Genomic DNA, 52,864 nt, shown 5'->3' on the forward strand with positions numbered 1-52,864 from the left:
TGTCGCCGTGGGCAAAGTTGATCAGGTTCAGCACCCCGTACACCATGGTGTAGCCCAGGGCGATCAGTGCGTACATGCTGCCTAGCACCAATCCGTTGATGATCTGCTGGATGAAAATGTCCATGAAACGGTGTCTCCTTCAGGAGGATGATTGTTGTGAAACGTCAGGAAACTGCAAGGAAACCGCAAACGCACGAGCGTTCGCGAAAAAAAGCGTAAATTATTTATCAAATTAGGCGCGCATGCACGCGCAATTTTTCATATCCCCAGTGTGGTGCGCATCACGCGCGCTGCCGCCAGGTCCCACGCGGCCTGGCCCACGGTCTTGAACACCGGCAGCGCCCCCGCGCTGCCGAGCGTGTCCGGCGCAATCTTGCCGGACAGCACATCGCCGATACCGGCCACCCCTGCCCAGTCCACCTTGGCCTGGATCAAGTCGCCTGCTTCGTGATGCGCGCCGGCCAGGTCATCGACCACGATACGGCGTGCATGCAGCAGGCTGGCAGGGAACTCCACCATGTCCGGCTTGAAGGCACCGACGCCGATGGCCAGCGTATCGGCCGCGATCTGTTCGGGAATCACGGCTACGCGTGAAGTGGTCAAGGCAATCACCACATCGGTGCGCGGCAAATCCTGTTGCAACATCTGTGCCGGGAGCGGACTGGCCACCACTTGTGGATGGCGTTCGCTGATGGCCTGGCAAAAGGCTTGGGTGCGCGCGAGGTCGCGCGCGGCGACCCAGAACTGACGCACACCATACACTTCGGCCAGGGCATCGGCATGCGCCGCCGCCTGCGCGCCGGTGCCGATCAGCAGCGCCGATTGCGGCGTGCGCGGCAACAGCGTGCGAATGCCCAAGAGACTCATGGCTGCGGTGCGGCGCGCCGTAACGGTGGGGCCATCCATCAGGGCCAGGCGTCGGCCGGTATTCGTCTCGAAGGCAATCACCTCACCCTGGATGGCCGGCAACTGATGGCGGGCATTGTCGCCATGCACGGTGATGAGCTTGGTCACCGAGAGATCCTCGGCAATGGCGGGCATGCCCAGCAAGACGCTGTTGGCATCGATGGGAACGACCTGGCGTTCCGGGGCGCGAATCGCACCGCTGGCCAGTTCCTGCGCGGCGCGTGCGAGGGCATCGACCAGTGCGGAGTAAGGCAGGGCCTGCGCGGTCTGGAGGGAGTCGAGGATATGCATGGGAATCCTGTGGGAAAGTCAGCGCAGGAAGAAACCGGTCGGGAAGGGATCGGACTCTTCCAGCACCCACTGGTTGGTACTCATGATGTGGGCGTAGCCGCTCACCTCGGTGAGCGCGCCATCGAAGTCGCCCACCTTGGTGGCAGCAGTCACGCGCACGCCGAAGTTGCTGCCGACGATGCTGCCGTTGACGTAGTGCTGGCCCAGCGCCAGCTGGCCGCGCAGGAACAGCTGGGCCGCGCGGCCCGAGGTACCGGTGCCGGTGGGCGAGCGGTCCACTTCGCGGTCGGCGAAGATGCAGACATTGGACTGGTCCGCTCCCGGGAAATTGGGTTCGCTGTCGATGATGGTGCCATACAGCGTGTTGAGGCCCGGCTCCAGGGGATGGGCGATGGCGACCTTGGCCATGACGGCAGCCTTGGTCTCGGCACCCAGCTGGATCAGCTGGCGCACCAGTTCAGGCTTGACCGTGAGACCGGCCTGGGCCGCATTGATGTAGTAGTAGAAGGCGCCACCGAAGACGATGTCACCGGTGATCTTGCCAAACCCGGGCGTCTCGACTTCGACATCACGGCGATAGATGAAAGCGGGTACGTTGTTGAAGCTGACCTTGCCGGCGCGCACGCCATCCCACTCGACGAAAGCCTCGATGAAACCGGCCGGGGCATCGAAGCAGATGCGGGTCTGCGGCTGCGTGCGTTCGACGTAGCCCATCTCGACCAGCACCTTGCCCAGGGCGATGATGCCGTGGCCGCACATGTCGCTGTAGCCTTCGTTGTGAATGAAGATGACGCCGAAGTCGGCACCGGCGGTGACCGGCGGCAGCAGGTAGGCGCCGTACATGTCGGCATGGCCGCGCGGTTCGTTCATCAGGAAGCGGCGCAGGTCGTCGCGATGTTCACGCAGCCAGGCGCGCTGCTCCAGGATGGTGCCGGCCGGGATCTTGGGCAGGCCCGAGACCACGATGCGCAGCGGTTCGCCGCCGGTGTGGGCATCGATGGTCTGGACGGTACGGGTATAGCTGAGCATGGTCTTCCTTCCGAATATGCTGCGGGTCCGCCAGGGCAGAGGGTAACACTGCGGCACCGGCATCGGCACCGCAAGCGGGTACGGCAAACCGCTCCCGGGCCGGTCGGAACCGGCGGGAAGCGGGGTACTGCAATGTGGAGCTGGGACTGGAGCCTGGCATACCGCCCGCTCATGCGGGCGGCAGGACCGGACCAGAGAAAGGACCGAGGACCGATCAGTAGCTGGTCAGGGGAACCGGCAGGCCATCCTTGAAGCGATAGACGGTCACGGGCGATTGCTTCAGGTCGTGATTTTCGTCGAAGTCGTACTGGCCGGCCACACCCTTGTAGCTGATCTTGGCCAGGGCCGGACCGAAGGTCTTGGGTTCGACCGAGTTGGACTGCTTCATGGCTTGTGCGATCAGCATCATGCCATCGTAGAACGAGACCGCATAGGTTTCTGCAGGACGGCTGAACTTCTTCTGGTAGTCGTCAGCGAAGACCTTGCCATCCTTGGCCTTGTCCAGCATGGTGCCGCCCTGGGTGCAGTAGACGGTTTCGCCGATGGCGTCGCCACCCAGGCGACCCATTTCCGGGGAACAGATGCCGTCGCCGCCCATCAGGGGCACGTCGATGCCCAGCTGCTTCATCTGGCGCTTGATCGGGCCGCCTTGGGGAGCGTAGCCGCCCAGGAACACGGCGTCGGGCTTCTTGCCCTTGATGGAGGTCAGGATGGCGGTGAAGTCGGTAGCCTTGTCGTTGGTGAAGTCCTTGCTGATGACTTCGATGCCGTTGGCCTTGGCGACCTTGGCGAATTCCTCGGCCAGGCCCTGGCCGTAGGCGGTGCGGTCATCGATGACGGCCACGCGCTTGAGTTTCAGTTCCTTGGCTGCGTACAGGGCCATCTTGCCACCCAGCTGGCTGTCGCTGGCGGCCACGCGGAACAGGGTGGCAAAACCTTGCTGGGTGATCTTGGGGTTGGAGGCCACGGTGGCCACCACGATGCCGGCATCGTTGTAGACGCGCGAGGCAGGAATGGTCACGCCCGAGTTGTAGGGACCGACGATGGCCTTGACGCCCTGGTCAGCCAGCTTCTGTGCCACGGCCACGCCCTGCTTGGGGTCGGCCTGGTCGTCTTCGGCGATGACTTCGAACTTGATCTTCTTGCCGCCCACGGTGATGGGTTGCGCATTCAGACGCTCGACGGCCATCATCAGGCCGCCCTGGTTGTCCTTGCCGGCCGATGCCTGAGGACCGGTCAGCGGGCTGGAGAAACCGATCTTGACGACCTGGGTTTCCTGCGCCATGGCGAAAGCAGGGATCAGCGCCAGCGAGGCGGCGATGATGTTGAGTCCGGAGACGCGCTTGAACATGGGGTGTTTCCTCTCTTCTAGAAAGTCAGACTGCGGTGGGTGATTGCATTGAAAACGCCGGAAAAGCAGGATTTGCGCCATCCCCTGCCTCGTGGGCAAGAGCGGTGCATTCCGTTGATGCCGGGCCCAGCGCGTCAGGCCGGTTTTCACGGCCGCGCGCAGGCTGGACCTGGCAAACAAAACTCGTCAAATCTGTTGTCGAGATACTGCTGTGATCCGCGCAGAAACGAGGTGAACTTCGCTTCATGCCCGCATTACGTTATGTTTTTTATGAGGGAGGATTCTATTGACTCTTCCTTGATATTAGGCGCGCTTATTCCCCTTATAATCGGAATAAAATTTTCTCTATATATTTTTAACTGAATAAAGTTCAGAAACCATGGCCGGACTCGACAAGATCAGCAAGAAAATTCTGGCGGAGCTGCAAAACGACGGCCGCATCAGCAACGTCGACCTCGCCGGCCGCGTGAACCTGTCGCCGGCCGCTTGCCTGGAGCGGGTTCGCAAACTGCAGGAAGCCGGCTATATCCTGGGTTATGCGGCACAGCTGAATCCGGAACTGCTGGATGTCTCCCTGCTGGTCTTCATCGAAGTGGTGCTGGACCGTACCACGCCGGATGTCTTTGCCGAATTCAAGAAGAGCGTGCAGAGCATCCCCGAGATCATGGAATGCCACATGGTGGCCGGCGGCTTCGATTACCTGGTCAAGTCGCGGGTCAAGGACATGAACGCCTATCGTGAATTCCTGGGCAAGTCGCTGCTGCAATTGAAGGGTGTGCGCGAGACCCATACCTATGCGGTGATGGAAGAGGTGAAGAACACCATCCGCCTGCCTATCCGCTGATCGCCGGGTCCTGCACGCCCTCTCCCGGGGCCGGCCCCTGCCCTTGCTCCAGCCTGCCCTTGCGCCGGTACGCCCCCGGCCCCATCCCGCTGAACTTCTTGAATACCCGGTTGAACGCTGCTTCGGACTGATACCCCACAGCTTCGCCGATCTGGGCCGTGCCCATTTTGCTGTAGCTCAATAGCTGCGCAGCGCGCGCCATGCGCAACTGCTGCAGGAGTTCGCCTGGCGTAGTGCCGCCGACCTCCTGGAAGCGCCGCACGAAGGTCGCACGCGACATGTGGCACAGCGTTGCCAGGCGAGGCAGCGTCCATTCCTGCTGCGGAGCATCCAGCATGGCCTGCATGGCAGCTTGCAGGCCGGGATGCGCCAGCAGCGCCAGCAAACCCGGCTGCGGCCCGCCCTGGGCCAGCCAGGCGCGCACGGCCAGTCCGAACAGCGCCGCCGCCAGCCCGGCCACCACCGCCTGGGCGCCGGCGCGCAATTCCCCGCGACCATCGGCGCCACCGCACTCGTTGCGCAGCAAGGTGGCCAGGGTGTGCAGGCCATCCCCTGGCGGCAGCAGCCTGCCCCGCACCAGCAAGACTTCCGGCAGCGCCTGCACCAAGGCGTTGGAATGCGGGGCATCGAAATGGAATTGTCCACAGAGGAAATCCGACAGCGGCTGCGCGCCGCCCGCCTCCTCATCATTCACATTCAGTTGCACCGGCGCTGCAGTCACGCCCGGGCGCGCCGCGATGGCTTCGCCAATGGGCGCGATGAACAGATCATGGGCAGCGCCCCGCGTGAGCACCACCAGGTCGCCAGCCTCCAGCAGCAAAGGCTCGCCCGCTGCCAGGCGCAGCTGCGCCCGACCCTCGAGGATGAAGTGATAAGGCGCCACCCCCGCTGGCAAGGCCGCATGCGGCAGGTTCCATGGCTGCCCGAAACGGCAGCGGATATCCAGCGCGGCACGCACCGGATGCAGGGACAGCAGGCGGCTGAGGGCATCCATCATTTTCCTTTTTGAGCTTTTTGAGCAATTTTATGTCATTTTCAAGCATTCATAATTTCATCCTGGAAGCCTACAGTACGTCCATGCGCAACACGGACCAGCGGCAATCCTGCCCCGGCCACGGCGCTGACCTCATCAAGGAGAAATATCATGTCCCGTTTGAACACTGCCCCCATCAGCGAAGCCAGCGGCCAGGCCGCCCAACTGTTTGCCGCCATCAAGTCCGCCGTCGGGATGGTGCCCAACGCCTATGCCGGCATTGGCAGCCTGAGCCCGGTAGCGCTGGAATCGGCCCTGCACCTGGATGGCGCCCTGCGCAAGAGCAGCCTGTCGGCCAAGGAAATCGAAGCCATCAAGCTGGCCGTGAGTGAACAGTCCGGTTGCGACTACTGCCTGGCCGCCCACTCGCTCATGGGCAAGAAAGTCGGCCTCTCCGCCCAGGCCATCGACGGCGTGCGCCATGACCGTCCCTCGGGCGATGACCGCCTGGATGTGCTGGCCGACTTCGCCCGCCGCCTGGTCGCTACCCGTGGCACCGTGCCAGCCGATGTGGTCGAACGCGTGCGCGCCGTCTACAGCGATGCCCAGATCGTCGATACGCTGCTGGCCGTCACTGCGATTACCTTCACCAACCTGTTCAACCGTGTGAACGATACTGTTCTGGATTTCCCGCCGGCACCGTAATCGGCCCGCAAAAAATCCGGAAAATTGACCTGTTGCTTCATACGGGGCGATACAGGCGAAAAAAAGCCCGGCAGCCTCCTTGCGGAGACGGCCGGGCAAGCCGCGCTGGCGGGAGGCGCAGTCTCCCGCTGGCACCCGTGGACGCCGCTGCCCGGGGCAGCTGGCGTTTCATTCATATCACTCAGAAGGCGGTGCGTACCCCCACGATGAAGTTGCGGCCACCCAGCGGTACCGTCTCGCGCAGCACCGACGTGGACAAGCGGATGTCCTGGTTCAGCAGGTTGCGGGCCAGTGCGAACCAGGTCAGCTTCACGCCGTTGAGGCGCTGGGTATAGGACAGGTTGGCGTCCAGCTGGGTATAGGACGGGGTCTCATAGGTTTCGAAGGACGCCAGGCGATCCTGCTTCTGCGCGCGCAAGACCTTCACGCCGCTGGCCCAGGGGCCGGTCTTGTAGCCCAGCTCGATACCGTAGCGGGTGGACGGTTGCAGGGGCAGGTTGCCGAGGTTGTCGAGCGTGCCGCGCGAGGTATCGGCAAAGACCCGGCCGGACGTGCCTTCGCCGTTCCAGTTGTACGTGACCTCGGCTTCCACCCCGCGGATGGTGGCATCGCCCTGCGACCAGAAGCGCTGGGTGAATTCGCCATCGGGATCGGCCGTGCCGGTATCGTCCACCTGGCCGTTGGTACGGCCGTAGATGTAGTTGTTGACCTTGTTGCGGAAGACATTGCCCTTCCAGCGCACCAGACCTTCGGTCTTCTGCAGGGTCAGCTCGATGTTGTGTGACGTTTCCTTCTTCAGCTGGTTGTCACCGATGTCGTAGGTGGAGGTCGACTCATGGGGACCGTTGGAATAGAGCTCCTCCACCGTCGGCGCACGCTGGGCAAAGGAATAGGTCAGGCCCAGGCCGTAACCGGGCTGGAAGGTCCACAGGCCGCCGGTGGACCAGGACACCAGGCTGAAATCGCGTCCCGGCAGGCCGCTGCCGCTGTCCGGACGCCGGCTCACGCTCTCGGCGCGCAGGCCGGCGCTGGCCAGCACCTGGCCGAACTGGCGCTCTTCCACCAGGAAGCCGGCAAAGGACCTCGACCGCGTGGGCGGGGTCAGCTCGGAGACCCCGGTATCGGGCGTGAGGGCCGAGTAGTTGCTCTGCTCGGTCTGCACGCCGAAGGTGCCGTGCCAGCCGGCCAGCGGGGCGTGCGTCAGTTCCCAGCGGGTCTGCACGGCACGGTTGGCGAAGACCGTGTTGGGCGTGCCATCCTCCGCCTTCTCGATGTGGCTGTAGTCGGTGTACCCCATGCGGAAGCGGAATTTCTCGATGCCGGCGAAGGGGTTGTTGACCACGGTATCGAGGTCGTAGCGGTTCTGGTGCAGGTCGATGAAGGACTTTTCATCGGTCGGGATGCCGTAGTGATCGTCCAGCGTCGCCGCCGACAGGCCGATGTAACCCCAGTTGGTGACGTAGGAGATGCCGCCACCCAGGCTGGTCTCGTGGGTGAAGGAATTAGGCAGGCGCCCCGACGCGCTGCTGCCATCACCCTGGCGCACGTTGCCGGGGATCTTGTAGTTGTCGGTATCGCGGTAGTTGCCGTCCAGGTGCAGGCCGATCTGGCCGGCCGAGGTATCGAGCGAGAAAGACGTGTTCTTTTCGCCATCGACGGTGCCATAGCGGCCTTCGACGGTGCCGGTGGGCTTGCCGACCAGCTCGGTGGGGATGCGGTCATTGACCACGTTGACCAGTCCGCCGATGGCGCCCGAGCCATACAGCAGCGCGGCCGGGCCACGCAGGATCTCGATCTGGCGGGCGGTCGCGGCTTCGGTGGCCACCGCATGATCGTTGGAGACGGTGGAGACGTCGGAGACGCCCATGCCGTTCTGCAAGATCATCACGCGCGGACCTTCCATGCCGCGGATGATGGGACGCGAGGCGCCGGCACCGAAGGCGCTGGCGGACACGCCCAGTTCGCCCGAGAGCGTATCACCCAGCGAATTGCCGAGCTTGTTGCGCAGTTCGTCTCCGGCGATGACCTTGGCGGGTGTCAGGACCTGCACGTCTTCTTGCGAGGCGAAAGGCGTCGCGGTGACGACGATGGGTTGCAGGGCCGGTTGGGCCGCAGGCGTGGCAGTGGTTGCAGCAGGGGTGGCGCTGGTGTCGGCAGTCTGGGCGACTGCGGATACGGACCAGGCCGCCAGGGCCGAGAAGACGGCCGAGGCGATGCGTTGGCGTTGAAAAGCCATGTGAATTCCTTGTTATGCAGAAGGCGCCGCCACTTGTCGTGAGGGAAACGGGCGGCGCGGATACACCGGCCGTCAACACGCGATCACGCGCGGCGACGGCGTCAGGACGACGCGGCGCCACGCACGGATGCGCGAGCGACAACCGGTAACCAGTCAGGCGGGTATTGCAGCGGGAGGGAATTCAGCGCGGCGGGGCGCGCGAGGAGAAATGGCAGTTCAGCGGTGCGTCCCAGGACGCGAAAGCCAGCCACACGGCCAGCACGCGCACCGGCGGCAGCAGCGGCAGGGGAGGAAAATCGAAGTGCACACCGGCCGACAGGGCGGCGGCGTCATAGGCCACGCAGGAGTGGTGCAGGTCGTGGGCGTGGTGATGATGGGCATCCTGCCCCTCGGCGGCAGCGGGATCGGCGTGGGCCTTCTCGCCCTCATCGAACAGGGCTTCGCTGATCAGCGAATGGACCGTTCCCGGTGCCCAGCCCACGTGCGCAATTCCGTGCACGAAACCCAGCATCTGCGCGAACAACAGCGACATCGCCAGCAGGGCGATGACGGCAGAGCTTCGCAGGGCGCGCAGACGGTACATGAGGCGGGACCAGGTTGGAAACGACAGCGGCACTGCGCCTGCGCACCGCATGGCGCAGGCGTCATCGTGCGAGGCGAAGATCAGTCGCCGTAGAGTTTCTGCTTCAGTTCGCGGCGTTGCTGGGCTTCCAGCGACAGGGTCGCGGTCGGACGCGCCAGCAGGCGGGGGATACCGATCGGTTCACCCGTTTCTTCACACCAGCCGTACTCGCCATTGTCGATGGAGACGATGGATTGCTGCACCTTCTTGAGCAGCTTGCGCTCGCGGTCGCGGGTGCGCAGTTCCAGCGCGTGTTCTTCCTCGATGGTGGCGCGGTCGGCCGGGTCCGGCACCAGCACGGTCTCGCGCAGGTGTTCGGTGGTTTCATCCGCGTTCTTGAGCAGATCCTTTTCCAGCTGCTGGAGACGGGCCTTGAAGAAAGCAAGCTGCGCTTCGTTCATGTAGTCCTTCTCGTCCATCTTGAGGATTTGTTCCTCGGTCAGCAACTGCGCTGCAGGGGTAGTTTTGGGAGTCTTGGTTGCCACTTCGCTTACTTTCAATACTACGGGTTTTTCAACTATATCCATTCCCGGCTGATGCACGGCTGCCGGAACAGGTCGCTTGTGAATCCACTTCCCTTGCCGCGTTGGCACCTCTTCGATTGACGTTGACGCGATCAGTGCGCAGCGCCGGGCCGTCAGGACCGGGGCGCGTTGCCGATGGCGTACGCTTTTTCGCGGTCAAGGATTGTACACCAACGATTCAGTATGCCAAGCCTTTGGCGCGGCGGCCCGCTGGCCATCTCCTCGGGCGGCGTTCCGGTTCATGGAGCGGTTCATGACTTCCCCTGTGACGGGCTAGGCGGGGCGGGCTGATCGCGCTTGTGAATTGTCGTCGTTCGGAACATCAGCCTGGCGCATGCTGCATGCTATTTGCATTGCAACATCCATCCGTGTTTATACCAGAAGAACGGGGGCCGATGGAAGCGGCGATGCGTGCCATCGGCCGCGCCCCCTGTCTATCCGTGCCGCTGGGCACACACCGGGCACTGGCGGTCGCGGCCGATGCCGATGTTGGTCCATTCCATCTCGCGCGCATCCAGGATCAGGAGGCGCCCGGCCAGCGAGCGGCCGATACCGGCCACCAGCTTGATGGCCTCGGCTGCCTGCATGGTGCCGATGATGCCGACCAGGGGCGAGAATACGCCCATGGTGGAACATTGCACTTCCTCGAACTCGCGCTCGGGCGGGAACAGGCAGGCATAGCAGGGGCTGGCATCCTGGCGCGGGTCGAACACGCTGACCTGGCCATCGAAGCGGATCGCCGCGCCCGACACCAGCGGCACCCCGGCCGCCACGCAGGCGCGGTTGACCGCATGGCGGGTGGCAAAATTGTCGCTGCAGTCCAGGACCACGTCCGCCGCCGCCACCAGCGCCTGCAGGCGCTCGCCATCGACCCGCTCGGCCAGGGCCGTGACCTGCACGCCGGGGTTGATCTGCTGCAAGGCTTCGCGTCCGGAGGCGACCTTGGGCTGGCCCACGCGCGCAGTGGTGTGCATGATCTGGCGTTGCAGGTTGGTGAGATCGACGGTGTCGTGATCCACCAGGGTGATGTGGCCTACCCCGGCCGACGCCAAGTACATGGCCGCCGGCGAGCCCAGGCCGCCGGCACCGATCACCAGGGCATGGCCTTGCAGCAGGCGGGTCTGGCCTTCGATGTCGATCTCGTCGAGCAGGATGTGGCGCGAGTAGCGCAGCAGCTGTTGGTCATCCATCGTCATATCCGACACGGTTGAGATGAAAAAAAGGGCCGCTGGCAAGTGCTAGCGGCCCGATGTGCCTGCCCGCAGGCGGCGTATTACTTGGTGGTGTCGATCTTTTCGGCGGGCGCCTTGTTATCCTTGCGCTCGTCCTTCACCGGGGTGTCGTTCTTGCCTTCTTCATTGCGCACTTCCGGCTTGGCGTTGGAGACCTTCACCGGCAACCCCTTCAACTGGTTCAGGGCCTGGGTCAGCTGGAAGTCGTCCTTGCTGCCGAATTCCAGCGGCTTGCGCTTCTTCTCGGCGGCGATCAGGCGCTCTTCCGATTGTTCATCCATGGCCTTGGCCTTGACTTCAGCGGACTTGTCGGTGTCGTTGGTCAGGTGCTTGGAAAGATCGGCTTCACGCAGGCGCAGGCCGTTCAAGCCATCGCCATCCGGGTATTCGTCCACCATGATGTCCGGCACGATGCCGCGCGCCTGGATGGAACGGCCCTTGGGCGTGTAGTAGCGGGCGGTGGTCAGCTTGACCGCGGTGTTCTTCTCCGGCGGCAGTGCGATCACCGATTGCACCGAACCCTTGCCGAAGGACTGCGTGCCCATGATGGTGGCGCGCTTGTAATCCTGCAGGGCACCGGCCACGATTTCGGAGGCCGACGCCGAGCCGCTGTTGATCAGGACCACCATCGGAACCTTCTTGATGGCATCTGGCAGGCGCGACAGCGGATCCGACAGCGGGTTGGCAGCGTAATACTCGCGCTTGGCATAGAAGGTCTGCTTGGAACTCGGAAGCTGGCCATTGGTGGAGACCACCACCGAATCCTTGGGCAGGAAGGCCGCCGCCACGCCGATGGCACCAGGCAGCACGCCGCCCGGGTCATTGCGCAGGTCCAGCACGATGCCCTTCAGGTTGGGTTCCTGGGCGTAGATGGCGGCGAGCTTCTTGGACATGTCGTCCACCGTCGGTTCCTGGAACTGGGTCACGCGCAGCCAGGCGTAGCCCGGTTCGACCACCTTGGACTTGACGCTCTGCACGCGGATCTCCTGACGGGTGATGGTCAGGATGACGGGCTTGTCTTCGTCCTTGCGGGCGATGGTCAGGGTGATCTTGGTGTTGGGTTCTCCGCGCATCTTCTTGACGGCTTCATCCAGGGTCAGGCCCTTGACCGGGGTGCTGTCCAGGCGGGTGATCAGGTCACCGGCCTTGATCCCGGCGCGGAAAGCCGGTGAATCCTCGATGGGGGAGATGACCTTGACGTAGCCATCTTCCATGCCGACCTCGATGCCCAGGCCCACGAACTTGCCCATGGTGCCTTCGCGCAGCTCCTTGTAGGCCTTCTTGTCCAGATAGGCGGAGTGCGGGTCGAGCGAGGCGACCATGCCGGAAATGGCCTCGGTCAGCAGCTTCTTGTCATCGACCTGTTCGACGTAATCCGACTTGATGAGACCGAACACGTCGGCCATCTGACGCAGCTCCTCCAAGGGCAGCGACGCCGTTGCATTCTTTTGCGCGATGGCGTCGAACTGAATCATCGCAGTGGCACCTGCCACCATGCCCAACCCGATCAAACCGATATTCTTGAGTTTGCTGCCCATGTGTCACCTAGAAGTTACCCACCCCTGTGGGTCGAATGCGCGGCCTTGATACCGCATTTCAAAGTATAAACCCGATTGCTCATTGCCGCCGCTGTTGCCTGCAGTGGCAATGGTTTCCCCGGTCTTGACCAGGTCACCGGCGCGTTTCAATACCGACTGGTTGTTGCCGTAAATGGTCATGTACTGGTTGCCGTGATCGACGATGATCAGGTTGCCGAAACCGCGCAACCAATCCGCGAAGACCACGCGTCCTGCCGCCACCGCCCGCACTTCCGCCCCTTCGTGAGCGCGGATGAAGAGGCCCCGGCTGGTCGGCCCGTCACCGCGCCGGCTGCCGAACTTCGACATGAGGTCACCCTTGACCGGCAGATGCAATTGTCCGCGCAGGCTGGCAAAGGGCTTGCCGAAGTTGTCCGCCTGCGGCTCGGGCAGCGTGTCATTGCGGCCCAGCGAAGCCTGTTGCGGTGGTTCGTCATCATCGATGGCGTCGGCCGGATCGGGCATCTTCGGCGCCGGCTTGCCTTCCTTGGCGGCCCTGGCCGCTTCGGCGGCGCGCTTTTCGGCGCGGGCACGCTGTTCAGCCAGACGCTTCTCGCGTTCGGCCTTGGCTTTGGCCAATTGTTCCTGGCGACGTTTCTCGCGCGCCTCGGCTTCGGCCTTTTTCTGCTGCTCGATGATCTGCGCCAGCTTGTCCACCAGGCTGGAGAGGCGCTGCTGGTCCTGCTCGATGCGGCCGGCTTCCTGGCGCTGGGCGTTGAGTTTGGTGGAAAGCTGCGAGAGCAAGGTCTGGCGGCGGCCCTTCTCGCGTTCCAGCACCTTCTTTTGCTCCAGTTCTTCCTGGGCGATTTCTTCCAGTTCGAACTTGGCGTTCTGGGTATCGGCCTTGTTGGCACGGATCGCCTGCTGGTTGGCGCGCAGCGTTTCAATCAGCTTGGCCTGGGCTTGCGAGACATAGCCCATGTACTGCAGCTCGCGGTTGATGCGATTGGGGTTGTCCCCGGAGAGCAGCAGCTTGATGCGATCTTCGTTGCCGGCCACGTATTGCTCGCGCAGCAGCTTGGAGAGCTGCGCCTGCTGGGCGTTGACCAGCGCGGTCAGTTCATTCAACTGCTTGACCAGCTGCGCCAGGCGCGCTTCGGTGGCCTGCTGCTCCTGCGCCAGGTCGCGCAGCGAACGGTTGGCTTTGGAAATCGCCTGTTCGGAGGCGGCCAGGGCATCGGCGGCGTTGTCCTTGGCGGTCTCGGTCTGGTCGATATCGCGCTTGAGGGTGGTCAGGCGTTGCTGCAGGTCGGCCTGTTCCTTCTCGGCGGCCTGCTTCTGCCTGGTCCGCTCGGTGATGGGCTGGCCCTGCACCGCCGTACACAGCAGCAGGCCGGACACCATCGCGCAGAAGACGCGAAGGGTCCCCCGCGGCGCGCCCCGCATGGGGGCCGGGCGCGCCGGTGGAATGCACTTTCCGGAAAGGGACGCCGCCTGTGCGGCCGGCGTCTTGCTGGAGCAACGCAGTTTTATTTCGACTTCCCTTGATTGGCCACGGCCTTGAGCGCTGCTTCGATGGCGGACTGGTCGCCCAGGTAGTAGCTCTTGATGGGCTTGAGGTCGGCATCCAGTTCATAGACCAGCGGCTGGCCGTTGGGGATGTTCAGGCCGACGATGTCGTTGTCGCTGATGCCGTCCAGGTACTTGATCAGGGCGCGCAGGCTGTTGCCGTGCGCCGAGATGATGATCTGCTTGCCGGCGCGGATGGCCGGGGCGATGGCATCATTCCAGGCCGGCAGCACGCGGGCCACGGTGTCCTTGAGGCATTCGGTCAGCGGCACCTGCTCGCGCGACAGGCCGGCGTAGCGGGCGTCACCAAAGGCATCGCGCTCCTCGCCCGGGGTCAGCGGGTTGGGCGGGGTGTCGTAGCTGCGGCGCCAGACCAGCACCTGCTCGTCGCCGTACTGGGCGGCAGTCTCGGCCTTGTTCAGGCCCTGCAGGGCACCGTAGTGGCGTTCATTCAGGCGCCAGTCGTTCTTGATCGGGATGTACATCTGGTCCATTTCGTCCAGCGTGGTCCAGAGGGTGCGGATGGCGCGCTTCAACACCGAGGTGTAGGCCAGGTCGAAGGAGAAACCGGCTTCCTTGAGCAGCTTGCCGGCCTGGCGGGCTTCAGCCACGCCCTTTTCGGTCAGGTCGACGTCGACCCAGCCGGTGAAGCGGTTGGCCAGGTTCCAGGTCGATTCGCCGTGGCGCATGAATACGATTTTGTACATAGCAGGACTTGTATTGATGATGGATAAACCGCTGCGGCTGCCCCAAAGATCGACTACGCGAGACCGGGTGCACACCTTAGACTAGACTGTTCGGTCCGGATGCAAACCGCGAATGCTTCTATTTTATAATGCCGGGATTCAGTAAACTCATTGGACTGCCGTGAAATTCATCATCGACAATATTTTCCTGATCGCCCTGGCCTTGGTCTCGGGCGGTGCGCTGCTGGTTCCCTACCTGCAGCAGCGCGGCAACAAGCTCAGTCTGTTGCAGGCCACGCAGATGCTCAACCAGGGCAAGGTGCTGGTGCTGGACGTGCGTGATGCCGAACAATTCGCCGCCGGCCACTTGCGCGACGCCCGCAACATTCCCTTGAAAGAGTTGCCGCAGCGCATCGGCGAGCTCGACAAGCTCAAGGGCCGCCCGGTCATCGTGGTGTGCCAGACCGGCACCCAGGCCAACCGTGCCGAAGCTTCCCTGAAGAAGGCCGGCTTCACCGAAGTCTACGGCTTGAACGGCGGCATCGCCGCCTGGCAGGGCCAAGGCCTGCCGCTGACCACCAAGGAGGCAAAATGAGCGCCCCCGTGACCATGTACTGCACCGCCGTGTGCCCGTATTGCATGATGGCCGAGCGTTTGCTGGCCAGCAAGGGAATCACGCAGATCGAAAAGATCCGCGTGGATCTCGAACCTCAGCAGCGTGAGCTGATGATGCAAAAGACCGGCCGCCGTACCGTGCCCCAGATCTATGTCGGCGACACCCATGTCGGCGGCTTCGATGACCTGAGCGCACTGGACCGTGCCGGCAAGCTGGACCCGCTGCTGCAAGCCTGACGCCAGGGCAGCACACTCCCCCCTATCGATTCACCGAACCTGAAAGAGATCCATGTCGGAACAGAACCAAGAAGCCCAAGAGCAACCCGTTTTCCAGATCCAGCGCGTCTACCTGAAGGATCTGTCGCTGGAGCAGCCGAATTCCCCGGCCATCTTCCTGGAACAGGAAGCCCCTTCGATCGAAGTGTCGGTGGACGTCGGTGCCGAAGCGCTGGCTGAAGGCGTGTTCGAATCGACCGTGACCATCACCGTGACCGCCAAGGTCAAGGACAAGGTGGCCTTCCTGGTCGAGGGCAAGCAAGCCGGCATCTTCGAGATCCGCAACGTGCCGGCCGAACAGCTGGACCCGCTGCTGGGCATCGGCTGCCCCAACATCATCTACCCGTACCTGCGCGCCAACATCGCCGACGCCATCACCCGCGCCGGTTTCCCGCCGGTGCACCTGGCCGAGATCAACTTCGAGGTGTTCTACCAGCAGCGCCTGCAGGCCCTGGCCGAGCAACAAGGCGCGACCCTGGTCAACAACGGCTCCACCGCCGTCAACTGATCGGGTTTCCCCCCTGTCCGCCTGCCGGTGCCGGCCGCAACACTGCGGCAGCCCCGGCACGACAACGAGCCGCCGCAGCCTGTGCTGCGGCGCTTTCCCTTCTGCGGAGACCTTCACGATGAAACGCCTGCCCCTGATTCTTTGCGCCACCCTGCTCGGCGCCTTCATGGCCAAGGATGCCCTGGCCCTGGACTTCAAGTCGGTCGGCGCCTCGCCCGCCATCATGTACGATGCCCCGTCCGAAAAGGGCCGCCGCGTCTATGTCGCGCCGCGCGGCATGCCGGTTGAGGTGGTGCTGACCTATGGCGACTGGAGCAAGGTCAGGGATGCCGCCGGCACGCTGTCCTGGATCGCCTCCAAGGCCTTGACGCCCAAGCGCATGCTGGTGGTGTCGGTGGCCAATGCGCGCATTTTCAATGCCGCCGATGAGGGCAGCCCGGTGGTCTTCACGGCCGACAAGTCGGTCCTGCTGGAGATGCTGGAAAGCCCCAACAATGGCTGGGTCAAGGTCCGCCATCGCGACGGCCAGAGCGGCTTCGTGAAGGCCGGCGATGTCTGGGGCGATTGAGCCAAGAGCGGCCTGAGATGAAGATCACCATTCTGGGTGCCGGCGCATGGGGTACCGCGCTGGCCATTCCCCTGGCGCGCAAGCACCAGGTCGTGCTGTGGGGGCGCAATGCCCAGGCCATGCAGGCCGCCAGCGAGCAGCGCGAAAACAGCCTCTACCTGCCCGGATTCCCGCTGCCGCCCGAACTGGCAGTGAGTTCTGACTTCGATGCCGCCGTGCGCCATGTCTGCGACGCTCCCGCCGATTCGCTGCTCATCGCCGCCTCATCGGTGTCCGGCCTGCGTGAACTGGCGGGCCATCTGCGCGCCTATGCCATTCCCAACCTGGTCTGGCTGTGCAAGGGCCTGGAAGAAGGCACGCGCCTGCTGCCGCACCAGGTCGTGCAGGAAGTGCTGGGATCAGGGGTCGCCGCAGGCGTGCTCTCCGGCCCCTCCTTTGCCCAGGAAGTGGCCCGCGGCCTGCCCTGCGCGCTGACCATCGCCGGCGCCGATACGGCACTGTGCGAGCGCGTGGTCGCGGCGGTGCACGGCAACAACATCCGCATCTATTCCAGCGATGACCTGGTGGGAGTGGAGATTGGCGGTGCGGTCAAGAACATCCTGGCCATCGCCACTGGCGTGGCCGATGGCCTGCAACTGGGCTTGAACGCCCGTGCCGCATTGATCACACGCGGCCTGGCGGAGATCACGCGATTGGGCGTGGCGCTGGGCGGACGTGCGGAAACCTTCATGGGACTTTCGGGCGTGGGCGACCTCATCCTGACCTGCACCGGCGACCTTTCACGCAACCGGCGCGTTGGCCTGGGACTGGCGCAGAACAAGAAACTGGACGTGATCGTCGCCGAACTCGGCCACGTGGCCGAGGGCGTGCGCTGCGCACAGGCCGTACGGGCGCTGGCGCGCGAAAAAGGCATCGAGATGCCGATCACCGATGCGGTGGCGGCCGCCTTGTTCGACGGCGTGTCGGTGCAGAATATGGTGGCCCGGCTGCTGGCACGGGATCCGCGCGAAGAAAGCCTGTAAGACAGTCGCTCCCGCTCGCATATTGGGGCGGGAGATTCACCAAACCTCACCTGAACGTGAAGCGGAGAAAATGACAGCCGGAGCAGAAATGCCTCCGGCTGTTTTTTTATCGCACGGGAATGGGAAAGGATTCGGGCCAGATGCCGGCCCGGATCCGTCCCGCCTCAACGCGCGATGATGTCGCTTTCCATCTTGGGACGCTTGAAGCGCTGCGGGGAACCGCCTTCGAGGGCGTCATCCATCTGCTTGGAGATCTTGTCGTAACGCGCGCTGCAGTCATCGTCCTGATGGACGGCTTCTGCGCCCTTGAGGCGCTTGGCCAGACGGGTGCTGCGCGCTTCCCCGCCCATGACGTATTGCTGGGCGGCGCGGCCGGCGTGGTTGTTGTTCGTGGTCTTGTTGCGTTGTATGGCTTGCATCGTATTTCCTCTTACGTCGCTGACGCTCAACGTTCTTCCATCCTGAGTTGTTGTTCGGAAGAACACGCAGCGCCCCGGAAGATGTTGCCTGCTGCCTTGATTCCGGGAGACTGCTCCAGATACACAAGCACTGCGTTTCTTGACAGTGCTTTAGGTATGTAACGCCCGAGCGGCGATTTGGAATACGCGAAAAGTCAGTATTTTGTCAGCCAAATCGAAATTACTGGATTGAAACAATTCCATGCGGCTCTGCAAAAATGGCGCAAACCCGCAGCCGTCAAGGCTGACAGCGCTGTCAGAATGCATCGGGTTGTGCACTTTTACTGAACAAAAAAAGTGAAAAAAATGTGTTGCGAAACGTATCTTGCTTCACGTGACGCGACAAATAAGCGACGAAAACTTACCCGACGGCATGTTTATCAAGTGCTGCGACAGGTCAGTCATGCACCGGAACCGGCAGTCCGAGGTCGGCCGGCACCAATGAAAAGACCTTCGCATCGCGCGGTTCACCATGAAAGACCAGGCGGTTGCGGGCCAGGCATTCAAGGGTTGCACCGGCCTTCTCGGCCACGCGCTGGCTGCGCAGGTTGCCCGCCTGGGCGACGATTTCCAGGCGGGTCAGACCCGTTTTGGAAAACGCAAAGGCCGCCGCCGCCCGCGCGGCCAGGGGCGCAATGCCACGACCGGTGTAGCCCTCGCGCACCCAGTAGCCGAGGTTGGCCATCTGGTTCAGCTGGCTGACCTGGTTGATGGCCACCGAGCCGATCACCAGGCCGTTGCTGCGATCAATGATGTTGAAATCGTAAGCCGCGTGGACATGCCATTGCTCGATCGAGCGCTGCAGGAACAGCTTGACGTCCAGCAGACCGTAGTCGGGCGTGCACCAGGCTTCCCACTGGCCGATGGCCTCCCTGGACTGGCGCACGGCGTCATACAGCGCCGGTGCCTCGCGCAGGCCGAGCGGACGCACTTCGATGGCACGGTCGCAATGGATGATTTGCCGTTCGCGGTCTAGGGAGCGGAGCATGGATGCCGTAGGTGAATTTTCTTGCTGATCTTACCGAAATTGGCCGCTGCCGGAACTGTCCTTGGGATCAGCCCAGCTTCGCTCGCAATTGTGCCAGGTGGGTGATGACCGCCACTTCGGCGGGCAACTCCGGATGCACGCCATGTTCCTGCAGGGCGATCACCTGCATGCCCGCTGCCAGCCCGGCCTGCACGCCCGGCAGGCTGTCTTCCACCACGGCGCAGCGCTGCGGCGCCACGCCCAGGCGTTCGGCGGCAAACAGGAACAGGGCGGGATCGGGTTTCCAGCGTTGCACGTCATAGGCGCTGAAGATCCGGCCGGCGAAATGCGGCAGCAGCCCGGTCACGCGCAGGCACAGCTCGATCTTGTGATGCGGGGCGTTGGACGCCAGGGCGAAGGGCACATGCAGCTGCTCCACCATCTCAACGGCACCGCTGATGGGCTGCAGGTGCTGCTCCAGCATGCCCCCCATGAGGGCGCGCAACTCCTGCTCGAAATGCTCTGGCAGCGGCTGGCCATGCAATTGCTCGATATGCGAGATGCACCACTTCATGCTCACGCCGCGAAAACGCGCCAGCGCGTCCTCGGGGCTGAGGGTGACGCCGTAGCCGGCCACGTACTCGGACCAGGCCCGGGCAGCCACCACTTCGCTGTCGACCAGGGTGCCGTCACAGTCGAAGATGACCAGTTCGGGCGTGGCAGAGGGATGCTTCATCGTTGCTCCTTGTTGTCCGGGGGCGTTGGCCGCCCTCTGCAAGGAGCCGCCACTGCCATCAAAGTTCGCCGTAGGAATGCAGGCCCGAGAGGAACATGTTCACCCCGAGGAAGGCAAACGTCGTCACCAGCAGGCCCACCAGCGCCCACCAGGCGGCAGTACGGCCACGCAGGCCCTTCATGAGGCGCATGTGCAGCCAGGCGGCATAGTTGAGCCAGACGATCAGGGCCCAGGTTTCCTTGGGGTCCCACGACCAGTAGCCGCCCCAGGCCTCGGCGGCCCACAGCGCACCCAGGATGGTGGCGATAGTGAAGAAGGCAAAGCCGACCGCGATGGCCTTGTACATCACGTCATCCAGCACTTCCAGCGTGGGCAGGCGATCGGCCAGGATGCCGCGCTCGCGCAGCAGGTAGGCCACCGCCACCATCGCGGCCAGGGCGAAGGTGCCGTAGCCGATGAAGTTGGCCGGCACATGGATCTTCATCCACCAGCTCTGCAGCGCCGGCACCAGCGGCTGAATCTCGGCCGCATCCCGCGAGACGGTATACCACATCAGGAAACCGACCGCTGCCGTGATGACGGTCAGCACGAAAGCACCCAACTGGCGGGTGGCGTAACGTTCTTCGTAGTACAGGTAGAAAAGGGCTGTAATCAGGCAGAACAGGACGAAAACTTCATATAAATTGGAAATGGGGATGTGGCCCACGTCCGGCCCGATCAGGTAGGACTCGTACCAGCGCACCATCATGCCGGTAAAGCCCAGCACCACGGCCGCCCAGCACAGGCGCGAGCCGATCGCGCTGCCGGTACCGGCCGCAGTGGCCAGGCCGCCCCAGTAGAACAGCGTAGAGAGGCAGAACAGCGCGCTCATCCACAGGATCGCGGACTGGCTGGAGAGCATGTACTTGAGGAAGAATTTCTTGTCGGCCACTTCGAGCGCGCCGCCATACATGGCGATGGCCCCCAGCGAGAGCACGGCGATCACCAGCATCAGCAGGCGTACCGGCTTCCAATGCCAGCCCAGCCAGGCGAAGGTCGGTGCGGCCAGCAGCAGCACGGCCTTCTCGTAGTAATCCATAAAGCTGCCGAAGCGCCCGAAGGCGTACAGCGATCCGGCCACCAGCGCGGCGGCGTAGATCCAGTCGACGAGACTGAGCCGCCGGAAGAAGCCCTGTTCTTGCTCGTAGGCCTGGTTTGCTTGGGTCAGTTGCATTGCGTTCTCCACTGCTGCTGTCCCGGACCATGCGGCAGGCGCAAGCCAGCCCATGAGCCGGGGGATCGCCGCCATCACCGGCGGCATGAAGGGTTCAGGCCGCGGGACCGGGGGCGGGCTGGCCCGCGCCGGTCAGACGGCCTTTCATCTGTTCGAATTCCTTGTCGAAGTCCAGCGTGCGGCGCTGCGTGCTCATGGCCAGCAGCGCCTGGCTGCCCTGGCCATCGGGACCGGGCTTGATCCAGATCCAGAGGCGCCGTTCACGAATGTACAGCATCGAGAACACGCCCAGCACCAGGAACAGGCAGCCCAGGTAGACCACCTTCTTGCCCGGCGAGCGCGTCACCTGCAGCACCGAGGCCTTGATCTCCTGGAAACCCGTGAGTTGCAGGAACACCGGCGCCGGATAGAAGGCCGCATCGGCCAGGGCGTTGATGGCCAGTTGCAGGTAGCGCCCGTGCTTCTCGTCGCTGGCCACCGCAGCCAGACCGTCTTGGGCGCGCGCAGCTTGCCACAACTCCCACATGCTGCCGTTGAGGATCTTCATGAAAATGTCCGCGGCCTTTTCCTGTTCGGCAGCGGGCAGCTGTTCCAGGAAGCGCGTGACTGCGATGTAGCCGGACACCTTGCCGTCGCCGGCAAAGATGGTCAACCCGCGCAGGGCCGATTGCTCCAGTTGCCCGCGCAGCACGGGTGAGGCTTCGCGGCCGCTGCTGATGGCCTGCCGCGCATAGCGGCGTGCCGCTTCCTCGCGCAAGGCCGGATTGGCCAGGGCCGCGCGCAGGCGCATCCACTCGGCCACGCTGTCGTCGTCATCGGCCGGAATCCGCAGGTAGCGGAAGGGCTGGTCCGGCTGCTCACGCATGCCGGCCAGGAAGACGTCGGCGCCATCGATGGGCAGCGACTGCATGTAGTTGAAGTATTCACGGGCCTGGCCGGTCTTGTCGCGCAGCTTGTACTGCACGCTCGGGCCGACATTCTTGAAGTCCTTGCTGTTGGCATTCTTGGCGCTGGAGCCGAGGTGCTTGTCCAGGCCGTCCATGAAGCCGCGATTGACATTCTTGCCCACGTTGACCGCGCGCGCATCGCCCGAGGTCGAACCGGACGCCTGGCCGGAAGCAGCTGCCTGCATGTTCTCGACGTTGAAAGGACGGAAGCCGCTCCACTCGATGGTGTAGTCGCCGCTGCTGGAGGACAGCGGCGTGGTGCCGTTGACTTCGCCGGCCAGGTCGAAGTGGCTGTTGCTGCCGCCGCGCATCGGATAGGCGACCAGCTTGAGCTTGCTGCCGCCGTCCTCGAAGCTGGATTGGTAGATGGCCACGCCCTTGTAGATCAGCGGTTCGTTGACCTTGATGGTGGCGGCCGTTTCCTTGCCGGTTTCATGGTCGCGCACCACCACTTCGCTGGCGAAGAGCTTGGGCATGCCGGTCGAGTAGAAATCGATGATGAAGCGCTTCAACTGGATGGTGAAGGGCAGGTCCTGGATCATCACGCCATCCTTCTGCGGGATGATGGCGGTGCTGCTGCTGGAGCCTTCGGGAATGAGGGTGTTGCCACGGAAGGTCGGGTTGTTCAGGCCCAGGCGATAGCGTTCGGGAATTTCGGAGATGATGCCATTGCCGGCAAAGGCCGACTTGCCGTAGAACCATTGCTGGAAGCGGATCGGCAGATCCGAATCGAGCAGGCCGCCCAGGCAGATGATCACGATGGCCGCATGCGCGAAGATGTAGCCCCACTTGTTGGCCGCACCCTGCTTGGCCGCCAGCAACGTGCCGCCTTCCTTGTCGACCAGCTTGGTCTTGTAGCCGCGCGCGCCGACCTGGCGGGCCAGACGCGCCGCAGCCTCGGCCGGGCTTTCGGCGCTGGTCCATTCATGCTTGTGATGGAAATTGCGCAGCGACTGCTCGCGCACGTTGTCGCGCCAGCTCTTCACATCGCGCAGCATCTTGGGCGCGTTGCGGGCGATGCACAGGGAGGTCGACAGCACCAGGAAGCCCATGATCAGCAGGAACCACCAGGCCGAATACACCGCATACAGGCCGAGCTTGCCGAAGATCTCAAACCAGAACGGACCGAACTGGTTCACGTAGTTGGGCATCGGTTCGTTCTGCTTCATGACCGTCCCGATCACCGAGGCGATGGCGATCAGGGTCAGCAAGCTGATCGCAAAGCGCATCGATGAGACCAGCTCCACGGCCTCGCCGAGCCAGCGTTGGCGGGTCCTGATCTGGATTCCTTGGGTACTGCTGCCCGTCGTCATATTCCTGCCTTACCGGACCGGGCCTGCCGGTTCCGCTTACCTTGGGGGGATCGCCTTGCCGGTGGGCAAAGCGATGCGAACCCGGAATTCTACCGCTCCGGGAGAAAGTCCGTGATACGCGCCTGCGTAACCCGGGTATGCCGGGGCGATTATCTGGTCCGGCGGGAAGGCATCATGCCGTGTTGGACGACGATGCACCACGACGTGCGTCAACCCGCATGAAAAAAGGCGGCACGCCGGCCGCCTCTTTCCTGCCTGCGCCATGCGGCGGCAGGCTCATTACTTCAGGCCGGCGATGTAGTCGGCGACGGCCTTGATTTCCTTGTCCGACAGGCGGTCCGCGATGGCGGTCATCTGGGCGCTGTTGGTCCGTGCTCCGCCACGGAAGTTGGTCAGCTGGGCCACCGTGTAATCCTGGTGCTGGCCGGCCAGGCGCGGATACTGGGCCGGAATGCCGGCGCCGTTGGGGCTGTGGCAGCCGGCACAGGCCGGCACGTTCTTGGAGGCGATGCCGCCACGCCAGATGTGCTTGCCCAGCTCGATGGTGTCCTTGTTCTTGGCGGCACCCGGCTTGGGCGCCTGGGCGGCCAGGTAGGCGGCGACGTTGTGGATGTCTTCATCCGAGAGCGCCTTGGCCAGCGGCGACATCACCGGATTGTTGCGGTCGGGAGTACGGAAGTTGAGCAGCTGCTTGGCGATGTAGGCCTCGTGCTGGCCGGACAGCTTGGGATTCTGGGTGATGGTCGAATTGCCGGCCGCGCCGTGGCAGGATACGCAGGCCACGATGTTGCGGGCATTGTCGCCATTGGTGTAGAGGGCTTCGCCCTTGGCCGGATCGGCCTTGATCGGGGCTTTCTTGTCATCGGCCGCATGGGCCGCCGAGGACACTGCCAGCACGGCAGCAAGAACGGTATACAACAGTGGGGAAAAGGCACGGTTCATTCGTCACCCTAATACTTATTGTGGAATTGAGAGATTTTGCCCGTTCGGCGGCTGGCTGCCCCCTGCCCAAATGCCTGTTGTTTGACCTGTCTCCAATGGCCGCCATATTTTTTGCTTGCTTGGCGTCAACGAGGCGCTGGGTTTCGGGCCATTGTACAATAGCTTCTCCGCGTTTTTCCCTCCTCTTTCGGATTTCCTCCCACCATGTCGCAACTTTGGCAAGCCCGTTTCTTCACCACCGTCAATCACCTGCGGGACCTGCCCAAGACCAGTGTGCCGGAAATCGCCTTCGCCGGCCGTTCCAATGCCGGCAAATCTAGTGCCATCAACGTGCTGTGCAACCAGAAGCGCCTGGCCTTCGCCTCCAAGACGCCGGGACGTACCCAGCACATCAACTATTTCTCGCTGGGCGGCGCCCACGTGGGCCAGCACCGCAATGACGAGGCGCGCCCCGATGAAATCCGCGCCATGCTGGTGGACTTGCCCGGCTATGGCTATGCCGAGGTCTCCGGGTCGGCCAAGCATCACTGGCAAGCCCTGCTGGGCGACTACGTGCGCCAGCGCGAGCAGCTGGCGGCGCTGGTGATGATCGTCGATTCGCGCCGTCCCTTCACCGACCTGGATATCCAGATGATCGAGTGGTTCGCCCCCACCGGCAAACCCATCCATTGCATCCTGAGCAAGGCCGACAAGCTCAACCGCAACGAATCCACCAATGCCCTGCGCCAGGCCCAGACCTTCCTGCAAAGCTATGTGGATGCGGATGGCCAGCCCTTCCCGTTCACGGCCCAGTTGTTCTCGGCCTTGAAGCGCATCGGGCTCGACGAAGCCAACGACAAGATCCTGGAACTGGCCGGCCTGAACCAGCCGGTACCGGCGTCCGAGCCGGTTGCACCGGCTGCGCCTGCAAATGAAGGTGCAGGCAGCGCCGCCAGCGAAACCCCGCAAGCCTGATCGCCGACAAGGCAAGATCTTTCCGGACGGAGTACAACGCATGAATAAAAAAACCCCGGAGAACAGGGAAATTCTCCGGGGAAGAACGCCTTTCGCTTGCGCGATCAGCCCCGCTCAGGGAGGGAAGGGGAAGCGGGAGGTGAAAAAATCACCTGCCGCCAAGATAATGTAAGCCGCGTAAATTGGAGCAGATTTGCAATCAAAGGAATCAAATCTCCGAAGATAGCGATATTTGCCTCGAAATAATTCCAAGATAGCCTCAAATAACATCTAATTTTTGAAAGCTGACCTATGTCCTTGACCGATTTCAGTTCCAACGCCGCCTACCCTGCCCTGCGCATGCGCCGCATGCGCCGCGACGCCTTCTCGCGCGCCCTGATGGCAGAAAACGTCATCACCAGCGCCGACCTGATCTACCCCGTGTTCGTGCAGGAAGGCCAGAACCTGCGCACGCCCGTGGCCTCGCTGCCGGGCGTGGAGCGGCTGTCGCTGGATGCGCTGCTGCCGGTGGCCGAGGAATGCGTCAAGCTGGGCGTGCCGGTGCTGGCGCTGTTCCCGGTGATCGACCCGGCCCTGAAGACGCCTGACGGCATCGAAGCCACCAACCCCGACGGCCTGGTGCCACGCGTGGTGCGCGCTTTGAAAGACCGCTTCCCCGAACTGGGCGTGCTGTGCGACGTGGCGCTGGACCCCTACACCAGCCACGGCCAGGACGGCGTGCTCGACGAGACCGGCTACATCCTCAACGATGAAACCATCGCGCTGCTGGTCAAGCAGGCGCAAACCCAGGCCGATGCCGGCGTGGACGTGGTGGCTCCCTCGGACATGATGGACGGCCGCATCGCCGCCATCCGCGCCATGCTGGAGGCCAAAGGCCACATCTACACCCGCATCATGGCCTACTCGGCCAAGTACGCCTCGGCCTTCTACGGTCCCTTCCGCGACGCCGTCGGCTCGGCCGCCAACCTGGGCAAGGGCAGCAAGGCCACCTACCAGATGGATCCCGCCAACAGCGACGAAGCCCTGCGCGAAGTGGCGCTGGACCTGCAGGAAGGTGCCGACATGGTCATGGTCAAACCCGGCATGCCCTACCTGGACATCGTGCGCCGCGTGAAGGATGAATTCCGGGTGCCCACCTTCGCCTACCAGGTCAGCGGCGAATACGCCATGATCAAGGCCGCCGCCCAGAACGGCTGGCTGGACCACGACAAGACCATGATGGAAGCCATGATGGCCTTCAAGCGCGCCGGCGCCGATGGCGTGCTGACCTACTTCGCGCTGGACATCGCGCGCAAGCTCAAGCAGGGCTGATCCCGCTGCCACCCCAGGCCCGGCCGATGAGCGACGACCCCGTACTCGCCCAGTTCACCCAGCTGCGGCCGCGCCTGTTCGGCGTGGCCTATCGCATGCTGGCCTCGCGCAGCGAAGCCGACGACGTCCTGCAGGACGCCTGGCTGCGCTGGCACGCCCAGGACAAGTCGGTGCTCGACTCGGCCGAAGCCTGGCTGGTCACGGTAGTCACACGCCTGAGCATCGACCGCCTGCGCCAGCTGCAGCAGGAACGCCAGCACTACGTCGGCCACTGGCTGCCGGAACCGCTGGTGGGACTGGCCGACCCGGCGCCGGAGATCGACCTGTTCGGGGCGGCCCGCCTGGCCCCCTCGCCGGAAGCCCTGCTGGAACAGCAAAGTGACGTTTCCTTCGCCTACCTCCTGCTGCTGGAGCGCCTCAAGCCCGAAGAACGCGCGGCTTTCCTGCTACGTGAAGTATTTGACAACGACTATCCCGACATCGCCGCCATCCTGCAGAAGTCCGAAGCCAGTTGCCGCCAGCTGGTGCACCGCGCCCGTGAGCGGCTGGCGCGGCTGGAGCCCGATGGCATCGCGCGCCCCTCGGTTCGCTCCGCTTCCAGCCCGGTCACACGCGAAACCCACGCCCTGCTGCTGGAGAAATTCATGCAGGCCGTGCAGAGCGGCCAGCGCGAGGCCATGCTGGGCCTGCTGGCCGAGGATGCGCGCCTGATCGGAGACGGTGGCGGCAAGGTGGCCTCGTTCCCGCACCCGCTGGCCGGTGGCGAGCGCATCTCCTGGCTGTACTACGCCAACGTGCGGCGCTTTGCGCAGCGTATCGTCTATCGCGCGGCCTGGATCAACGGCAGCCCGGGCTTGCTGCGCTACGTCGATGGCGCGCTGGAATCGGCCCAGGTGCTGGAATCGGATGGCCTGCGCATCCACGCCATCTATGTGGTGCGCAACCCCGACAAGCTGGCCGCCATCGCGCAGCAAAACGCGGCGCCCTGAGATTTTTCAAATTTCTTCATTTATTTTTCACCGGACCTGTCACAAGGGGCGAGCCCACTCCGTCTAGAAGGGGAACAGCGGCGATTGGCGCCGTTGTCACCTTATCCCCGATGGAGAATCCTCATGTCCGACTTCAAGCAACGCCTGCCCCACGCCAAGCTCGCCGCCCCGGCCTTCAATGCCCTGCTCAAGGCCAGCGAAGTGGTGCACCAGAGCGGTGTCGACCCCAAGCTGCTGGAACTGGTATTCCTGCGCGTGTCGCAACTCAATGGCTGCGCCTTCTGCACCGACATGCATTCGCATGACCTGCTGCAGAAGGGCGAAGACCAGCAGCGCCTCAATACCCTGGCGGCCTGGCGCGAAATCGCCTTCTTCACCGAAGCCGAACGCGCCGCGCTGAACTGGGCCGAACGCTTCACCCACCTGCACCAGCCCGATGCCGAGAAGGAAGACGCCGCCTTCGCCCTGCTGCAGCAGCACTTCAACGATACCGAGATCGCCAACCTGACCTTTGCGGTGGCCATCATCAATGCCTGGAACCGCCTGGGCGTGGCCATGCGCCCGCAGGCTCCGCGCCGCGCCTGAACGTTCCATCGGCAGATCAGGCAGATCAGGCAGGTGAAAAAAAACGCACCCCGGTCACCCGGGATGCGTTGAACATGGTCCGATCCACATCAGACTTCTTGCTCAAAAACTGGCAGGTGGCGGCATCACGCGCGCCACCCGGATTGATGCTTCATGCCGCCGGTGCGCTCACTTCCACAGTGCGCACTTGGATTCGGCCTTGGTCATGTAGGCTTGCTCGCCGGGGATGGTCTGCACCAGCTTGTAGTAATCCCATGGGCGCTTGGATTCGGAAGGTTTCTTCACTTCCATCAGGTACATGTCGTGCACCATGCGGCCGTCCGGGCGTACCACGCCATTGCTGGTGAAGAAATCCTTGATGCGGTTCTTGCGCAGGTAGTCCATGACCTGGTCGGCATCGGTGCTGCCCACGGCCTTGACCGCCTTCAGGTACTGGCCCACGGCCGACGCGTCACCGGCCTGGAACATGGACGGCATCTTCTTCATCTTCATGAAGTAGCGATTGGCCCAGGCGCGGCTCTCGTCGTTCAGGTCCCAATACCAGCCATCGGTGAGGTACATCCCCTGCGTCATCTGCAAACCCAGCGAATGGGTATCGTTGATGAAGATGAGCAGCCCGGCCAGCTTCATGGTCTTGTTCACGCCGAACTCATTGGCAGCCTTGATGGCATTGATGACGTCGCCCCCGGCCACGGCCAGCCCCAGGATCTGCGCCTTGGAGGACTGCGCCTGCAACAGGAAGGACGAGAAATCGGAAGTCGCCAGCGGAACGCGGGTCGCGCCGACGACATTGCCGCCATTGCTCTTGACGACTTCGCTGGTGTCCTTCTCCAGCGACGTACCGAAGGCATAGTCCGCCGTCAGGAAATACCAGGACTTGCCGCCCTGGCGCGTGATGGCCGCGCCCGTACCGCGTGCCAGGGCCGTGGTGTCATAGGCGTACTGGACGGTGTAGGCATTGCACTCTTCATTGGTCTGGCGGGTGGTGCCGGCGCCGACCGAGATGAAGACCTTCTTCTTCTCGCCCGCCACCTTGCCCATGGCCAGGCTGGCGGCCGAGTTCACACCGCCGACCAGCATGTCCACGCCATCGCGGTCGAACCATTCGCGGGCCTTGTTGGCGGCGATGTCGGCCTTGTTCTGGTGGTCGGCAAAGACCAGTTCCACTTTCTTGCCGTTGATGGTGCCGCCGGCATCGGCAATGGCCATGCGGATGGCTTCGACGCCGCCCTGGCCGTCGAAGTCGGCATAAGTGCCGGACATGTCGGTGATGAAGCCGATCTTGATGGTATCGCCCGCCGCCTGGGCGGTTGGCAGGGTGGCTGCGCCCAGCAGGGCACAGGCGGCCGACAGCGCGGCGCGCCGGATGAAAGCGGTCATGGGGTCTCCTCCTTTGGGGGTCCTGGAATGTGATTCTTGTTGCGACCCCGCAATCGAGTGCGGGGAAGGTCTTGCGGGACCGGCAGTGCATCGCCGGTCCGGTCCTGCGTGGGGACGATCAGCCGACGGTGGCGCGCGTCTGTTCGCCATCGACCAGGCGCATCAGGCCCAGCGGGTTGGCGTTCTGCAGCGCGGCCGGCAGCATGGCGTCCGGATAGTTCTGGTAGCACACCGGGCGCAGGAAGCGCTCGATGGCCAGCGTGCCCACCGAGGTGCCACGCGCGTCGGAGGTAGCCGGATACGGGCCGCCATGGACCATCGCATCGCACACCTCGACGCCGGTCGGGAAGCCGTTCAACAGCAGGCGGCCGGCCTTCTGTTCGAGGATGGCGATGAGGTCCTGGTTGCCTTGCAGGTCACCGATTTCGGCTTGCAGGGTGGCGGTCAGCTGGCCGTTCATCTTGGCGGCGAAGTCCAGCAGCTGTTCACGGCTTTCCAGCTCGACGATGACGGTGGAGGGGCCGAAGACTTCTTCTTCCAGCGGCGCTTCCTTGGAGAACAGCAAGGCGGCATCGGCCTTGAACAAGTGCGGCACGGCCTGGGTGTAGCTGGTGCCGCCGGTGGCGATGACCTTCACGCCCGGCAGCTGGGTCAGGCGCGCCACACCGCCGTTGTAGTGGGTCAGGCCGCCGCTGTTGAGCATGGTGGCCGGGTTGGTGCCACCGAAGGCGGCCGACAGCTTCTCGATGAAGGCGGTCAGTTCCGGCGAACGCACGCCCAGGAGCAGGCCGGGGCTGGTGCACAGCTGGCCCACGCCGACCGTGACGGAGCCCGCCAGGTCCTTGGCGATGGCGTCACCGCGCAGCTTCAGGGCTTCGGACATCAGGATGATGGGGTTGATGCTGGACATCTCGGCAAACACCGGGATCGGCTGCGGACGGGCGGCGGCCATGTCGCACAGGGCGCGGCCACCACGCAGCGAGCCGGTGAAGCCGACGGCCTGGATGCCGGCGCTCTTGACCAGCTGGGCACCGACGCGGTCGCCGTAGATCATGTTGAAGGTACCGGCCGGCATGCCGGTCTTCTTGACGGCGCGCTCGATGGCGTTGGCTACCAGTTCGGAGGTGACCAGGTGGCCGCTGTGGGCCTTGAACACCACCGGGCAGCCGGCGGCCAGCGCGGCAGCAGTATCGCCACCGGCCACCGAGAAGGCCAGCGGGAAGTTGCTGGCACCGAACACGGCCACCGGACCCACGCCGATCTTGTACTGGCGGATGTCCGGGCGCGGCAGCGGCTGGCGTTGCGGCAGGGCGGTATCGATGCGGGCACCGTAGAAGTCGCCACGGCGCAGGACCTTGGCGAACAGGCGCATCTGGCCGCTGGTACGCGCGCGCTCGCCGGCCAGGCGCGGGGTGGCCGGCAGGGCGGTTTCACGGGCCACGGCCGCCAGGAAGTCGTCGCCCAGGGCATCGATCTCGTCGGCGATGGCTTCCAGGAACAGCGCGCGCTGTTGCGCCGGAACGGCGCGGTAGAGCGGATAGGCCTTCTCGGCCGCGTCCACGGCGGCGGCCACTTCGTGCTCGGTGGCAGTCAGGAAAGGGGTTTCAAAGAGGGCGCCGGTGGCCGCGTCCACGCTGTGCAGGGCGACGTCGCCCTGGCCGCTGCGCTGGCCGCCGATGTAGTTGTGTCCTAGGATCTTGTCGCTCACGTTGTGCTCCTGCTGGTGTCGTTGATGCCGCCCGGGGTCGGGTCAGGCAAGAAAGCTGCGCCCGCGCAAGGCGGGAGCAGCTGAGGGGGAAATGCGCAGCAGGCCGAGAGTAGCCTGCCCGCGCTGTTCATTGTCGGCCATCACATGGATTGCTGCAGCATGTTCAGGTAATCCTGTTCCGAGGCTTCGCGCGGATTGGTTTTGTGGCTGTGGTCGGCCAGGGCACCCTTGATGATCTGCGGGAACAGGGATTCGCTCACGCCCAGTTCGCGCAGGCCGGCCGGCAAGCCCAGGCGGCGGCTCATGTCACGGATTGCCGGGCCGATATCGGCACCGCTGGCCAGGCCCATGGCGTGGGCCATGCGCGCCATCTTGTTGTCCTTGACCATGCTGGGCGCGCTTTCGTTGAAGGCGATGATGGCCGGCAGGAAGATCGCGTTCAGGGTGCCGTGATGCAGCTTGGGATTGATGCCGCCCAGCGAGTGCGACAGGCTGTGCACGCAACCGAGTCCCTTCTGGAAGGCCATGGCGCCCTGCATGGAGGCGCTCATCATGTTGAGCCGCGCTTCGCGGTCACCCGGTTCACGGGTGGCGCGCTCGATGTGCGCCCAGGCGCGCCACAGGCCATCCAGCGCGATGCCGTCGGCAGGCGGGTTGAAGGCCGGGGCCATGAAGGTCTCCAGGCAGTGCGCGATGGCATCCATGCCGGTGGCGGCCGTCATCAGCGGCGGCAGGCCCAGGGTCAGTTCGGGGTCGCAGAGGGCCAGCTTGGGCACCAGGTGCGGCGAGATGATGCCGACCTTGCGGCCATCGTCGAGGATCAGGATGGCTCCCCGGCCGACTTCGCTGCCGGTACCGGCAGTGGTCGGGATGGCGATCACCGGGGCGGTCTTGGCCGTGATGTTGGCCAGGCCGCCTTCGATGAGGGCAAAGGATTTCAGCGGGCCTTCGTGGGTGCCGCAGACGGCCACGCCCTTGGCCAGGTCAATGGAGGAACCGCCGCCTACGGCCACAATGCCATCGCAGCCATGCTCGCGGAACAATGCCACGGCGGCGCGCACGGCACCCTCGTTGGGATTGGGCGGGGTCTGGTCGTAGACGACGGTGCCGGCACCTTCCTTCAACTGGCCCAGGACCTTGTCCAGCAGGCCGGCGTTGCGGATGCCCGGGTCGGTCACCAGCAGCGGCTTCTTGATGCCCAGGCGGTCGCATTCCTGCTGCAGCAGCGCCAGTGCGCCGTAGTCGAACTGGACCTGGGTAATGTAGTTGATGAGTGCCATTACATAGCCTTGATTTATAGATGTCTCCACCGGGTCCGCCATCGGCGGGCTTGCTCAGAAACCCTGCAGGAGCCAGCGTTTCCCAATAGGGGACCCGCTTTGGAAAGCCAGACTCTAAGCCATCGAGGGACGCTTGGCTAATGAGAGCTGTTGATATGGGTATAACCAGCGCTCATACTAGCGGCTTCTTTGGGGATCACTTCCATGCACAATACCTTGCCCTCGCTGGCCTCCATCACTTCGCGCCTGCACCTGCGCCAGTTGCGGCTGCTCATTGCGCTGTCCGACCATGGTTCCCTGCTCAAGGCGGCCGAGCAGGTGGCGCTGACCCAGCCGGGCGCCAGCAAGGCCTTGCAGGAGATCGAGAGTACCCTCGGAGCGCAATTGTTCACCCGCACCAATCGCGGGCTGGAAGCGACCGAGCTGGGCCATTGCGTGATCCGCTATGCGCGGCTGATCCAGACCGACCTGACCCACCTGCGTGAAGAAATGTTATCCATCATGCAAGGCCACGGTGGACGGCTGGCCGTGGGCACCATCATGGGCGCGGTGCCGCTGTTGACCGATGCGCTCACGCAATTGCTGGAGGCGCATCCGACGCTGTCGGTGGAAATCGTGGAAGACACCAGCGCCCGCCTGCTGCGCCTGCTGGACCAGGGCCGTCTGGACCTGGCGATCTGCCGCACCAGCATCAGCCAGCGCCCGGACCTGTATGACGCCTTCAACATCCATGAGGAAGAGCTGGCCGTGGTGGCCAGCGTGCAGCATCCGCTGGCAGGAGCATCCAGCCTGCAACTGGCGGACCTGGCCGATTCACGTTGGGTGGTCTATTCGGCCAACATGCCGATGCGACTGACGCTGGAGCGCGAATTCCACAATGCCGACCTGCGCTTCCCGCTGCACCTGATGGAAACCACCTCGGCCTTCACCACCTTGTCGCTGCTGCAGAAGAATCCGCACTTTGTGGCACTGCTGTCAGTGGATGTGGCGCAGTTCTGCACGCGCTTCGGCATGACGCGCATCCTGCCGCTGAAGCTGCATACGCGCAGCGAGCCCTATCAGTTGGTGACACGGCACGGGACGCTCCTGTCGCCGGTGGCGCGGTTGTTCGTGGATGGATTTGCGCGTGCGGTGGCACCGGGCGCCTGAGCAGGGCCCAAACAAAAAGCGCTCCTTGAGGAGCGCTTCATTGATGCGGCGAACGCAGCAATTACTTGTTCGGCTGCGGCGTAATGCGCAGGTACGGACGCGGCGACTTGTAGCCCTTCGGATACTTCTGTTTGATGACTTCCTCATCCTTGACCGACAACGGGATGATGACGTCGTCGCCATCCTTCCAGTTGCCCGGGGTGGCCACGGTGTAGCCGTCGGTCAGTTGCAGCGCATCGATGACGCGCAGCACTTCGTCGAAGTTGCGGCCGGTGCTCATCGGGTAGGTGATGATGAGGCGCACCTTCTTCTTCGGGTCAATCACGAAGAGCGAACGCACGGTCGCCGTTTCAGATTGGTTGGGGTGGATCATGTCGTACAGGCCCGCGACCTTCTTGTCGACGTCGGCCACGATGGGGAAGCCGACCACGGTCTGCTGGGTTTCCTCGATGTCCTTGATCCACTGGTTGTGGGCCTCGGCACCATCCACGGAGAGGGCGATGGCCTTGACGTTGCGCTTGTCGAATTCGGGCTTGAGCTTGGCGGTCAGGCCCAGCTCGGTGGTGCAGACCGGCGTGAAGTCGGCCGGGTGCGAGAACAGCACGACCCAGGAGTCACCCGCCCAGTCGTGGAATTTGATCTTGCCGATCGAGGATTCTTGCTCGAAATCCGGTGCGGTATCGCCCAGGCGCAGTGTCATGGTGGTCTCCTTGGTGGACAGAATGAAAACGGAAGGCTGACTATAACGCGAGGCCAGCCTCAGGCCAACGACTATAAAGTGCTTTTCAAATTACATTGCGACATGTGGAACTACAGATTTTGCAGGGTAGAGATGAACCTGTCGGCATCCTGATAACCGATCACGCGGCGCTGTGCCAGTTCCCGGCCATCCGCATCGAAGAACATGATGCCGGGCGGCCCGAAGAGATTGAAGCGCTTCAGCATGGCGCGGTCGTCGCCATTGTTGGCGGTCACGTCGATCTGCAGCAGCAGCATCTGGCTGAAGCGTTCCTTCACCCGCGGATCGGTAAAGGTGAAGCGTTCCATTTCCTTGCAGGACACGCACCAGTCGGCATAGAAATCCAGCATGACCGGGCGGCGCTCGCCAGCTGAGTTCTCCTTCAGCGCTGCATCCAGCTCGGCACTGGAGCGGATGCGCACGAAGTCGGTGCCATGCGCGGCGGCTGACTGGCCGCGCAGATGCGACAGGGGCGCCAGCGGATCACGCCCGCCGGTGGCCACGCTGACCAGTTGCAGCAAGCCCAGCGTGACTACCACCAGGCCGAGTGCCCGGGACATCCAGCCAGCCGGCCGCGTCCACAGCAGGAAGGCACCATAGCCGATGCCCAGCGCCGCCCAGCCAGCCACCTGCAGCCACGCAGGGATCACCGGCGACACCATCCACAGGGCCGTGCCCAACATCAATACGCCAAAGAAGCGCTTGATCGCATCCATCCAGGCACCGGCGCGCGGCAGCAGGGCGCCGGCCGAGGCGCCGACCAGCAGGAGCGGCACGCTCATGCCCATGGCCATGGCAAAGAGGGCGCTACCACCCAGCACCACGTTGCCGCTCTGGCTGATGTAAATGAGGGCGCCAGCCAGCGGTGCCGCTACGCAGGGACCAACGATCAAGCCCGAGATGGCGCCCATGAGGAACACCCCCACCCATTTGCCACTGCCGCCGCCAGAGGCTGAGGACAATCTGGTCTGCAGCGCAGCAGGAACTTGCAGGGTATAGACGTCGAACATGGACAAGGCCAGCCCGGCCATCAACAAGCCAAACGGAAGCAGCACCCACGGATGCTGCAAATAGGCCGACAAGCCGGCACCCAGCAAGCCAGCCGACACGCCCAAGGCGGTATAGACCACGGCCATGCCGAGCGAATAATCCACTGAGAGCAGGAAGCTGCGGGCGCGCCCAGACCCCGCCGGTGACTGCTGCCCCACGATGATGGAGGACAGGATGGGCAGCATCGGCAACACGCACGGCGTGAAGGAAAGGCCGATACCCAGCAGGAAGAACAGCGTCAGGACCGGCCATAACTTGCCCGCCTGCAGTACTGCGGTGATACCGTCGACGTCACTGCCACCGGACGTGGTCGCCGTACCATCCGCTGCCCCCGGACTGACGCTCTGGCCGATGGCCTGGGCCGACATCGTCAGCTTCAAGGTCATTGGTGGATAGCACAAGCCCTTGTCGGCACAGCCTTGCGATACCGCCGAAACGACAAAATCCTTCACTGCCCCGCTGACCGGAATCTGCGCAGTCACCGACTGATGGTAGGTTTCCACTTCCTTCTGGAAGTTATCGTCATATTTGCGTTTTCCGGGCGGAAACCGGGGTTCCCCGAGCGTGGCCCCTTCGGCGCTGAAGTGGAAGCGGTCGCGGTACATGTAATAGCCATCGGCAATGCGATAGCTCAGCTCCAGCGTCTGGGCATCGATCATGCGCCCGCTGAGCTGGAAGGCCTGCTCAGGGGACAGGTAATCGTCTGCGGCCTTGGCAGCCTTGGCCACCAGCAGGCCGAGCAGCGCCAGGAGCGCCAATACGATCAGCAGGGGATATCTTGTCAGGCGCGTGCGCCGGTTGATGCGGTTCAACGGTGTTCCTCGTTCGAAGGGAGTGCTCTTTACTTCATACGCGCAGGGGACGAGCGGTCTCATCCTGCATCCACGCCAGATAAGCCGGAAGACCCGCCGTGATGGGCAAGGCGATGATTTCGGGCACGTCGTAGGGATGAGCCTCGGCGATTGCCTGCTCAAGTTCCTGGTAGCGGCCCTGGGTGGTCTTGATCAGCAAGGGGATCTCGGCATCGCGCTGGATCTTGCCCTGCCAGCGATAGACCGACTGCACCGGGGCCAGGATGTTGACGCAGGCCGCCAGGCCTTGTTCCACGAGTGTATTGGACAAGCGTTCGGCCAACGCCTGGTCGGGCACATTGGCCAGTACCAGCAGGGGCTGGTTCAACAGGGATGTGGACATAAAAAGGTCTCCTTGCAGAGTCCGTATTCAACCACATCCGGAGGCCAGGCGTGACGGCGCACATCAGCCGGATGAAAGAAAATGCAGCCGCACAAAACAAAAAAGCCAGGCAGAGCCTGGCTTTTCCTGGTGATGCAGCGTCCGGTGAATTATTCAGCGGTCGGTGCGTCAGCAGCGTCGGTGACTTCCGGACGATCGACCAGCTCAACGAAGGCCATCGGTGCGTTGTCGCCTTGGCGGAAGCCCATCTTCAGGATGCGCAGGTAGCCGCCGTTACGGGTAGCGTAGCGCGGGCCCAGTTCGGAGAACAGCTTGCCGACGATTTCGCGGTCGCGCAGGCGGTTGAAAGCCAGGCGCTTGTTGGCCAGGGTGTCGGTCTTGCCCAGGGTCAGGATCGGCTCGACGACGCGGCGCAGTTCCTTGGCCTTCGGCAGGGTGGTCTTGATGGCTTCATGACGCAGCAGCGAAACAGTCATGTTGCGCAGCATGGCCAGGCGGTGGGACGAAGTACGATTCAGTTTGCGGAGACCGTGACGGTGACGCATGGTAATTTCCTTTCAGGTTACAGTTTTGATCCAGTTCTTCTATCGGCAGGCCAGCTGGGCTGACCGGACCGCGGACCGGTAAATATCGGATAAAAGTTCTTTGCTACGGATGTGACGACTACTTCAGGTACAGCCTCAAGCCAGCCTGGCGGTGCGGCTTGCACCGCAGCCCGCCAGATGACGTGAATTACTTTTCCAGACCAGCCGGCGGCCAGTTTTCCAGCTTCATGCCCAGGGTCAGGCCACGCGAAGCCAGGACTTCCTTGATTTCGTTCAACGACTTGCGACCCAGGTTCGGGGTCTTCAGCAGTTCGTTTTCGCTGCGCTGGATCAGGTCGCCAATGTAGTAGATGTTCTCGGCCTTCAGGCAGTTTGCCGAACGGACGGTCAGTTCCAGGTCGTCGACCGGACGCAGCAGGATAGGATCGACCTGCGGTGCGCGCGACGGTGCTTCTGCAGTCGCTTCGGTGCCTTCCAGGGCAGCGAACACGTTGAGTTGATCAACCAGCACGCGAGCCGACTGGCGGATCGCTTCTTCCGGAGTAATGACGCCGTTGGTCTCGATGTTCATGACCAGCTTGTCCAGGTCGGTACGCTGTTCCACACGCGCGGATTCGACCGCGTAGGACACGCGACGCACCGGCGAGAACGACGCATCCAGGATGATGCGGCCGATGGTCTTGTTGGTGTCTTCGGACAGGCGACGCACGTTGCCCGGCACATAGCCACGGCCCTTTTCGACCTTGATCTGCATGTCCAGCTTGCCGCCACCGGTCAGGTTGGCGATGACGTGATCCGGGTTGATCAGTTCGACGTCGTGCGGCAGATCGATATCGGAAGCCAGGACGGCGCCTTCGCCTTCCTTCTTCAGGGTCAGGGTGACTTCGTCACGGTTGTGCAGCTTGAAGACCACGCCCTTCAGGTTCAGCAGAATGTCGACCACGTCTTCCTGCACACCGTCCAGCGAGGAGTACTCGTGCACGACGCCAGCGATGGTGACTTCGGTGGGAGCGTAACCGCTCATGGTCGACAGCAGGACGCGACGCAGCGCGTTGCCCAGGGTGTGACCGTAACCACGCTCGAACGGCTCCATCACGACCTTTGCGTGACCGGGGGCCAGGGTTTCCACTTCGATGATGCGGGGCTTCAACAAACTGTTTTGCATGAATTGTCCTTTTCAATACCCTCGGCTCGTTACACCGATAAGGCTGATGGCAGTTCGGAAAAATGCCCACCATGAGGTGGGCACAGGGGTACGGCGGTACTACGAATTAACGCGAGTACAGTTCGACGATCAGCGATTCGTTGACGTCGGCAGCGATTTCGCTACGGTCCGGAGCGGACTTGAAGGTGCCTTCCAGCTTCTTCGAATCCACGGAAACCCACTGCGGGAAACCGTTCGATTCGGCCAGCGACAGGGCTTCGGCGATACGCACTTGCTTCTTGGCCTTTTCACGCACGGCAACCACGTCGCCAGCCTTGACGGAGTAGGAAGCGATGTTCACGACTTGACCGTTCACGGTCAGGGCCTTGTGGGACACCAGCTGACGCGCTTCAGCGCGGGTCGAGCCGAAGCCCATGCGGTAGACGACGTTGTCCAGGCGCGATTCCAGCAGCTTCAGCAGGGTTTCGCCGGTGTTGCCCTTGCGGCGGTCGGCTTCAGCGAAGTAGCGGCGGAACTGACGCTCGAGGACGCCGTACATGCGCTTGACCTTCTGCTTTTCACGCAGCTGGTTGCCGTAGTCGGAGGTGCGGGCGCCCGAAGTGCGACCGTGTTGACCCGGCTTGGAATCCAGCTTGCACTTGGAATCCAGCGAGCGGCGTGCGCTCTTCAGGAACAGGTCGGTGCCTTCGCGGCGGGAGAGTTTTGCTTTCGGTCCGATATAACGTGCCACGGTATTTCCTTTATCAATGACGTCCCATGTTGCCGGACGCTAGTCTGACCTGCATGCGGCCAGACAGTGGTCTTAAGAACAAAACCCGCCAAGGGGATTGGCGGGTGATTTGCCTGCGCTTTTGCCTGACTGACAGGCGAAAGCGCAAGATTATACTACAACTTAGATGCGACGGCGCTTCGGCGGACGGCAGCCGTTGTGCGGGACCGGGGTCACGTCCTGGATCTGGGTGATCTTGATGCCCAGGTTGTTCAGAGCGCGCACTGCGGATTCACGGCCCGGGCCGGGGCCCTTGATACGCACTTCCAGGTTCTTGATGCCGCATTCGATGGCAACCTTGCCGGCGCTTTCAGCGGCGACCTGGGCTGCGAACGGAGTCGACTTGCGCGAACCCTTGAAGCCAGCACCACCCGAAGTTGCCCACGACAGAGCGTTGCCCTGACGGTCGGTGATCGTGATGATGGTGTTGTTGAACGAAGCGTGAACGTGCGCGATGCCTTCAGCAACGTTCTTCTTGACTTTCTTACGAACACGCGATGCTGCTGCGTTGTTGGGGGACTTTGCCATAATTTCTTCCTTGAATCCGACCAGTGCTTGCGCCTGCCGGGATTATTTCTTCAGCGATTGAGCGGCCTTGCGCGGACCCTTGCGAGTACGGGCGTTGGTGCGGGTACGTTGACCACGAACCGGCAGGCCACGACGGTGACGCAGGCCGCGGTAGCAACCCAGGTCCATCAAACGCTTGATGTTCATGGACAACTCACGGCGCAGATCGCCTTCCACGACGAACTTGGCGATTTCGTCACGCAGCTTTTCCAGCTCGTTATCGTCCAGGTCCTTGACCTTCTTGTTGGTCGGAACGCCGGTAGCAGCGCAAATGTCTTGTGCGCGCGGACGGCCAATACCATAGATGGCGGTCAGGCCGATTACGGTGTGCTGATGGTTGGGGATGTTGACCCCTGCAATACGTGCCATTCGTTATTCCTCGATCAATAACGTTAAGTTAACCCTGGCGCTGCTTATGGCGAGGTTCGGTGCAGATCACACGAACGATACCATTGCGCTTGATGATTTTGCAGTTGCGGCAGATCCGCTTGACTGATGCGAGCACTTTCATTGTGGCCCTCTTTCTTTCAATGTTTCACTGTTACTTGGTTCGGAACACGATACGTGCCCGGCTCAAATCGTAAGGCGTCAGTTCCACCGTTACCTTATCGCCGGGCAGGATACGGATGTAATTCATGCGCATCTTGCCGGAAATATGGCCGAGTACAACGTGACCGTTTTCCAACTTAACCCTGAATGTCGCGTTGGGCAGATTTTCAAGAATCTCGCCCTGCATCTGAATAACGTCGTCTTTTGCCATTCCGTGTCTTCTTCCTTGGAGCATGAGCCCGCTTATCGCGGTGTCATGCCACCCTTGAAATTAGCTTTGCGGAGCAACGATTCATACTGCTGCGACATCACATAGTTCTGCACTTGGGCCATGAAATCCATCGTCACGACCACAATGATCAGCAGCGATGTGCCACCGAAGTAGAACGGCACCTTCCAGCGTGCGATCAGGAACTCTGGCAGCAGGCACACCAAGGTGATGTACACGGCGCCGGCCAGGGTCAGGCGCATCAGGATCTTGTCGATATAACGCGCTGTCTGGTCACCCGGACGGATACCCGGAACAAAAGCACCACTCTTCTTCAGGTTGTCTGCCGTTTCCTTGCTGTTGAACACCAGTGCGGTGTAGAAGAAGCAGAAGAAGACGATAGCCACCGCATACAGCAAGGCATGGATCGGTTCGCCTGGTGCCATCGATGCCGCCAGATCCTTCAGGAAACGAATGAAGGGATTCGACGTATCACCGGAGGTGAACCAGCTGGTGATCGTGGCCGGGAACAGGATGATCGACGATGCAAAGATCGGCGGAATCACGCCAGCCATGTTCAGCTTCAGCGGCAAGTGGCTGCTCTGGCCACCGTAGATCTTGTTGCCGACCTGACGCTTCGCATAGTTCACCAGGATCTTGCGCTGGCCACGTTCGATGAAGACCACCAGGAACGTCACCAGAGCCACGATCACGCAGATCAGGATTGCCGACAGGGCGTTCATCGAACCAGTACGAACCAGCTCGAACAAGCCACCCAGAGCATTCGGCAGACCTGCCGCAATACCGGCGAAGATGATGATCGAGATGCCATTGCCCAGACCACGTTCAGTGATCTGTTCACCCAGCCACATCAGGAACATCGTACCGGTAATCAAGGTCACCACCGTGGTCAGACGGAAGGCCAGACCCGGATCCAGCACCAGGCCGGCTTGCGATTCCAGCGCCACCGCAATGCCCAGCGCCTGGAAGGTCGCCAGCACCAGGGTGCCGTAACGGGTGTACTGCGTGATCTTGCGACGACCGGCTTCACCCTCTTTCTTCAATGCTTCCAGCTGCGGCGAAACCACCGACAGCAGCTGCATGATGATCGATGCCGAGATATACGGCATGATCCCCAGTGCGAAGATCGTGAAGCGCGACAGGGCACCACCGGAGAACATGTTGAACATGCCCAGAATGCCGCCCTGGTTCTGCTTGAACAGCTGCGCCAACTGCGTCGGATCAATACCCGGAACCGGGATATGTGCACCGATGCGATAAACGATCAACGCCCCCAGCAGGAACCACAAACGACCCCAGGGGAATCCTTTTGCGGCACCTTTTGCTAATTGAGGAGTAGTTGCCAATTAATGCTCCGGGACCGGATCACTCAGCGATGGAACCACCGGCAGCTTCGATAGCGGCCTTGGCACCAGCGGTTGCGATCAGACCCTTGACGGTTACCTTCTTGGTCAGTTCGCCAGCCTTGATGATACGCACGACACGAGCCAGTTCCGACACGAGGCCGGCTTGCTTCAGTGCCAGGACGTCGATCTCGGCGACGGGCAGCTTTTCCAGGTCGGACAGGCGCACTTCAGCCTTGTAAGGCGTAGCCAGCGACTTGAAACCGCGCTTGGGCAGACGACGTTGCAGGGGCATCTGGCCGCCTTCAAAGCCGACCTTGTGGAAACCGCCCGAACGCGACTTCTGACCCTTGTGGCCGCGACCAGCGGTCTTGCCCAGGCCAGAGCCGATACCACGACCGACGCGACGCTTAGCGTGCTTGGCGCCGTCTGCGGGTTGGATAGTGTTTAATTGCATGATTCGCTCCGTTCGCAAGCCGAGGCTTACGACACAACTTTCACAAGATAGGACACTTTGTTGATCATGCCGCGCACCGACGGGGTGTCTTCCAGTTCGGACACCGAGTTGACGCGACGCAGACCCAGACCGCGCACGGTAGCGCGGTGGTCCTGACGAGTACCGATCAGACCCTTGACCAGCTTGACTTTGATTGTGTTAGCCATCTCGATCACCTTAGCCCAGGATTTCTTCGACCGACTTGCCGCGCTTGGCAGCAATTTCAGCCGGAGTGTTCATCTTCGACAGACCGTCCAGGGTGGCACGGACCATGTTGTAGGGGTTGGTCGAACCGGTCGACTTGGCCACCACGTTGGTCACGCCCATCACCTCGAAGATCGCGCGCATCGGACCGCCGGCGATGACGCCAGTACCGTCCTTGGCCGGCGAGATCATCACAGACGAAGCGCCGTGCTTGCCGATGACGGTGTGTTGCACGGTACCGTTCTTCAGGGTCACCTTGATCAGCTTGCGACGAGCTTCTTCCATCGCCTTCTGCACGGCCACGGGCACTTCCTTGGACTTGCCCTTGCCCATGCCGATACGGCCATCGCCGTCACCGACCACTGCCAGCGCTGCGAAACCCATGATGCGGCCGCCCTTCACCACCTTGGTGACGCGGTTGACCGCGATCATTTTTTCGCGCATGCCGTCATCAGGCTTGTCGCTTTGCGTTTTCGATTGCATTTTTGCCATGATCGATAATCCTTAGAACTTCAGGCCGGCTTCACGCGCAGCCTCAGCCAGCGCCTTGACGCGACCGTGATAACGGAAACCGGAGCGGTCGAATGCGACTTCAGTCACACCGGCCTTCAGAGCCTTCTCCGCCACGCGCTTGCCGATCAGGGCAGCAGCGGCAGCATTGCCGCCCTTGCCGGTCTGACCTGCCAGCTGGGCGCGGACTTCTGCTTCCAGGGTGGAAGCGGAAGCCAGCACGTTGGCGTCGGGGCCGATGACGCTGGCGTAGATGTGCGTGTTGGTACGGTGCACAGCCAGACGATTCACCTTCAGTTCTGCGATCTTGGCGCGAGTCTGAGTCGCACGGCGCAGGCGAGATTGTTTCTTGTCCATCGTCAACCCCTATTACTTCTTCTTGGTTTCTTTGAGCGTCACCACTTCGTCAGCGTAGCGCACACCCTTGCCCTTGTAGGGTTCGGGTTCGCGGTACGCGCGAATTTCAGCGGCGACCTGGCCAACCACCTGGCGATCGATACCCTTGATCAGGATTTCGGTCTGGGTCGGGGTCTCAACCTTGATGCCGGCGGGCATCTGGTGAACGATGGGGTGTGAGAAGCCCAGCGACAGGTTCAGCTTGTCGCCTTGTGCTTGTGCACGGAAACCCACGCCAACCAGGTTCAGCTTCTTTTCGAAGCCCTTGGTGACGCCGTTGACCATGTTGTTGACCAGAGCACGCAGGGTGCCCGACATCGCGTTGGCTTCGCGGCTGTCATCAGCCACTTCGAAGCTCAGCGAGCCATTGTTGTTGACCACCTTGACCTTCTTGGTCAGCGGTTGGGTCAAGGAGCCCAGCGGGCCCTTGACGGTGATTTGCTCTGCAGTGATGGTCGCTTCCGCGCCATTCGGCAGTGCAACAGGCATTTTACCTACACGAGACATCTTGCACTCCTTAGGCCACGTAGCAAATCACTTCGCCACCGACACCGGTTGCGCGTGCTTTGCGATCAGTCATCACGCCGCGCGGGGTGGACACGATTGCCACACCCAGGCCGTTCATGACGTTGGGGATATCGTCCTTGCCCTTGTAGATGCGCAGACCCGGACGGGACACGCGCTCCAGGCGCTCGATGACCGGACGGCCAGCGTAATACTTCAAACCGATTTTCAATTCAGCCTTGCCATCAGCGGCAACAACGGCGAAATCTTCGATATAGCCCTCGTCCTTGAGGACGTTGGCAATGGCGACCTTCACTTTGGAAGACGGCATGACGACGGTAGTCTTGTTCACGCCTTGCGCATTGCGGATACGGGTCAGCATATCGGCGATAGGATCGCTCATACTCATTGCTTCTTCTCCTATTACCAGCTAGCTTTGGTCAAACCCGGGATTTCGCCGCGCATGGCGATTTCACGGACCTTGATACGGCCCAATCCGAACTTGCGGAAAGTACCACGGGGACGGCCAGTCAGTGCGCAACGGTTGCGCTGACGGGTCGGAGCGGAGTTACGCGGCAGAGCCTGCAGCTTCAGGCGGGCTTCGTAACGCTCTTCTTCCGACTTCGATTGGTCGTCGATAATAGCCTTCAACTCGGCGCGCTTGGCAGCATACTTCTTCACCATTTCTGCGCGCTTCTGTTCACGGTTAATCAGTGCCAGTTTTGCCATGGCATCCTCAGTTTCTGAACGGGAATTTAAATGCGGCGAGAAGCGCCTTCGCTTCGTCGTCGGTCTTTGCAGTCGTGGTGATGCTGATGTTCATGCCACGCAGTGCATCGATCTTGTCGTACTCAATTTCGGGGAAGATGATCTGCTCTTTCACACCGATGTTGTAGTTGCCACGACCATCGAACGCACGACCCGACACGCCACGGAAGTCACGCACGCGCGGCAGGGCCACGGTGATCAGACGATCCAGGAATTCGTACATGCGGGCGCCACGCAGGGTCACCATGCAACCGATCGGGTAGCCTTCGCGGATCTTGAAACCTGCGATAGCCTTGCGAGCCTTGGTCACCACCGGCTTCTGGCCAGCAATCTTGGTCAGATCGCCAACGGCGTGCTCGATGATCTTCTTGTCCGCAACTGCTTCGGACAGACCCATGTTCAGGGTGATCTTCAGGATGCGCGGAACTTCCATCACCGACTTGTACGAATACTTCGTAGTCAGATCGGCGACGACCTTATCTTTATAAAACTGTTGAAGACGTGCCATGATGTTTAAACCTTAACGACTTCGCCGTTGGACTTGAAAGCGCGGACCTTCTTGCCGTCCACTTCCTTGTAAGCCACACGATCTGCCTTGCCGGTCGCAGCGTTGAACAACGCGACGTTCGACACATGAATTGGCATCAGCTTATCGACGATGCCGCCAGTTGCACCCGTCATCGGGTTCGGACGGGTCGCCTTCTTTGCGACGTTCACGCCTTCCACGACGACATAATCGGTCCCGACGCGAGCAGTCACGACACCGCGCTTGCCCTTGTCTTTGCCGGTCAACACGATGACTTCATCGTTTTTACGAATCTTTGCCATGACCACTCCTTACAGAACTTCAGGCGCCAGGGAGACGATCTTCATGAAGCGCTCTGTACGCAGCTCACGAGTCACCGGCCCAAAGATACGGGTGCCGATGGGCTCCAGCTTGGCGTTCAGCAGGACGGCAGCATTACCATCGAACTTGACCAGCGAACCATCCTGACGACGCACGCCCTTGGCGGTGCGAACGACGACAGCGTTATAAATTTCACCCTTCTTGACGCGACCACGCGGTGCTGCGCTCTTGACAGTAACCTTGATCACATCGCCAATGCCCGCATAGCGGCGCTTGGAACCACCCAAGACCTTGATGCACAGAACTTCGCGCGCACCAGTGTTGTCGGCCACTTCGAGCCGGCTTTCAGTTTGAATCATGATATTTTCTTTCCCAACTTAATCCGCTTCGCAGGATGCGCTGGCGGTCAGTCTTGGTCCTGTTAGCAAGCGAACTCGCTAGTTAGGGGACGAATAGAGCTACTCTTGAGTCTTCCTCTGCAAACTTTGTTTTGCAAAGAAAGAGCTCGATATTATGGCACCATAATATCGAGCACGCAAGTACTACCTTTACTGCTTAAACGATTTGTGCTTCCTGCACCACACGGGTCACAGTCCACGCCTTCGTCTTGGAGATCGGACGGCTTTCGGTGATTTCCACCACATCGCCGGCCTTCGCCGTGTTTTGCTCATCATGCGCATGGTACTTCTTGGTGCGCTTGATGATCTTGCCGTACAGCGGGTGCTTCATTTGACGCTCGATTTCGACAGTGACGGTCTTATCCATCTTGTCCGACACAACTTTGCCAATCAGCGTGCGCTTGAGCGCTTGTTTCACTTGATCGTTCATTGTTGGCCATCCTTCGAGTTGATCACAGTTTTCACACGTGCGATGTCGCGACGTACCTTCTTCAGCTGTGCGGTATTGTTCAGTTGCTGGGTCGCAATTTGCATGCGCAGGCTGAACTGAGCTTTCAACAGCTCGCCCAGTTCCTTTTCCAGTCCTGCCTTGTCCTTACCGCGGAGTTCAGATGCTTTCATGTTCCGCTCCTAATTATTGACCGACTTGGCGAACAACGAAAGTCGTCGACAGCGGCAATTTGGCAGCAGCCAAACGGAACGCCTCGCGCGCCAGGGCTTCGTCCACACCGTCCATCTCGTACAGTACCTTACCCGGCTGGATTTCAGCCACGTAGTACTCCGGATTACCCTTACCGTTACCCATACGCACTTCTGCGGGCTTCTGGGAAATTGGCTTGTCCGGGAAAACGCGGATCCAGATACGACCACCGCGCTTGATGTGACGGGTCATCGCACGACGAGCAGCTTCGATCTGACGGGCAGTGATACGGCCGCGGCCGGTTGCCTTCAGACCAAAATCGCCGAACGAGACGGCGGTTCCGCGGGTGTGCGAAATGCCGGTGTTACGACCTTTTTGTTCTTTACGATATTTTCTACGTGCTGGTTGCAGCATGATTATTCTCCTGCTTTCTCAGCCGACACACCGGCATCGGCAGCTTGAGGACGACCACCGCCACGCTTTGCACCGGCGCCAGGAGCACCAGTCTTGGAGCGGGGACGTGCACCCGGCTTGCCGTCGTCACGACGGGGACCACGACGCTTCTTGTCGTCTTCCGGTTCGCCGACCAGCACCGGCGATTCGCCGTTTGCCAGGCGATCGCCCTTGTAGACCCACACCTTCACACCGATGATGCCGTAGGTGGTTTCAGCTTCGCCGAAGCCATAGTCGATATCGGCGCGCAGGGTGTGCAGGGGCACACGGCCTTCACGGTACCATTCGGTACGTGCGATTTCGATGCCGTTCAGACGACCCGAGGACATGATCTTGATGCCTTGGGCGCCCAGGCGCATGGCGTTCTGCATCGCACGCTTCATGGCGCGACGGAACATGATGCGCTTTTCCAGCTGCTGGCAGATCGAGTCAGCGATCAGCTGAGCATCGGCTTCCGGCTTGCGGATTTCTTCGATGTTGACGTGCACGGGCACGCCCATCAGCTTGGCCAGTGCCGACTTCAGCACTTCGATGTCCTCGCCCTTCTTGCCGATCACAACGCCCGGACGGGAGCTGTAAATGGTGATGCGGGCGTTCTTGGCCGGACGCTCGATGACCACTCGGCCAACCGAAGCGTTCTTCAGCTTCTTCTTCAGGTAAGCACGGACCTTCAGGTCCTCGTTGAGCATGTCGGCAAAGTTGTTGTTGCCTGCATACCAACGCGAGCCCCAGTTACGCGTAACCGCCAGACGGAAACCGGTTGGATGAATCTTCTGTCCCATCGTGACTCCTTAGTTTCCGACGGTCACGTAAATGTGACACGACTGCTTGGAAATACGATCACCACGGCCCTTAGCACGCGCCGTGAAGCGCTTGAGGACCGCACCCTTTTCCACATAAATGGTCTTGACTTTCAGCTCGTCAATGTCGGCACCATCGTTGTGTTCGGCGTTCGCGATTGCGGACTCCAGAACCTTCTTGATGATGACCGCGCCCTTCTTGGGGCTGAAGGCCAAGATATTCAGTGCCTGATCAACTTTTTTACCGCGGATCAGGTCTGCAACCAGGCGGCCTTTCTGGGCCGACAGGTGCACACCGCGCAGAGTAGCTTTAGTTTCCATCATAGGACCTTATTTCTTAGCCTTCTTATCGGCAGCGTGACCCTTGAAAGTACGGGTCAGCGCGAATTCGCCGAGCTTGTGACCAACCATGTTTTCCGACACATAGACCGGCACGTGTGCCTTGCCATTGTGCACGGCAATCGTCAGGCCGATGAAGTCCGGCATGATGGTCGAACGACGCGACCAGGTCTTGATCGGCTTCTTGTCCTTGGTCGCCTGGGCAGCCTCAACCTTTTTCACCAGGTGGGCGTCGCAGAAAGGACCTTTTTTCAATGAACGTGTCATGTTTTATCCTTTATTTCTTGCCGCGACGCGAGACAATCATCGAAGTCGTACGCTTGTTGCTACGAGTCTTCTTGCCCTTGGTCTGCTGGCCCCACGGGGAAACCGGGTGACGACCAGCGGCGGTCTTGCCTTCACCACCACCGTGCGGGTGATCCACCGGGTTCATGACAACGCCACGAACGGTCGGACGCACACCGCGCCAACGGGTTGCACCGGCCTTACCGATCTTGCGCAGGTTGTGCTCGCCGTTACCGACTTCACCGATGGTGGCGCGGCATTCGATGTGAACGCGACGCACTTCACCGGAGCGCAGACGAACCTGGGCGTAGGTGCCTTCACGTGCCATCAGCACGACAGCGGCGCCAGCGGTACGGGCGATTTGCGCGCCCTTGCCCGGCAGCATTTCCACGCAGTGGATGGTGGTACCGACGGGGATGTTGCGGATCGGCAGGGTGTTGCCCGACTTGATCGGAGCTTCAGAACCGCTGATCAGCTGATCGCCAACCGACACGCCCTTGGGAGCGATGATGTATTTGCGCTCGCCGTCCGCGTAGCACAGCAGTGCGATGTGCGCGGTACGGTTCGGGTCGTATTCGATACGCTCAACCTTGGCAGGGATACCATCCTTGTTGCGACGGAAGTCGACAACACGGTAGTGCTGCTTGTGACCACCGCCGATGTGGCGGGTGGTGATGTGGCCGTTGTTGTTACGGCCGGCGGTCTTGGACTTCTTTTCGACCAGCGATGCCAGCGGACGGCCCTTGTACAGGTCGGGATTGACGACCTTGACCATGCCGCGCCGACCGGGCGAGGTCGGCTTCACTTTTACGAGTGCCATTATTTAGCCTCCTCGGTGAAGTTGATTTCTTGACCCGGCTTCAGGCTGACGAAAGCACGGCGGGTGTGGTTGCGGCGGCCCATACCGTTGCGCGAGCGCTTCTGCTTGCCCTGACGGTTGGCGACTTGCACCGATTCCACTTCCACCTTGAACAGCAGTTCGACGGCGGCCTTGACTTCCAGCTTGGTGGCGTCCTTGGCGACCAGGAAGACGACTTGCTCGTTCTTCTCGGCGACAAAGGTTGCCTTTTCGGAGATCACCGGTGCCAGCAGCACCTTCATCAGGCGCTCTTCGCTATGTTTCACGATTGCGTTCATGCCAGCAACTCCTCAATCTTTGCCAGAGCCGGCTTGGTGATCAAGACATTCTTGAAGTACACCAGCGACACGGGATCAGCTTGACGCGGCTCGACCACCAGCACGCCCGGCAGGTTGCGCGAGGCCAGCAGCAGCTTTTCGTCCAGGCTGTCGGTAATAACCAGCACCGATTCCATGCCCATGCCCTTCAACTTCTGGGCCAGCAGCTTGGTCTTCGGGGCTTCGACGGCGAACTCTTCGACGACCGACAGGCGGCCTTCACGAGCCAACTGGGACAGGATCGAGCAGACACCTGCGCGATACATCTTCTTGTTGACCTTGTGGGTGAAGTTTTCGTCAGGCGAGTTCGGGAAGATACGGCCACCACCGCGCCACAGAGGCGACGAGGACATACCGGCACGTGCACGGCCAGTACCCTTTTGACGCCAGGGCTTCTTGGTGGTGTGGCTGACTTCTTCACGATCCTTTTGCTTGCGGTTGCCGCTACGAGCGTTGGCTTGGTAGGCAACCACGACCTGGTGGATCAGGGCTTCGTTGTAGTCACGACCGAAAATGGTATCCGGTGCGGCGACGTTCGAAGCAGCTTGACCTTGGTCATTCAGGAGCTTCAGTTCCATTATTAAGCCCCCTTCTTCGCTTTGACTTTGACTGCCGGCGAAACGATCACTTGACCGTTCTTGGCGCCAGGAACGGCACCCTTGACCAGCAGCAGCTGACGCTCTGCGTCCACACGGGCGATTTCCAGGTTCTGGACGGTGGTCTTGACATCACCCAGATGACCGGTCATGCGCTTGCCGGGGAACACGCGGCCCGGATCCTGCGCCATACCGATGGAGCCAGGAACGTTGTGCGAGCGGGAGTTACCGTGGGTCGCGCGACCCGACGAGAAGTTGTAACGCTTGATGGTACCGGCGTAGCCCTTACCGATCGACACGCCTTGCACGTCGACTTTCTGGCCAGCTTCAAACATGCCGATGCCAACGACGTCGCCAGCCTTCAGTTCGGCAGCCTTGGAAGCGTCAACACGGAATTCTTTGAGGACAGTACCTGCCTCGACGCCAGCTTTGGCGAAGTGGCCGGCGGCGGCTTTCACCACGCGCGAAGCGCGGCGTTGACCGAAGGTCACCTGAACAGCGGAATAACCATCCACTTCAGGCGTTTTGATTTGAGTCACGCGGTTGTTGGACACGTCCAGCACGGTCACAGGGATCGAATCCCCATCTTCCGTGAAGATGCGCATCATACCAACCTTGCGACCAACAAGGCCCAGGCTCATTGTTTTCTCCATTCCCGCCTGCGATTGGGCGGGGCTGATGTTCGTACTACCATAAATTATGGGTCTTGCAAACGCAAAACCCACATCGAAGCCGAGCATTATAGCCCGTAAAACAAAAGCGCACAACCGAGGTTGTGCGCTTTTCCAACACTATGCCAGCTGATTACTGCAGCTTGATTTCAACATCAACGCCAGCGGGCAGGTCCAGCTTCATCAATGCGTCAACCGTCTTGTCGGTCGGATCGACGATATCCATCAGGCGCTGATGGGTACGGATTTCGAACTGATCGCGGGAGGTCTTGTTGACGTGCGGCGAACGCAGGACGTCGAAGCGCTGGATGCGGGTCGGCAGGGGAACCGGGCCCTTGACGACAGCGCCGGTACGCTTGGCGGTGTCAACGATTTCCAGTGCGGACTGGTCGATCAGACGATAGTCGAAAGCTTTCAGACGGATACGGATTTTTTGGCTAGGAACCGACATGATTTTCCTTTAAAGAACGAACCGGGGATGGGGATCATCCCCGGCGATGTTAAAAATGCGACTAGTGTTACTGGGTACTGCTACTGCTGATCCGACGATCAGTCGAAGATCTTGGCAACCACGCCGGCTCCGACGGTACGGCCGCCTTCACGGATAGCGAAGCGCAGGCCTTCTTCCATGGCGATCGGGTTGATCAGTTGCACGGTGATCGACACGTTGTCGCCCGGCATGACCATTTCCTTGTCCTTCGGCAGTTCGATCGCACCGGTCACGTCGGTGGTACGGAAGTAGAACTGCGGACGGTAGTTGTTGAAGAACGGGGTGTGACGGCCGCCTTCATCCTTCGACAGAACATAGATCTCGCCGGTGAAGTGCTTGTGCGGCTTGATCGAACCCGGCTTGGCCAGAACCTGGCCACGCTGCACGTCTTCACGCTTGGTGCCGCGCAGCAGCACGCCAACGTTGTCGCCAGCTTGACCTTGGTCCAGCAGCTTGCGGAACATTTCCACGCCGGTGCAGGTGGTCTTCTGGGTGTCAGCGATACCGACGATTTCGATTTCTTCGCCGACCTTGATGATGCCGCGCTCAACGCGACCGGTCACCACGGTGCCACGGCCGGAGATCGAGAACACGTCTTCCACCGGCATCAGGAAGGTACCGTCAACGGCACGTTCCGGGGTCGGGATGTAGGTGTCCAGGGCTTCTGCCAGGGCCATGATGGCTTGTTCGCCCAGGGGACCGGTGTCGCCTTCCAGCGCCAGCTTGGCCGAACCCTTCACGATGGGCAGGTCGTCGCCAGGGAACTCGTACTTCGACAGCAGTTCGCGGACTTCCATTTCCACCAGTTCCAGCAGCTCAGCGTCGTCCACCATGTCAGCCTTGTTCAGGAAGACGATGATGTAAGGAACGCCAACCTGGCGCGACAGCAGGATGTGTTCGCGGGTCTGCGGCATCGGGCCGTCAGCGGCCGAGCACACCAGGATCGCGCCGTCCATCTGGGCTGCGCCGGTGATCATGTTCTTCACATAGTCGGCGTGGCCTGGGCAGTCAACGTGCGCGTAGTGACGGTTCGCGGTTTCGTATTCGACGTGCGCGGTGTTGATGGTGATGCCGCGTGCCTTCTCTTCAGGCGCTGCGTCGATCTGGTCGTAGGCCTTCGCTTCGCCGCCGAACTTCTTCGACAGAACGGTTGCGATTGCAGCGGTCAGGGTGGTCTTGCCGTGGTCAACGTGACCGATGGTGCCGACGTTCACGTGCGGCTTGGTCCGTTCAAACTTGCCTTTTGCCATTTTAAATTTCCTTCAAAAGAACGATATGTTCGATGTTCAATATTCAATGTGTGGCCGGTGATCCAGCCAGCGATCCCCTCCACTCGGAAGGGATCGCCATTCCTGCAACTTACTTGGCCTTGGAAGTGACGATTGCGTCGATCACGTTCTTGGGCGCTTCGGAGTAGTGCTTGAATTCCATCGAGTAGGTTGCACGGCCTTGGGTAGCCGAACGCAGCGTGGTCGAGTAACCAAACATTTCCGACAGGGGCACTTCAGCCTTGATGATCTTGCCACCACCGCCGGCGATTTCATCCATGCCCTGGACCATGCCACGGCGGGAGGACAGGTCGCCCATCACGGTACCGGCGTAATCTTCCGGGGTTTCCACTTCGACAGCCATCATCGGTTCCAGGATGACGGGGCTGGCGCGGCGGCAACCTTCCTTGAAGGCCATCGAACCGGCCATGCGGAAGGCGTTTTCGTTCGAGTCCACATCGTGGTAC

General features: G+C 61.9%; 66 protein-coding genes and 1 pseudogene (1 of these 67 cut by a window edge). 12 read left to right on the forward strand and 55 right to left on the reverse strand.

The window, feature by feature from the left end; translation table 11 throughout:
* The 4 genes and pseudogenes from FYB76_RS16060 to FYB76_RS16075 all read right to left on the reverse strand — a co-directional run.
* Positions 1-124: pseudogene (locus tag FYB76_RS16060) on the reverse strand (branched-chain amino acid ABC transporter permease); the annotation flags it as partial.
* Positions 125-258: 134 nt separating this feature from the next.
* Positions 259-1,197 (reverse strand): delta(1)-pyrroline-2-carboxylate reductase family protein, encoded by a 939-nt coding sequence (locus FYB76_RS16065; protein WP_154134278.1) that lies wholly within the window; start codon positions 1,195-1,197, stop codon positions 259-261.
* An 18-nt stretch (positions 1,198-1,215) separates the two neighbouring features.
* Complete coding sequence (gene lhpH / locus FYB76_RS16070; RefSeq protein WP_154134279.1) at positions 1,216-2,226, reverse strand: trans-3-hydroxy-L-proline dehydratase; 1,011 nt, start codon at positions 2,224-2,226, stop codon at positions 1,216-1,218.
* A 214-nt stretch (positions 2,227-2,440) separates the two neighbouring features.
* On the reverse strand, positions 2,441-3,577 hold the full coding sequence (locus FYB76_RS16075) for a branched-chain amino acid ABC transporter substrate-binding protein (RefSeq protein WP_088757359.1): 1,137 nt from the start codon (positions 3,575-3,577) through the stop codon (positions 2,441-2,443).
* 379 nt (positions 3,578-3,956) lie between these two features.
* On the opposite strand from FYB76_RS16075, the gene FYB76_RS16080 reads away from it, so the two are divergent.
* Positions 3,957-4,421, forward strand: a complete 465-nt coding sequence (locus FYB76_RS16080; protein ID WP_034340473.1) for an Lrp/AsnC ligand binding domain-containing protein — start codon at positions 3,957-3,959, stop codon at positions 4,419-4,421.
* On the opposite strand, the gene FYB76_RS16085 is transcribed toward FYB76_RS16080, so the two are convergent.
* Positions 4,411-5,415 carry an AraC family transcriptional regulator gene (locus tag FYB76_RS16085; RefSeq protein WP_154134280.1) on the reverse strand — a complete coding sequence of 335 codons (1,005 nt, stop codon included), beginning with the start codon at positions 5,413-5,415 and terminating at the stop codon, positions 4,411-4,413. The genes FYB76_RS16080 and FYB76_RS16085 overlap by 11 nt on opposite strands.
* Positions 5,416-5,565: 150 nt before the next feature.
* Between FYB76_RS16085 and FYB76_RS16090 the strand changes: the two genes are divergently transcribed.
* The gene (locus FYB76_RS16090; RefSeq protein ID WP_088757362.1) at positions 5,566-6,099 is read left to right on the forward strand and encodes a carboxymuconolactone decarboxylase family protein; all 534 of its coding nucleotides are present in this window, start codon (positions 5,566-5,568) and stop codon (positions 6,097-6,099) included.
* 181 nt (positions 6,100-6,280) lie between these two features.
* On the opposite strand, the gene FYB76_RS16095 is transcribed toward FYB76_RS16090, so the two are convergent.
* The 7 genes from FYB76_RS16095 to gpmA all read right to left on the reverse strand — a co-directional run bounded on the left by FYB76_RS16095 (position 6,281) and on the right by gpmA (position 14,506).
* Entirely contained in the window at positions 6,281-8,335 is a 2,055-nt protein-coding gene (locus tag FYB76_RS16095) for a TonB-dependent receptor (RefSeq protein ID WP_154134281.1), read from the reverse strand.
* A gap of 181 nt (positions 8,336-8,516) precedes the next feature.
* Complete coding sequence (locus FYB76_RS16100; RefSeq protein ID WP_154134282.1) at positions 8,517-8,918, reverse strand: hypothetical protein; 402 nt, start codon at positions 8,916-8,918, stop codon at positions 8,517-8,519.
* A gap of 80 nt (positions 8,919-8,998) precedes the next feature.
* On the reverse strand, positions 8,999-9,484 hold the full coding sequence (dksA, locus tag FYB76_RS16105) for an RNA polymerase-binding protein DksA (protein WP_182993485.1): 486 nt from the start codon (positions 9,482-9,484) through the stop codon (positions 8,999-9,001).
* Positions 9,485-9,915: 431 nt separating this feature from the next.
* The gene (locus tag FYB76_RS16110) at positions 9,916-10,671 is read right to left on the reverse strand and encodes a HesA/MoeB/ThiF family protein (RefSeq protein WP_154134283.1); all 756 of its coding nucleotides are present in this window, start codon (positions 10,669-10,671) and stop codon (positions 9,916-9,918) included.
* A gap of 83 nt (positions 10,672-10,754) precedes the next feature.
* Complete coding sequence (locus FYB76_RS16115) at positions 10,755-12,251, reverse strand: S41 family peptidase (protein ID WP_088757366.1); 1,497 nt, start codon at positions 12,249-12,251, stop codon at positions 10,755-10,757.
* A 3-nt stretch (positions 12,252-12,254) separates the two neighbouring features.
* Positions 12,255-13,676, reverse strand: coding sequence for a peptidoglycan DD-metalloendopeptidase family protein (locus FYB76_RS16120; RefSeq protein ID WP_154134284.1), 1,422 nt, complete (start codon positions 13,674-13,676; stop codon positions 12,255-12,257).
* A gap of 83 nt (positions 13,677-13,759) precedes the next feature.
* Complete coding sequence (gene gpmA, locus FYB76_RS16125; RefSeq protein ID WP_088757368.1) at positions 13,760-14,506, reverse strand: 2,3-diphosphoglycerate-dependent phosphoglycerate mutase; 747 nt, start codon at positions 14,504-14,506, stop codon at positions 13,760-13,762.
* 160 nt (positions 14,507-14,666) lie between these two features.
* Here gpmA and FYB76_RS16130 point away from each other — a divergent pair, with 160 nt between their 5' ends.
* The 5 genes from FYB76_RS16130 to FYB76_RS16150 all read left to right on the forward strand — a co-directional run bounded on the left by FYB76_RS16130 (position 14,667) and on the right by FYB76_RS16150 (position 17,474).
* Complete coding sequence (locus tag FYB76_RS16130) at positions 14,667-15,080, forward strand: rhodanese-like domain-containing protein (RefSeq protein ID WP_088757369.1); 414 nt, start codon at positions 14,667-14,669, stop codon at positions 15,078-15,080.
* Entirely contained in the window at positions 15,077-15,337 is a 261-nt protein-coding gene (gene grxC / locus FYB76_RS16135; RefSeq protein ID WP_034340510.1) for a glutaredoxin 3, read from the forward strand. The genes FYB76_RS16130 and grxC overlap by 4 nt, the downstream gene beginning before the upstream one ends.
* A 52-nt stretch (positions 15,338-15,389) precedes the next feature.
* Positions 15,390-15,884, forward strand: a complete 495-nt coding sequence (gene secB, locus FYB76_RS16140) for a protein-export chaperone SecB (protein ID WP_006464888.1) — start codon at positions 15,390-15,392, stop codon at positions 15,882-15,884.
* 118 nt (positions 15,885-16,002) lie between these two features.
* Positions 16,003-16,452: an SH3 domain-containing protein gene (locus tag FYB76_RS16145; RefSeq protein ID WP_154134285.1), complete on the forward strand. Its 450-nt coding sequence runs from the start codon at positions 16,003-16,005 to the stop codon at positions 16,450-16,452.
* Positions 16,453-16,469: 17 nt separating this feature from the next.
* Positions 16,470-17,474 (forward strand): NAD(P)H-dependent glycerol-3-phosphate dehydrogenase, encoded by a 1,005-nt coding sequence (locus FYB76_RS16150; RefSeq protein ID WP_154134286.1) that lies wholly within the window; start codon positions 16,470-16,472, stop codon positions 17,472-17,474.
* A gap of 164 nt (positions 17,475-17,638) precedes the next feature.
* On the opposite strand, the gene FYB76_RS16155 is transcribed toward FYB76_RS16150, so the two are convergent.
* The 6 genes from FYB76_RS16155 to FYB76_RS16180 all read right to left on the reverse strand — a co-directional run bounded on the left by FYB76_RS16155 (position 17,639) and on the right by FYB76_RS16180 (position 24,050).
* Positions 17,639-17,893, reverse strand: coding sequence for a hypothetical protein (locus FYB76_RS16155; protein WP_088757371.1), 255 nt, complete (start codon positions 17,891-17,893; stop codon positions 17,639-17,641).
* 436 nt (positions 17,894-18,329) lie between these two features.
* Positions 18,330-18,920, reverse strand: a complete 591-nt coding sequence (locus FYB76_RS16160; protein ID WP_088757372.1) for a GNAT family N-acetyltransferase — start codon at positions 18,918-18,920, stop codon at positions 18,330-18,332.
* A gap of 67 nt (positions 18,921-18,987) precedes the next feature.
* Complete coding sequence (locus FYB76_RS16165) at positions 18,988-19,635, reverse strand: HAD family phosphatase (protein WP_154134287.1); 648 nt, start codon at positions 19,633-19,635, stop codon at positions 18,988-18,990.
* Between the two features lie 58 nt (positions 19,636-19,693).
* Positions 19,694-20,848, reverse strand: a complete 1,155-nt coding sequence (gene ccsB / locus FYB76_RS16170) for a c-type cytochrome biogenesis protein CcsB (RefSeq protein WP_154134288.1) — start codon at positions 20,846-20,848, stop codon at positions 19,694-19,696.
* Between the two features lie 94 nt (positions 20,849-20,942).
* Positions 20,943-23,108, reverse strand: a complete 2,166-nt coding sequence (locus FYB76_RS16175; RefSeq protein WP_154134289.1) for a cytochrome c biogenesis protein ResB — start codon at positions 23,106-23,108, stop codon at positions 20,943-20,945.
* A 279-nt stretch (positions 23,109-23,387) separates the two neighbouring features.
* A complete protein-coding gene (locus FYB76_RS16180) occupies positions 23,388-24,050 on the reverse strand; it encodes a cytochrome c (protein WP_039789612.1) in 663 nt (220 codons plus the stop codon).
* A gap of 204 nt (positions 24,051-24,254) precedes the next feature.
* On the opposite strand from FYB76_RS16180, the gene yihA reads away from it, so the two are divergent.
* The 4 genes from yihA (at position 24,255) to FYB76_RS16200 (ending at position 27,889) form a co-directional block, all read left to right on the forward strand.
* The gene (gene yihA, locus FYB76_RS16185) at positions 24,255-25,004 is read left to right on the forward strand and encodes a ribosome biogenesis GTP-binding protein YihA/YsxC (protein WP_229296993.1); all 750 of its coding nucleotides are present in this window, start codon (positions 24,255-24,257) and stop codon (positions 25,002-25,004) included.
* Between the two features lie 291 nt (positions 25,005-25,295).
* Positions 25,296-26,315 (forward strand): porphobilinogen synthase, encoded by a 1,020-nt coding sequence (hemB, locus tag FYB76_RS16190; protein WP_088757376.1) that lies wholly within the window; start codon positions 25,296-25,298, stop codon positions 26,313-26,315.
* Positions 26,316-26,341: 26 nt separating this feature from the next.
* A complete protein-coding gene (sigJ, locus tag FYB76_RS16195) occupies positions 26,342-27,304 on the forward strand; it encodes an RNA polymerase sigma factor SigJ (protein ID WP_154134290.1) in 963 nt (320 codons plus the stop codon).
* 123 nt (positions 27,305-27,427) lie between these two features.
* A complete protein-coding gene (locus FYB76_RS16200; protein ID WP_039789618.1) occupies positions 27,428-27,889 on the forward strand; it encodes a carboxymuconolactone decarboxylase family protein in 462 nt (153 codons plus the stop codon).
* Between the two features lie 168 nt (positions 27,890-28,057).
* On the opposite strand, the gene FYB76_RS16205 is transcribed toward FYB76_RS16200, so the two are convergent.
* From FYB76_RS16205 to FYB76_RS16215, 3 genes are all read right to left on the reverse strand, one after another.
* The gene (locus tag FYB76_RS16205) at positions 28,058-29,269 is read right to left on the reverse strand and encodes an ABC transporter substrate-binding protein (protein ID WP_088757378.1); all 1,212 of its coding nucleotides are present in this window, start codon (positions 29,267-29,269) and stop codon (positions 28,058-28,060) included.
* Positions 29,270-29,387: 118 nt separating this feature from the next.
* The gene (locus tag FYB76_RS16210) at positions 29,388-30,977 is read right to left on the reverse strand and encodes an aldehyde dehydrogenase (NADP(+)) (RefSeq protein ID WP_088757379.1); all 1,590 of its coding nucleotides are present in this window, start codon (positions 30,975-30,977) and stop codon (positions 29,388-29,390) included.
* A 140-nt stretch (positions 30,978-31,117) separates the two neighbouring features.
* Positions 31,118-32,257 carry an iron-containing alcohol dehydrogenase gene (locus tag FYB76_RS16215; protein ID WP_154134291.1) on the reverse strand — a complete coding sequence of 380 codons (1,140 nt, stop codon included), beginning with the start codon at positions 32,255-32,257 and terminating at the stop codon, positions 31,118-31,120.
* Positions 32,258-32,461: 204 nt separating this feature from the next.
* On the opposite strand from FYB76_RS16215, the gene FYB76_RS16220 reads away from it, so the two are divergent.
* Positions 32,462-33,406, forward strand: a complete 945-nt coding sequence (locus FYB76_RS16220) for a LysR family transcriptional regulator (RefSeq protein ID WP_088757381.1) — start codon at positions 32,462-32,464, stop codon at positions 33,404-33,406.
* A 61-nt stretch (positions 33,407-33,467) separates the two neighbouring features.
* Here the strand turns inward: FYB76_RS16220 and FYB76_RS16225 are convergent, their stop codons facing one another.
* From FYB76_RS16225 to fusA, 34 genes are all read right to left on the reverse strand, one after another.
* A complete protein-coding gene (locus tag FYB76_RS16225) occupies positions 33,468-34,106 on the reverse strand; it encodes a peroxiredoxin (protein WP_006464905.1) in 639 nt (212 codons plus the stop codon).
* A gap of 110 nt (positions 34,107-34,216) precedes the next feature.
* Positions 34,217-36,007, reverse strand: a complete 1,791-nt coding sequence (gene dsbD, locus FYB76_RS16230; RefSeq protein ID WP_154134292.1) for a protein-disulfide reductase DsbD — start codon at positions 36,005-36,007, stop codon at positions 34,217-34,219.
* 34 nt (positions 36,008-36,041) lie between these two features.
* A complete protein-coding gene (gene cutA, locus FYB76_RS16235; protein ID WP_154134293.1) occupies positions 36,042-36,389 on the reverse strand; it encodes a divalent-cation tolerance protein CutA in 348 nt (115 codons plus the stop codon).
* Positions 36,390-36,538: 149 nt separating this feature from the next.
* Positions 36,539-36,934, reverse strand: coding sequence for a 50S ribosomal protein L17 (gene rplQ, locus FYB76_RS16240; RefSeq protein ID WP_154134294.1), 396 nt, complete (start codon positions 36,932-36,934; stop codon positions 36,539-36,541).
* Positions 36,935-37,121: 187 nt separating this feature from the next.
* Positions 37,122-38,099: a DNA-directed RNA polymerase subunit alpha gene (gene rpoA / locus FYB76_RS16245; RefSeq protein ID WP_006464909.1), complete on the reverse strand. Its 978-nt coding sequence runs from the start codon at positions 38,097-38,099 to the stop codon at positions 37,122-37,124.
* A gap of 106 nt (positions 38,100-38,205) precedes the next feature.
* The gene (gene rpsD / locus FYB76_RS16250; RefSeq protein ID WP_017453027.1) at positions 38,206-38,829 is read right to left on the reverse strand and encodes a 30S ribosomal protein S4; all 624 of its coding nucleotides are present in this window, start codon (positions 38,827-38,829) and stop codon (positions 38,206-38,208) included.
* A 162-nt stretch (positions 38,830-38,991) separates the two neighbouring features.
* On the reverse strand, positions 38,992-39,396 hold the full coding sequence (rpsK, locus tag FYB76_RS16255) for a 30S ribosomal protein S11 (RefSeq protein WP_006464911.1): 405 nt from the start codon (positions 39,394-39,396) through the stop codon (positions 38,992-38,994).
* A 42-nt stretch (positions 39,397-39,438) separates the two neighbouring features.
* Positions 39,439-39,804, reverse strand: a complete 366-nt coding sequence (gene rpsM / locus FYB76_RS16260; RefSeq protein ID WP_006464912.1) for a 30S ribosomal protein S13 — start codon at positions 39,802-39,804, stop codon at positions 39,439-39,441.
* Positions 39,805-39,832: 28 nt separating this feature from the next.
* Entirely contained in the window at positions 39,833-39,946 is a 114-nt protein-coding gene (rpmJ, locus tag FYB76_RS16265) for a 50S ribosomal protein L36 (RefSeq protein ID WP_013232189.1), read from the reverse strand.
* Between the two features lie 30 nt (positions 39,947-39,976).
* The gene (infA, locus tag FYB76_RS16270; RefSeq protein WP_005663428.1) at positions 39,977-40,195 is read right to left on the reverse strand and encodes a translation initiation factor IF-1; all 219 of its coding nucleotides are present in this window, start codon (positions 40,193-40,195) and stop codon (positions 39,977-39,979) included.
* A 32-nt stretch (positions 40,196-40,227) separates the two neighbouring features.
* Positions 40,228-41,559 carry a preprotein translocase subunit SecY gene (secY, locus tag FYB76_RS16275; RefSeq protein WP_013232188.1) on the reverse strand — a complete coding sequence of 444 codons (1,332 nt, stop codon included), beginning with the start codon at positions 41,557-41,559 and terminating at the stop codon, positions 40,228-40,230.
* Positions 41,560-41,578: 19 nt separating this feature from the next.
* Positions 41,579-42,013, reverse strand: a complete 435-nt coding sequence (gene rplO, locus FYB76_RS16280) for a 50S ribosomal protein L15 (protein WP_008334147.1) — start codon at positions 42,011-42,013, stop codon at positions 41,579-41,581.
* A gap of 26 nt (positions 42,014-42,039) precedes the next feature.
* Positions 42,040-42,219 carry a 50S ribosomal protein L30 gene (gene rpmD, locus FYB76_RS16285; protein WP_006464916.1) on the reverse strand — a complete coding sequence of 60 codons (180 nt, stop codon included), beginning with the start codon at positions 42,217-42,219 and terminating at the stop codon, positions 42,040-42,042.
* Positions 42,220-42,229: 10 nt separating this feature from the next.
* Positions 42,230-42,748 (reverse strand): 30S ribosomal protein S5, encoded by a 519-nt coding sequence (gene rpsE / locus FYB76_RS16290; RefSeq protein ID WP_006464917.1) that lies wholly within the window; start codon positions 42,746-42,748, stop codon positions 42,230-42,232.
* Positions 42,749-42,760: 12 nt separating this feature from the next.
* A complete protein-coding gene (rplR, locus tag FYB76_RS16295; RefSeq protein WP_008334143.1) occupies positions 42,761-43,123 on the reverse strand; it encodes a 50S ribosomal protein L18 in 363 nt (120 codons plus the stop codon).
* 12 nt (positions 43,124-43,135) lie between these two features.
* Positions 43,136-43,669 (reverse strand): 50S ribosomal protein L6, encoded by a 534-nt coding sequence (rplF, locus tag FYB76_RS16300; RefSeq protein ID WP_008334141.1) that lies wholly within the window; start codon positions 43,667-43,669, stop codon positions 43,136-43,138.
* 10 nt (positions 43,670-43,679) lie between these two features.
* Positions 43,680-44,075: a 30S ribosomal protein S8 gene (rpsH, locus tag FYB76_RS16305; protein WP_006464920.1), complete on the reverse strand. Its 396-nt coding sequence runs from the start codon at positions 44,073-44,075 to the stop codon at positions 43,680-43,682.
* 14 nt (positions 44,076-44,089) lie between these two features.
* The gene (gene rpsN, locus FYB76_RS16310) at positions 44,090-44,395 is read right to left on the reverse strand and encodes a 30S ribosomal protein S14 (RefSeq protein ID WP_008334139.1); all 306 of its coding nucleotides are present in this window, start codon (positions 44,393-44,395) and stop codon (positions 44,090-44,092) included.
* A gap of 7 nt (positions 44,396-44,402) precedes the next feature.
* Entirely contained in the window at positions 44,403-44,942 is a 540-nt protein-coding gene (gene rplE, locus FYB76_RS16315) for a 50S ribosomal protein L5 (RefSeq protein WP_006464922.1), read from the reverse strand.
* Positions 44,943-44,947: 5 nt separating this feature from the next.
* Positions 44,948-45,262, reverse strand: coding sequence for a 50S ribosomal protein L24 (gene rplX / locus FYB76_RS16320; protein WP_088757384.1), 315 nt, complete (start codon positions 45,260-45,262; stop codon positions 44,948-44,950).
* A gap of 9 nt (positions 45,263-45,271) precedes the next feature.
* Positions 45,272-45,640, reverse strand: a complete 369-nt coding sequence (gene rplN / locus FYB76_RS16325) for a 50S ribosomal protein L14 (RefSeq protein WP_006464924.1) — start codon at positions 45,638-45,640, stop codon at positions 45,272-45,274.
* Between the two features lie 196 nt (positions 45,641-45,836).
* Positions 45,837-46,109 (reverse strand): 30S ribosomal protein S17, encoded by a 273-nt coding sequence (rpsQ, locus tag FYB76_RS16330; protein WP_034333526.1) that lies wholly within the window; start codon positions 46,107-46,109, stop codon positions 45,837-45,839.
* The gene (gene rpmC / locus FYB76_RS16335) at positions 46,106-46,300 is read right to left on the reverse strand and encodes a 50S ribosomal protein L29 (protein ID WP_006464926.1); all 195 of its coding nucleotides are present in this window, start codon (positions 46,298-46,300) and stop codon (positions 46,106-46,108) included. The genes rpsQ and rpmC overlap by 4 nt, the downstream gene beginning before the upstream one ends.
* 13 nt (positions 46,301-46,313) lie before the next feature.
* Positions 46,314-46,733 (reverse strand): 50S ribosomal protein L16, encoded by a 420-nt coding sequence (gene rplP / locus FYB76_RS16340; protein WP_008334136.1) that lies wholly within the window; start codon positions 46,731-46,733, stop codon positions 46,314-46,316.
* A 2-nt stretch (positions 46,734-46,735) separates the two neighbouring features.
* Positions 46,736-47,554: a 30S ribosomal protein S3 gene (gene rpsC / locus FYB76_RS16345; protein ID WP_013232186.1), complete on the reverse strand. Its 819-nt coding sequence runs from the start codon at positions 47,552-47,554 to the stop codon at positions 46,736-46,738.
* Between the two features lie 9 nt (positions 47,555-47,563).
* Positions 47,564-47,896 (reverse strand): 50S ribosomal protein L22, encoded by a 333-nt coding sequence (gene rplV, locus FYB76_RS16350; RefSeq protein WP_008334132.1) that lies wholly within the window; start codon positions 47,894-47,896, stop codon positions 47,564-47,566.
* Positions 47,897-47,902: 6 nt separating this feature from the next.
* Positions 47,903-48,178, reverse strand: coding sequence for a 30S ribosomal protein S19 (gene rpsS, locus FYB76_RS16355; protein WP_006464930.1), 276 nt, complete (start codon positions 48,176-48,178; stop codon positions 47,903-47,905).
* A gap of 10 nt (positions 48,179-48,188) precedes the next feature.
* The gene (rplB, locus tag FYB76_RS16360) at positions 48,189-49,016 is read right to left on the reverse strand and encodes a 50S ribosomal protein L2 (protein ID WP_006464931.1); all 828 of its coding nucleotides are present in this window, start codon (positions 49,014-49,016) and stop codon (positions 48,189-48,191) included.
* Entirely contained in the window at positions 49,016-49,333 is a 318-nt protein-coding gene (gene rplW, locus FYB76_RS16365) for a 50S ribosomal protein L23 (protein ID WP_006464932.1), read from the reverse strand. Before rplW ends, rplB begins: the two co-directional genes overlap by 1 nt.
* Positions 49,330-49,950, reverse strand: coding sequence for a 50S ribosomal protein L4 (rplD, locus tag FYB76_RS16370; RefSeq protein ID WP_006464933.1), 621 nt, complete (start codon positions 49,948-49,950; stop codon positions 49,330-49,332). Before rplD ends, rplW begins: the two co-directional genes overlap by 4 nt.
* A gap of 2 nt (positions 49,951-49,952) precedes the next feature.
* Positions 49,953-50,621, reverse strand: coding sequence for a 50S ribosomal protein L3 (gene rplC, locus FYB76_RS16375; protein ID WP_013232185.1), 669 nt, complete (start codon positions 50,619-50,621; stop codon positions 49,953-49,955).
* A 151-nt stretch (positions 50,622-50,772) separates the two neighbouring features.
* Positions 50,773-51,090: a 30S ribosomal protein S10 gene (gene rpsJ / locus FYB76_RS16380; protein WP_006464935.1), complete on the reverse strand. Its 318-nt coding sequence runs from the start codon at positions 51,088-51,090 to the stop codon at positions 50,773-50,775.
* 98 nt (positions 51,091-51,188) lie between these two features.
* Positions 51,189-52,379: an elongation factor Tu gene (gene tuf, locus FYB76_RS16385; RefSeq protein WP_008334097.1), complete on the reverse strand. Its 1,191-nt coding sequence runs from the start codon at positions 52,377-52,379 to the stop codon at positions 51,189-51,191.
* 109 nt (positions 52,380-52,488) lie between these two features.
* Positions 52,489-52,864: the end of an elongation factor G gene (gene fusA, locus FYB76_RS16390; RefSeq protein WP_013232184.1), read on the reverse strand. 1,730 nt of this gene lie beyond the right edge of the window; the window shows 376 of its 2,106 coding nt (coding positions 1,731-2,106); its start codon lies beyond the right edge, outside the window; the stop codon is at positions 52,489-52,491.

Source organism: Herbaspirillum sp. CAH-3 (assembly GCF_009668275.1).
GTDB lineage: Bacteria > Pseudomonadota > Gammaproteobacteria > Burkholderiales > Burkholderiaceae_D > Herbaspirillum > Herbaspirillum aquaticum.

What these genes read in the sequence shown, in the direction of transcription:
- rplV (WP_008334132.1), bottom strand. Translation starts at nt 47,896, where the DNA reads ATGATGGAAACTAAAGCTACTCTGCGCGGTGTGCACCTGTCGGCCCAG.
- rplX (WP_088757384.1), bottom strand. Translation starts at nt 45,262, where the DNA reads ATGGCAAAGATTCGTAAAAACGATGAAGTCATCGTGTTGACCGGCAAA.
- infA (WP_005663428.1), bottom strand. Translation starts at nt 40,195, where the DNA reads ATGGCAAAAGACGACGTTATTCAGATGCAGGGCGAGATTCTTGAAAAT.
- rplQ (WP_154134294.1), bottom strand. Translation starts at nt 36,934, where the DNA reads ATGCGTCACCGTCACGGTCTCCGCAAACTGAATCGTACTTCGTCCCAC.
- rplB (WP_006464931.1), bottom strand. Translation starts at nt 49,016, where the DNA reads ATGGCACTCGTAAAAGTGAAGCCGACCTCGCCCGGTCGGCGCGGCATG.
- ccsB (WP_154134288.1), bottom strand. Translation starts at nt 20,848, where the DNA reads ATGCAACTGACCCAAGCAAACCAGGCCTACGAGCAAGAACAGGGCTTC.
- rplD (WP_006464933.1), bottom strand. Translation starts at nt 49,950, where the DNA reads ATGGAACTGAAGCTCCTGAATGACCAAGGTCAAGCTGCTTCGAACGTC.
- FYB76_RS16075 (WP_088757359.1), bottom strand. Translation starts at nt 3,577, where the DNA reads ATGTTCAAGCGCGTCTCCGGACTCAACATCATCGCCGCCTCGCTGGCG.
- FYB76_RS16110 (WP_154134283.1), bottom strand. Translation starts at nt 10,671, where the DNA reads ATGGATGACCAACAGCTGCTGCGCTACTCGCGCCACATCCTGCTCGAC.
- FYB76_RS16150 (WP_154134286.1), top strand. Translation starts at nt 16,470, where the DNA reads ATGAAGATCACCATTCTGGGTGCCGGCGCATGGGGTACCGCGCTGGCC.
- hemB (WP_088757376.1), top strand. Translation starts at nt 25,296, where the DNA reads ATGTCCTTGACCGATTTCAGTTCCAACGCCGCCTACCCTGCCCTGCGC.
- secB (WP_006464888.1), top strand. Translation starts at nt 15,390, where the DNA reads ATGTCGGAACAGAACCAAGAAGCCCAAGAGCAACCCGTTTTCCAGATC.
- rpsM (WP_006464912.1), bottom strand. Translation starts at nt 39,804, where the DNA reads ATGGCACGTATTGCAGGGGTCAACATCCCCAACCATCAGCACACCGTA.
- FYB76_RS16160 (WP_088757372.1), bottom strand. Translation starts at nt 18,920, where the DNA reads ATGCTCCGCTCCCTAGACCGCGAACGGCAAATCATCCATTGCGACCGT.
- FYB76_RS16100 (WP_154134282.1), bottom strand. Translation starts at nt 8,918, where the DNA reads ATGTACCGTCTGCGCGCCCTGCGAAGCTCTGCCGTCATCGCCCTGCTG.
- rplF (WP_008334141.1), bottom strand. Translation starts at nt 43,669, where the DNA reads ATGTCTCGTGTAGGTAAAATGCCTGTTGCACTGCCGAATGGCGCGGAA.
- lhpH (WP_154134279.1), bottom strand. Translation starts at nt 2,226, where the DNA reads ATGCTCAGCTATACCCGTACCGTCCAGACCATCGATGCCCACACCGGC.
- FYB76_RS16175 (WP_154134289.1), bottom strand. Translation starts at nt 23,108, where the DNA reads ATGACGACGGGCAGCAGTACCCAAGGAATCCAGATCAGGACCCGCCAA.
- rplN (WP_006464924.1), bottom strand. Translation starts at nt 45,640, where the DNA reads ATGATTCAAACTGAAAGCCGGCTCGAAGTGGCCGACAACACTGGTGCG.
- rpsQ (WP_034333526.1), bottom strand. Translation starts at nt 46,109, where the DNA reads ATGAACGATCAAGTGAAACAAGCGCTCAAGCGCACGCTGATTGGCAAA.
- FYB76_RS16085 (WP_154134280.1), bottom strand. Translation starts at nt 5,415, where the DNA reads ATGGATGCCCTCAGCCGCCTGCTGTCCCTGCATCCGGTGCGTGCCGCG.
- rpoA (WP_006464909.1), bottom strand. Translation starts at nt 38,099, where the DNA reads ATGCAAAACAGTTTGTTGAAGCCCCGCATCATCGAAGTGGAAACCCTG.
- FYB76_RS16080 (WP_034340473.1), top strand. Translation starts at nt 3,957, where the DNA reads ATGGCCGGACTCGACAAGATCAGCAAGAAAATTCTGGCGGAGCTGCAA.
- FYB76_RS16155 (WP_088757371.1), bottom strand. Translation starts at nt 17,893, where the DNA reads ATGCAAGCCATACAACGCAACAAGACCACGAACAACAACCACGCCGGC.
- FYB76_RS16065 (WP_154134278.1), bottom strand. Translation starts at nt 1,197, where the DNA reads ATGCATATCCTCGACTCCCTCCAGACCGCGCAGGCCCTGCCTTACTCC.
- cutA (WP_154134293.1), bottom strand. Translation starts at nt 36,389, where the DNA reads ATGTCCACATCCCTGTTGAACCAGCCCCTGCTGGTACTGGCCAATGTG.
- rpsK (WP_006464911.1), bottom strand. Translation starts at nt 39,396, where the DNA reads ATGGCAAAGTCCCCCAACAACGCAGCAGCATCGCGTGTTCGTAAGAAA.
- rplP (WP_008334136.1), bottom strand. Translation starts at nt 46,733, where the DNA reads ATGCTGCAACCAGCACGTAGAAAATATCGTAAAGAACAAAAAGGTCGT.
- yihA (WP_229296993.1), top strand. Translation starts at nt 24,255, where the DNA reads ATGTCGCAACTTTGGCAAGCCCGTTTCTTCACCACCGTCAATCACCTG.
- rplE (WP_006464922.1), bottom strand. Translation starts at nt 44,942, where the DNA reads ATGGCACGTCTTCAACAGTTTTATAAAGATAAGGTCGTCGCCGATCTG.
- FYB76_RS16165 (WP_154134287.1), bottom strand. Translation starts at nt 19,635, where the DNA reads ATGAAGCATCCCTCTGCCACGCCCGAACTGGTCATCTTCGACTGTGAC.
- rpmC (WP_006464926.1), bottom strand. Translation starts at nt 46,300, where the DNA reads ATGAAAGCATCTGAACTCCGCGGTAAGGACAAGGCAGGACTGGAAAAG.
- rpsC (WP_013232186.1), bottom strand. Translation starts at nt 47,554, where the DNA reads ATGGGACAGAAGATTCATCCAACCGGTTTCCGTCTGGCGGTTACGCGT.
- rpmD (WP_006464916.1), bottom strand. Translation starts at nt 42,219, where the DNA reads ATGGCTAACACAATCAAAGTCAAGCTGGTCAAGGGTCTGATCGGTACT.
- sigJ (WP_154134290.1), top strand. Translation starts at nt 26,342, where the DNA reads ATGAGCGACGACCCCGTACTCGCCCAGTTCACCCAGCTGCGGCCGCGC.
- gpmA (WP_088757368.1), bottom strand. Translation starts at nt 14,506, where the DNA reads ATGTACAAAATCGTATTCATGCGCCACGGCGAATCGACCTGGAACCTG.
- rplC (WP_013232185.1), bottom strand. Translation starts at nt 50,621, where the DNA reads ATGGAGAAAACAATGAGCCTGGGCCTTGTTGGTCGCAAGGTTGGTATG.
- FYB76_RS16145 (WP_154134285.1), top strand. Translation starts at nt 16,003, where the DNA reads ATGAAACGCCTGCCCCTGATTCTTTGCGCCACCCTGCTCGGCGCCTTC.
- rplO (WP_008334147.1), bottom strand. Translation starts at nt 42,013, where the DNA reads ATGCAATTAAACACTATCCAACCCGCAGACGGCGCCAAGCACGCTAAG.
- rpsN (WP_008334139.1), bottom strand. Translation starts at nt 44,395, where the DNA reads ATGGCAAAACTGGCACTGATTAACCGTGAACAGAAGCGCGCAGAAATG.
- rpsE (WP_006464917.1), bottom strand. Translation starts at nt 42,748, where the DNA reads ATGGCAAAAATGCAATCGAAAACGCAAAGCGACAAGCCTGATGACGGC.
- FYB76_RS16095 (WP_154134281.1), bottom strand. Translation starts at nt 8,335, where the DNA reads ATGGCTTTTCAACGCCAACGCATCGCCTCGGCCGTCTTCTCGGCCCTG.
- FYB76_RS16205 (WP_088757378.1), bottom strand. Translation starts at nt 29,269, where the DNA reads ATGACCGCTTTCATCCGGCGCGCCGCGCTGTCGGCCGCCTGTGCCCTG.
- rpsH (WP_006464920.1), bottom strand. Translation starts at nt 44,075, where the DNA reads ATGAGTATGAGCGATCCTATCGCCGATATGCTGACCCGTATCCGCAAT.
- FYB76_RS16215 (WP_154134291.1), bottom strand. Translation starts at nt 32,257, where the DNA reads ATGGCACTCATCAACTACATTACCCAGGTCCAGTTCGACTACGGCGCA.
- FYB76_RS16225 (WP_006464905.1), bottom strand. Translation starts at nt 34,106, where the DNA reads ATGACACTGCGCCTGGGCGATACCGCACCGGATTTCGAGCAAGAATCC.
- FYB76_RS16120 (WP_154134284.1), bottom strand. Translation starts at nt 13,676, where the DNA reads ATGCGGGGCGCGCCGCGGGGGACCCTTCGCGTCTTCTGCGCGATGGTG.
- tuf (WP_008334097.1), bottom strand. Translation starts at nt 52,379, where the DNA reads ATGGCAAAAGGCAAGTTTGAACGGACCAAGCCGCACGTGAACGTCGGC.
- FYB76_RS16115 (WP_088757366.1), bottom strand. Translation starts at nt 12,251, where the DNA reads ATGGGCAGCAAACTCAAGAATATCGGTTTGATCGGGTTGGGCATGGTG.
- FYB76_RS16180 (WP_039789612.1), bottom strand. Translation starts at nt 24,050, where the DNA reads ATGAACCGTGCCTTTTCCCCACTGTTGTATACCGTTCTTGCTGCCGTG.
- rpmJ (WP_013232189.1), bottom strand. Translation starts at nt 39,946, where the DNA reads ATGAAAGTGCTCGCATCAGTCAAGCGGATCTGCCGCAACTGCAAAATC.
- rplR (WP_008334143.1), bottom strand. Translation starts at nt 43,123, where the DNA reads ATGGACAAGAAACAATCTCGCCTGCGCCGTGCGACTCAGACTCGCGCC.
- FYB76_RS16220 (WP_088757381.1), top strand. Translation starts at nt 32,462, where the DNA reads ATGCACAATACCTTGCCCTCGCTGGCCTCCATCACTTCGCGCCTGCAC.
- rplW (WP_006464932.1), bottom strand. Translation starts at nt 49,333, where the DNA reads ATGAACGCAATCGTGAAACATAGCGAAGAGCGCCTGATGAAGGTGCTG.
- grxC (WP_034340510.1), top strand. Translation starts at nt 15,077, where the DNA reads ATGAGCGCCCCCGTGACCATGTACTGCACCGCCGTGTGCCCGTATTGC.
- rpsS (WP_006464930.1), bottom strand. Translation starts at nt 48,178, where the DNA reads ATGACACGTTCATTGAAAAAAGGTCCTTTCTGCGACGCCCACCTGGTG.
- FYB76_RS16090 (WP_088757362.1), top strand. Translation starts at nt 5,566, where the DNA reads ATGTCCCGTTTGAACACTGCCCCCATCAGCGAAGCCAGCGGCCAGGCC.
- rpsJ (WP_006464935.1), bottom strand. Translation starts at nt 51,090, where the DNA reads ATGTCGGTTCCTAGCCAAAAAATCCGTATCCGTCTGAAAGCTTTCGAC.
- FYB76_RS16200 (WP_039789618.1), top strand. Translation starts at nt 27,428, where the DNA reads ATGTCCGACTTCAAGCAACGCCTGCCCCACGCCAAGCTCGCCGCCCCG.
- dksA (WP_182993485.1), bottom strand. Translation starts at nt 9,484, where the DNA reads ATGGATATAGTTGAAAAACCCGTAGTATTGAAAGTAAGCGAAGTGGCA.